Source organism: Marinobacter alexandrii, from assembly GCF_005871205.1.
Taxonomy (GTDB): Bacteria; Pseudomonadota; Gammaproteobacteria; order Pseudomonadales; family Oleiphilaceae; genus Marinobacter; species Marinobacter alexandrii.
The window spans coordinates 453,195-510,865 of the sequence record NZ_SWKM01000011.1; the positions used below are offsets into that span (position 1 = coordinate 453,195).

A 57,671-nucleotide genomic window follows, 5' to 3' on the forward strand; every position below is an offset into this window, starting at 1 on the left:
CTTTGTGCACCTGGAACTTTCAAGGGATCTGCGTGAAAAGCTGATCGGCGACTCGGTGGACTTTAACGCCCTGAATGCTTGTCTCATTGATTTGAACGGTGGGCTGTAGTGATGGTTCGCGGGTTTATTGGCGTTATATGTTGGCTGATTGCCTTGCCCGCTGTCGCGCTCGTTTCGCCTGGACAACGGGTAGCCCCAGATCAGAACGCACCCCTAATCTGGCAGCAGATTCGGGCGTTTGAACACGCACCCTCGGCAATTGAAGAATCTGAGGTGAACGGAGACGTGCTGGTCCTGGAGGCGGGAGAGAGCGCGCGGTTCCCGATCGAAACGGGACGTTACCTGCGCCTGGACTCTGAGATGGCTGATCTCCCTGGCCTGGACGGCCTTGAGGTACAGCAATCCTCTGACGGTGCTTGGTTCTACCCGCTGGCTATGAGCAAAACTATTCCCGATGGCGTGAGGGTCAGCCTGCAGCCCGTTGATGGCGATCGCGCCATTCGGTTGCATAACGATGGTGGAGAGACGCTTCGGTTCAGGGTTTCAGAGGGAGAATATCGACCGGTGCCGGAAGAAGTAACCTGGCAGCCAGAGTCGGTAGGACAGATGCCCGAAGTCACACTCAGGCGGCATCCTCAAGCGGCCCTGCAGCATGTCCAATCATTGCAACGCACAGATGCCCATGAATTCACGCTGGAAGGCCCGGCGTTGTATGCGCTCAGTTTTCGCGAGACCCAGAATACGCTGTCGACCCGTCGTCGTGGGAGGATTTCCGTCGCTCTGGATGACCAGTCACCAGATGTACATTATCTGCACTTCACAACGGACCGACGGCACCGATATCAGCTTGGTAGAGAGTCCCTTTTGCTGAGCCATGCCGAACGGTACTACCTATGGGTTCCGGAGGGTGATCATCAAGTCGCGTTGCGCTCGGACAATGACTTGTGGCTCGAAGTCCTCAGGGCTGAACATCATCGCAGCACCTCAGTGGGCAGCTCGCGGCCCTGGATGGAGACGCTGGCGGTAGTGCGTGACCGGTTGCTCTTTCAACAGCAGCAGACACAGTGGGCTATTCATGAGGTACTGACTCGTGGAGCCGGCGCGGCTGAATTGGCGGCTGCGAGCTTTGATTCGAAGACAATGGAAGGCTGGCAGTCCGGTTATCTGGATAATGTTTTCCGGCGCCGTTATACCCAGGAGAGAGTCTTGTGGCCGGTTGAGGGATCGACGCAGCAATGGCTGACGCCACTAAAGACCGAATTTGCGCTGACCGTCGAAGATGACCTGTATTACGCCCGCCCTGAACAACCGAAGGATCGCAGTGAGGGTTACTTCCAGGTTGCGAGTCAGAAGCGAACGCTGGCTTTGCCGCGAACTCAAGGACCGACCCGTCTGAAAATCAGTCTGACTAACCCCCAGCAACCGGTCACGCTGAGTATTCACTACGGTGAGCAACAACAGCTGTTGCGCTTTGAACCCTTCAGCCAGCAAGATCCTGACCAACGGCGGCTGACGGCTCCTTCGCAAGAACGCCTGCAGAGTTTGAGCTCAGCGCCGAAGGTCTTGGTAAGTGACGTGGTTTTGCCATTGCCGCAGGGGGTGAACAACGTCAGCGTAAAAGCCATTGAGGGCAAGGCCAGCATGCGGATGGCTGTTGAGGAGGGACGTTGGCCCGAATTCACCGAGCAGGAATTCTGGGATTACCTGAACGATCTCGGTGCGGGTGTATTTCTGTCAAGCTGGCAGTCATCAGGTCATCGCGATAGCGATTTCGTCGACCGTCTCGGTTCCAAGTCCGGTGTTCTGGACGTGGCGAGAGTTTTTCAGGACAGCCAGTTCCTACGTGACTGGCTGGGTAGCCGTTACCAGAATTTTGTTGACGATCTTTCTCCGGCTTTGTCGGCTGTGCCACCGGAAAAGGTCCGGACAAACCTTGATTCCCTCCCGACGACGGACGAGCCGGCACTGGCGCGTCGCTATGCAGAAGGCGTGTTTGTACATTCGGCGAATGCGGATAATAAGCGTCAGGCGTTCCGGGTGCTGAAACAGATGTTCATTAAGCATGGCGACGAATACGCATTACAGAGTCTTCTAGCCACCGCGTTTGTGCATCATGATCAGATGTCAGTCTTGCCAGACATTGCTCTGATTATGGAGCGGAACGGTTACGATCAAGTGGCGCTAAAACTGGCTCTTGTGCTACTCGAATCAGGCCGGCTGGAAGAGAGCCGGCGGCAGGAAATGCATGAACTCGCACTTCGTACTGCGGTGCTGGCAGACTGGCAACTGACGTTAGATCACCTGGCGGAGGTCCTGCCAGCGGCCGAACAGAAAGCCTGGCGCCAGCTGCACGTCCAGGAAAACTATGGTTTCAATGATCCATCGGTAGCGTCAGAGTGGCACCATCCGATCACCGATTTCATGGCAAAAATGCCCGAATCGAATGCGGTTCCGGCTGAGGCTTGGCTGTCGCTGTTTCGGCGCGATTACCCGGGATCCTGGCGTTGGAGGGACTGGCCGTTTGGTTTCCAAGGGCCGGTTGAGCGGGTGAATGTGCACAACCCTGATCTCAACCGTTTCTACCAGCGTCAACGGATTTCTCCAAACACGCCGCTGAATCTCACGGTGACTGGCCCGGTCCGGCTGCGTATCAATACAGCATTGCTTCACCGGGAACGAACCAGTCGCCTGAATGATCAATTGATGATCCTGCACAACGATCAGGATTACCGTTTTTCGATCATTAACAGCGGAGTTTTCAATCGTCACCGAATCATCGGTGCCGGCAGCGAATTTCCGGGAAGTGTGGAAACTATTGAGGCAACTCTTGGCCCGGGGGAGCATCGACTCGTCATTGCTCCGGGAAAGCAGTCAGCGTTAGTAAATATTGAACTGAATACCCCGGAATTCATGTCCAGATCTTATCTGGCTGCGCAGACCCAGGCCTGTGATCTGGGTGTTGCTGAGTGGCCCCAGTTGCCGGGTGAAAGGGCGCTGCCTACGAAACTGTCGATGGTTGCGCCGCATTGGGTACCCGACCTGACGGAAAACAACGACCAATGCCGGCGTTTCCGAGCGGATGCCAAAGACGCATCAGACCTGCAGGATGACTATGCAGGTGCCATGCAAACCTTCATGTTGGGCTCAGGCGTCCGTTTCTCGCCAACACCAACGTCTGCCGGGGGCGAATTGCTTCCACCGACACCGTCCCGTCCCCAGCCACTGGATAGGGTGTCTCAGTATTTGTCACAGGTGTTGGCCACGCCCGGCTTTTCGCGCCGCCCGTCGTTAATCGCACGTAGCAATGCGCTGGCGGCGGCGTACCCGGATGCGCTTGAAGTCCAGCAGAAACTGGGTGCTATCAATGCGGAGCAAGGTTGGCAACAAGAGGAACTGGTACTTGAGAGCGCCGGAATACAGCAGTTTGACAGTTCTGACTGGCCACCGTCGCTTCCGTTTCTGAGATACCGTTACGACCTGCTTGCAGAAAGTCCTGCTGTCTCTGAGCAGTTGTTAAGCGGCATGGACCCCATTGTTGTAGCCGTGAATGATGGTGGGCGCGGGCAATACCGGTTGAAGGTTCGTTTGGATAAGGTTGGCTTTCAGCGGGTATCTCCCGTGGCTGTGGCTATTCGAATCAATGGCGAACACCGCTCTCGGTTCAACCTAAGTGAGGTAGATTCAAACCGGAGGGTACCGCTGAATCTTTCATCCGGTCCGTCGCAGATCGAATTGCAATTGCTGAATCCTTCTAGCCGTCACTCGGTTTATTTTGAGCTGGAGCAGCGCAATGGCCCTGATTCAGGTTGGCAAGCTGTAGTAAGAGAGCAAAATCGCCGCTATTACAAGGTACTTCCGGGGCAATCGCTGGAGCTGTATGTCGACCAGCCGACCTGGCTTCGCCTGGAAGTATTTGACGGTCAACGCAGGGTTCAGCAATACCGTTATCATCCGGCCGCAGGCAATCTGGTTATCTCGGCTGAGGACCTCAGCGGTTCTTATGTCAGGGTATATGGGCTCCGCCATCAGCCAGGCAGGTTGACGGCTCAGCCTCCTTCGCCAACGCCGGCAATGACACCGACGCCGGAGCATCCGCTTCAGCGGGCGAATGCGCCCTTGCCTTCGGCGTTGGTTTCAACTGGGCTGCCGAATCCGGACCGCGAGGCTGGCACCCATGGTGTCTATGCAGACTGGGTGCAACGTCGCAACTTTGACGGTGGCTCAGACCTGGAGCGAGAGCGTTTCGTCGAGCTGGGCTGGCGCTACCAACAGAATCCGCTGTTCTCTCGCTTTTACTGGCAATCGGATGTTTTTTATCGGAGTCATAGTTCTGAGGACATTGCGCTTTTGGGCAGCCAACAGTGGCTGACGTGGCGCCCGGACAATCGGTACTGGCGGCTGAATCTTAACGCCGGTGGGTTTTGGCAGCTCGGCGATTCTGCTGGCAGCCTCAACCTGAGGGCAACACTGGATGGTTACATGCCACTCAGCAATCACTGGACACTTGAGCATGAGGTGTCCGGTTTCGCCCGGTATCTGTCGGAGGGAGCGAGCGGCTCACGGACGACATCTTACGACGATGACGTTTTTACCGTTTACAAATCCAATCATCGCCATGGTCTGGACTGGACGGAGTCACTGAGTTACCGGCCCTGGCGTGATAGTCGGTTCTTACTTGATGCCCAGGTTCGGTCCAATGAGGACTTGAGCCCGGACCGCTTTGTTATGGCCTTGCGCTGGGACCAGTTCTGGCTTCACAACACCCGCACATACCTCGGTATCCAGCAACGATGGTTGCAGAAAGATGACGATCGCCCAGAAAACGACTCTCAGCAAATCGTGGAGGCAGGCCTAGAGTGGCATATGTGGCAGAACCGTGGGCGCCGCTGGTTCGTGAGGTTGGATACCGGTCTGGATCTGGACGTCTCTGAGCCATCATTAAAGGTGTCGTTCGGGATGGACGCACCGGGCACCAAACGCCTGGAAGATTACCGGCAGGAGCGCTTCTCGTTTTTTGATCTAAACGAAATGAACGCGGCTCGGTCTGTGGACACGAATGAGCTGAATTATGTCGAATAAATCTTCAAAAAAGATGCTAACCCCGCTGGATCACATGTTGCTGGGTCTTAGCAGTCACTGGCGGCAGGTATACAAGCATCTGGCGTTCCAGCTTGAGCAGGAATTTCTCCGCTGGCGGCGGGGTCGGAACCGTCCTGAGACCGTGTCCGAGGCGCAGTGGTTGGTGCAGCAGGTGGCAAGTTTTCTGGAGTTTCGAATCGGGCAAACCCTGAGCACTCTGGATCAATTGGATGAGGGTTATCGAGGTTTTACACGTCGGTACAAAGGTGCGGGCAGCGCCCTGGAGCGTCATCAGCATCTGTTGGCTTATGCGGAAGAACTCGGACAGAGTCGTCGTGGTCTCAGGGGCGATCGAAGATCACTGGAGCGCTGGTTCGATGAATCGGCCCTGCGAGATCGGTATCAGCGCAAGGCGAGTGAAGAGCAGCGCCTACTGATTTATTGCATCCATCGGCTGAATGTCAATGTCTGTTATTTTCTGCAGAACTTCACTCGCGCCGAGGATGTAAGGATGCATCTTTCGTCGCTTGATAATCCGGATCTGATCGAACGGTTGCTGACGCAGAAGTTAGATCACCGGGCAACGACGGCCACTCTCTCGCTGCTCTGCGGATTGCTGGATGTCAGCCATGGGGTGTTCGGCGAATTCATTGAACCGCAGATTCTGCAGTACTGCTATCGCATCTCGAACGACCCAAACCAACCTTTGTGGCTGCAGGCCGAAGCGCTCAGGGTGACCATGCGGCTGGACTCTGATTCGTCGTTGACGTTGGCGCAGGATCGATTCGACCGGCAGGAGGCGGGTGACCAGATATTTTTCCGAGCCCGGATTCTATCGATAATGTTGCCAGTTCAGCACCATAGCCGGGCGCGGGATTTATACCGGCGAGCCTGTCTGGACAGCAGTGAACATGTGCGGCAGAGCGTGGTCGGGATCCTGCCAGAGTTGGAGCCGGAAACGGTCGGGTCACTAATTGAGTTATTGGCCGAGAAAGAAACCTGCGACCGGGTTCGAGCTCGCCTGATTCGGTTGCTACCAGGCCTTGTCCAATTCCGAAAATGCACCCAGGAATTTGCCTTGGGTCTGATCCAGCCGTGTCTGAGTACTGACGTATCGTCACTGCTGGTGCGGGCGGGTTTGGCAGCGTTGATGGATCTCAGTTATTTGACACCGGCGGTTTCCGATACCGGTATTGAGCTTGAGCAGCGGTTGTCGCGCCTTCATCTAGGGCATGAGGAGACGTCGGTCCGCCGCGCCGCCGCCCAGACCAGGGAGCGACTCTGGTCCAGCCATCATCTGTTGGCCCGATCGAGCATTTTTAAGCCGCTGAAAGATCTGGACTGGCAGCGTCGGATGCGGATTCGACTGGATCCGAAGGGACTTAGTGATGAGGTCCTGGGACGTTTCCTTGCCAGCCTGGCTGAAAATCGCTTTGGCTTTGATGTCTCGCGCCAGGGTGACCGGCTGAAAGTCACCGGTGGGTCGAGTTACAAGTTCCGAAGTTGGCGGTTCCTCCATGAACTCAGGACCAGCGCCAGCGATAAGCGACAGAATTATAACCACACGAAGGGGCGGGTGTTTTACGGCCATATGCAGGTACCTGCCTGGCATCTGGCGGAACTGAGCGAGACTCTGGTGCCCGGTGAACCGGTTCACATTGCAGAAGATGGGGATTGGCGTCCATACCTACCGCTACTTGATCAGGTTTTGTCGGCTCTTGATCAGGGGTGGCCAACTCGGCCGGTCGAGCTCTATACCAGTGAAGGTATAACCCGGATACATCCACCCGAGGGTCTAGTCGCTCGGCTGCGGGCAAGACTTGCTATAACATTTCGTTTTTCTAAGATTAGCCGGCTTCGCAATTGGCGAGAGTCTGCCAGCCGGGAACCGGATGCTTATCTTGCTGAATTGGAGAAGCTGGGCTTCCGATTCGAGATCTTGGGGCATCGCAAAGACGAAGGTGCTCGCCACGACACGGACCCACGGGTTCGACGTTTCTTCCCGGGGATGGTCAGCATTGCTCCATTACCAGTGCTTTGGCAGGACTTCCGAAATTATTTCTATTCGGTCTACGAAAATAACCTTCAGCATCTGGTGATGTTCATTGCCGCAGCTGCAGTGGTCTTTTTCGGAAGACACATCTATATCGGCCGGCAAATGAAACGAGCCCGAGCAAGGCTTCCGTTTGTCGTCGGTGGCTGGGGCACCCGGGGAAAATCAGGTACAGAACGACTGAAAGCAGCCCTGTTCAACGCCGAGGGGCTGAGCGTTGTGTCCAAAACAACGGGCTGTGAGGCGATGTTTCTGTACAGCCCGGCTAACGGTAGCCTGCGTGAAATGTTTCTGTTCCGGCCGTACGACAAGGCTTCCATCTGGGAGCAGGTTGATCTGGTCAGGTTGGCGTCAAAATTTCGGGCAGACGTTTTTCTGTGGGAATGCATGGGTCTGACTCCGCGCTATGTTCAGATTCTTCAGGAACAATGGATGCGGGATGACATGGCAACTATCACCAATTGTTATCCCGACCATGAGGATATCCAGGGCCCGTCAGGTATCGAAATACCCAGGGTTATGCAGAGATTTGTGCCCAAGCGAAGTCAGTTGCTAACCACCGAACATAACATGTACCCGTTTCTGAACGCTGCTGCGCAACAGAAGGGCAGTGACATCGTCAAGGTGGAAGAGTGGGAAGCTGAACTTCTGGCGGCCGATGTATTGGATCGGTTTCCCTATGAAGAACATCCGCTGAACATTGCGCTCGTTTTGCGCATGGCTGCGGAGCTGCAACTCGAACCGGACTATGCGCTCAAGGAAATGGCGGATCGTGTCGTACCTGACCTTGGCGTACTTAAAGTCTACCCACGAGTGACTGTGCGCAGTCGTCACCTGACGTTCATTAATGGCATGTCCGCAAATGAGCGTCACGCTGCTCTTGCGAACTGGCGGCGGCTTAAGATGAATCAATATCATCCTGAAGAGACTCCGGATGCGTGGATCGTCACGGTGATTAATAACCGTGCCGACCGTGTGCCCCGGTCTCAGGTGTTTGCCAAAATGCTGGTCGACGACTTGAGCGCCGACCGGCACTTCCTGATCGGCACTAATCTGGACGGACTTCAGTCGTACATTGATCATGCGATGCAGAACCGGCTTGAGAACGAGGGATTCGCCGATCAGAATTCGGAGCGCCTTGCTGAGTCGCTTGAACAATATGCGAAGCAACTGCGGGTGGTGACCAAAGACGAGACCCGTTTACAGCGAATCCTGGCGATGGTGCGAGGAATGGGGGTCGAGATACCATCGAGTGCCGTGAGCCTGTCGGACCGGGAGGCGTTCAGGCATTTTTGCGAATCCGTCGAGATGGACGCAGATGTCATTGAGGGAGTGCTGCGTCAATGGCAGGAAGACGAGCAGGAGCTGACCCAGTATCGAGAGTTACAACAGGCTCTGCAGTCCGGCAGCGCCGGCGCAGAGGCTCTGACCGATACGATTCGGACCTGGTTCAGGAAGCGGGTGGTTGTGCTACCTAACAGCCATGCAACGGGTGATGAGGTTATTCAGTCCATCGTGGACGACACGCCGCCAGGGCTGGAAACCCGAATTATGGGAATGCAGAACATCAAAGGCACAGGCCTGGATTTCATCTATCGCTGGCAGTCCTGGGACCGACATTACCAGGACGGCCGGTTGCTACTGTCGGACGATCCAGACTCTGTGCTCTCCGCTGCCCGGAATTTGGCCGGGGTCGAGGATTTTGGTTGGCTCGATTTCGATTATTTCGACCCCCTGCTGACGGAGGCGATGGAGCTCTCGACGAACCAGACGCAGGCCATCCAGTCCGAGCTTGAAATTATTCGTAGTCGGCTTAAACAGCGTAAAGCCGAGCTGCAGAAAACAACCGGCTCTCGGCAGGACAATACTGGCTTCATGGAACGCCTTCTGGATGGCCTCGAGGCCATTCTGGATGCAGGTGCCGCGGTGAGGCGGCGCAAACGTGCCAACCAGATTTATAAGGATTTGACCGGCCAGCGGATCAGTCACGAACGCGCAGCTTTGGAACTGAAAGATATCAATCGATCCCAAAAGGGCGGTTGGTTGAAGCGGCGTTTTATCGCGTATTGATCAACGTAGCGGAGCAGACAACGCCGTACGGTAAACATTGAATAGGGCGCGAAGTGGTATAGGATCACGGAGTTTGGCGTCACTTGGATAGAGGAAAACCATGTTGCCCTTTCGGCTTATTGACCGCGTTAAGTTTCTGGTAGAGCGCCAACTCGTGAAGGGAGCGGGATTCCAACTTCTCGTTGTCGGCGTTTTTATTGGGTTGATCTCCTTGATCGGTGGCTTGCTGGTGCTGCCTCTAGGCGACTCTTTCAGCGATGTGGGTACGGCCATCTGGTGGGCATTTCTGCGGCTGACAGATCCGGGTTACCTCGGCGACGATGTTGGGACTTGGCAGCGGTTTGTCTCCACCATGCTAACGGTGAGCGGCTACGTGGTGTTCATGGGTACCCTGGTGGCCATCCTGACCCGCTGGTTGATCGCCAAGATGGCCGACCTGGAGCGCGGACTGACGCCAGTCACCCTGAAGAATCACATCGTGGTGCTGGGGTGGACCAGCCAGACACTGCCGTTGTTGTCGGAACTGCTGAGCTCCTCTGGCCGGATGCGGCGTTTTCTTGAAAAACACGATGCTCAGAAACTGAACCTGGTGGTGCTGTCGGAAGATGCCTCTGCCGAGCAGGTGCATGAACTTCGGAGTGAGCCGGGTATCCGGCGTCGGGCGCGCCAGATCATTCTGCGGTCGGGCTCTGCCATTCAGCCGGACGCCTTGCACCGGGTTGCCTGTCTGGATGCGGCGGCGGTGATTGTGCCCAGCGCTAGCCAGGGCGTCGGTAGCCTGGTGACTTCGGATGTTGAAACGGTGAAAGCGCTGTTGTCCATTGCCGCTCAGGCTCGTCAGTACCAGTCCTCCCTGCCGTATGTGGTGGCCGAGATTCAGGACGTGCGCAAACTGCCGGTCATCGAGAGGGCCTATCCGGGTGAGGTGGAAGTGGTCGCCGGTGATGCGTCGATCAGTTCACTGATTGTTCAGAACATCATTCATCCGGGCTTGTCCGAGGTTTACAACGAACTGCTGACCGGTTCTGAGGGCAACAGCATCTATGTTCGGGGTGGCGAGTCAGTTGCGGGTTTGTCGCTGGCGGAACTGGCGTCGGCGCGGCCGAACGTGATTGTACTGGGCTTGTTGCGCCCGATTGGCAGAGGCTGGGATGTCCGGCTGGTTGCACCCTCGGCGACGCGTATTGAGGCGAATGACCGGGTCATCATGATGGCCAGGGACTATTCCGAGACCGAGCCAAATGCCAAGCGGCCGTCGTTGCCACCCGTCGATCGGCTTGAGCCGAAGGTAGCCGTGCGCAACGGTGCCGACCTTGGGCAGCGGGTGCTGGTGCTTGGCTGGAATCGGCGCGTTCCCAGCCTGGTCGCGGAATTTGGCAGTTACAGCAATCAGTCGTTTTCGTTGGACCTGGTATCGGTGGTGCCAGCCGCGGAACGGTCGTTGGCGATTTCCCGCTACGTGGGCGATCATCCAACGGTCCACTGCCACCATGTTGAAGCGGATTATATGGTGGAGGGTGAGCTGCGGCGGCTTGATCCATCCTCGTACGATTCAATCGTTCTATTGAGCAGTGATCGTCTGGCCTCGGGGGAAGAGGCCGATGCCCGGGCGATGGTCGGCTACCTGCAGCTCGAAGACATTCTGATGGAGAAAGAATGCCGTCCTAACCTCATTCTCGAGCTCAGTGACCCGGATAACCGACCACTGCTGTATGAACACCGCAGCGAGATGTTGATCAGTCCGATGATTCTCAGCCACATCCTGGCCCAGGTCGCGTTGCGCCGGGAGCTCAGAATGGTGTTGGATGAGTTGTTTACGGTGGGTGGCGCGGAAATCCAGTTCCGTGAACCGAGCGATTACCCGCTTCCGGGCAGCGTCGATTTCCATCTGCTGGAACGCATCCTCGCCGATGAGGGCGAAATTGCACTGGGTGTATTCCGGCAACAAGCCGATGCCCAGGGGCGGCACCTGCATTTGAATCCGCCACGACGGGAATACCTGGACTTACAGCCTAGCGACCGTCTTGTGGTGCTGAGTCTGACGGACTGAAGCAAGCGAAAAGCGGTTTGGACAGGATTGATTTGATCGGTTTGATTTCGAGATACAAACATCAGCCTGAGCGACGGCAATTCGATCTTTAATGGATTTGTTCAGCGATGATGGGGTACGACCTATTCGACTTCAATTATTTGGCCCGGGCCACCCCAGGACCCGTTACGCCATCAAATCCCGCCTCCCAGGCTGCCTCGATGCAGGCCTTGGACGTCGCGCCCGCCAAGTAGATCTCAAGCCCAATAGAGTGCGCCAACATCGTGAGTCGCTGCACGTACTGTTGCGCGGTGCGGTCTGATTCCAGAAGCTGGGCATACACCGGATCCGTCTTGATGTAGTCCAGCCCGAGTTCGTGCACCTTGGAAATACGCTCCAGGTTACGGCCGACACCACCAATACCAACCTGGCATCCACGCTGTTGTGCTTCGTGAATGAAAGAGCCCAGGTGCAGGTCGTCAATGCTCAGTGCCGATTCCGGAAGTTCGAGCCGGAGCGGGTGCGACTCCGATGGTCGCCGTTCAATCAGCTTCAACATGCGATCGCACGTGTCCTCATCGAGCAGGCTTTCTGTTGAGACGTGGACGAGCACCGGGTTGCCAATAACGGGCGGGGCAATCGAACTCAGGTGTTTCATCATCGCAATATCAACCCTGGGGAGCAGGCCCAGGCGCCGGCTCCAGGGCAGGAAGTATTCCGCAGCCCGCCAATTGCCGTTGAGTTTCAGGCGAATCTTGGCTTCCTGATGCAGTGGGGTGCCGTCGCGGCCGACCAGCGGGTGCATCGCCTCATCCAATTCGCCATTGTCGAGCGCGGACTCAATGGCGGCACGCCATTCCGAGGCGTTGCGGAAAGGAATGTCTTCCTGACGGTCCTCTCCGATCACCAGCGGTTCTTGTGTCTGTTCCGCCTGTGCCAGCAGGTGATCGGCCCGCATCATTACCTCGGCACGGCTGGTGCCCGGGTGAAATACGCATGCTGAAAACTGCAGACCCTGGCCGGGTTCCTGGCTGCCGGGACCCTGGATTTCAGAAGCAAGCACGTCGCTGAGCGCATGGGTGTTGCTAAACTCCGGGAGCAGAATGCCGAAGTCTGAGCCGTTTAAACGCCCGATAAAGACGTCGGTGAGGTGGTGTTCGCTGGCCGAAAAAATATCGGACACCTGGGCACAGAATCGACTTAGCTCAGCATTGACCTGTTCATGACCAAGTTTGGCGTTCAGTTTTGCAAGGTCCGGCACTCGGGCCAGTATCAAGGTATGACGGGCTTCGCTGTCGTGATCGCCTAGCAGCGCATCAAGACGACTGGCAAAGAACTCCCGGTTGGCGACGCCAGTGACCGGGTCGTGCAGGGCTTTTTCTCGCATTTCCGCCAGTGCCTCGGCCTCGCGCTCCAGCATGTGCTCGACGCGCCGGGACAATTTGTTCATGGCCCGAACCACCCGCTGGAACTCAGTGGTTCTGGGTTCCTCGGACACGATGAAGCGTTTCTCGCCGATGGCCTCGGCCTGCTGAACCACATCTTTTAGGGGCTGGCTGATTCGTCGCACCAGCCAGCTGCCGACCAATCCAGCGCACAGGGCAACTAATGCCAGCCACATGAACAACCGTTGGGCAGTCACCCACAGCGAGTTGGCGGCATAGTCGGTTGCGCTTTCCACAGACACCGTCCCATAGTTGACCCAGCTATCAGATACGTTGGCGACGCCCGCGGGTACCCTGAGCGGGAACAGCGACCTAAACCAGGCCGGAGCGCTCAGATCCGTGGCCTCGCTCCGCACATCAACCGATTGGCCATTGCCAAATTCCAGGCGGATGCGCTGGTAGTGGCCAGTCGCAAACTGGGCATCAAGAAAGGAGCGGATCAGGGCCCGCTCTTTTTCGGTTTGAGAAAGGGTGATGGCAAGGAAGTTCGCGCTATCAATGTTCTTCAGCGCCAGCTGTTCCTGATAGTAAGCTTGTGCCGAAACCAAGCTGGCTGCCAGACTGCCGGCAAACGCCGTTACAATCAAAATGATGGTAGCCAGCCACAGCTGTTTAACGAGAGACATTGGAACTTACTCCTTCGCTAAGCATTCGATTAAGGACGTTCCGTTGAGTCGGTGCTCTTGCCGGCAATTGAAATGCCCTTAAAAGGACTGTCCAGGCCGTAGTTCTGGGCTTAATGCGCGAACTGGTTAACCTGGTAGGGCTTTTCGTCAACCGACAGGGGCTGGATTAGTTCCAGCAAGGCTTGCCATTCATCCTGCGAGGCTTTCGGCTTCGTGACCGTATTGAAGCCACTGGCTTACTTCCTTAACCCAGAAACTGACTGGACGCGGCACGGATGCTGACGGTTACGGAATATGCAGTTTGGGCGAAAAAACGCCATATGTCAGTTGGCTATGTGTAAATAAAACTCGTAACACTCAGGCAGCTTGGTCATTCACCAAAAAAATGCTGAATATAGATGATATAAATTTCAATTATAAAATCAGAGACACTAAAGTAATCGTCAACGTCAGCGCATCAAGTTCCGAAAAGAGCCGTGACCGTTGACTTCGGAAGCCGCTGTAAGCGTCTCCGCACCGACTAAGAAAACCAACGTAGAAAGGATTGAGATCATGCCCTACGCACAAGACGTTGACCAGATTACCTCCCTGTTGAAGCAGCATCCGACCTGGAATGCCATCAACCCGAAGCACGCTGCCCGCATGCGTGCCCAGAACAAATTCAAGACTGGCCTGGATATCGCCAAGTACACCGCCAAGATCATGCGCGAAGACATGGCCAACTACGACAACGACACCGCTCAGTACACCCAGTCCCTGGGCTGCTGGCACGGCTTCATTGGTCAGCAGAAGATGCTGTCCATCAAGAAGCACTTCGGTTCCACCAAGCGTCGTTACCTGTACCTGTCTGGCTGGATGGTAGCCGCTCTGCGTTCAGAGTTTGGTCCTCTGCCTGACCAGTCCATGCACGAGAAGACTGCCGTTTCTGGCCTGATCGAAGAGCTGTACACCTTCCTGCGTCAAGCTGACGCCTGGGAACTGAACCACCTGTTCCGTGCCCTGGAAGAAGCCGAAAACGCTGGTGACAACGCCAAGGCAGAAGAACTGATCAAGCAGATCGACAACCACGAAACTCACGTTGTACCGATCATTGCCGACATCGACGCCGGTTTCGGTAACGCCGAAGCAACTTACCTGCTGGCCAAGCAGATGATTGAGGCGGGTGCTTGCTGCATCCAGATCGAAAACCAGGTTTCTGACGAGAAGCAGTGTGGTCACCAGGATGGCAAGGTAACCGTGCCGCACGCTGACTTCCTGTCCAAGATCAACGCCGTACGTCTGGCGTTCCTGGAGCTGGGTGTGGACGACGGTGTTATCGTTGCCCGTACCGACTCCCTGGGCGCTGGCCTGACCCAGAAGATCGCCGTAACTGAAGAGCCAGGCGACCTGGGCGACCAGTACAACAGCTTCATCGATGGCGAAGTGATCGAGAAGGCTGAAGACATCAACAACGGCGACGTTGTTATCAAGCAGAACGGCCAGCTGGTTCGGCCGAAGCGTCTGGCATCTGGCCTGTTCCAGTTCAAGCCGGGCACTGGCGAAGACCGCGTTGTCCTCGACTGCATCACCAGCCTGCAGAACGGCGCTGACCTGCTGTGGATCGAAACCGAGAAGCCGCACGTTGGCCAGATCGCAGCCATGGTTAACCGCATCAAGGAAGTGGTGCCCGACGCCAAGCTGGTTTACAACAACAGCCCATCCTTCAACTGGACTCTGAACTTCCGTCAGCAGGTATTCGACGCCTGGCAGGAAGAAGGCAAGGACGTTTCTGCCTACGACCGTCCGAAGCTGATGAGCGAAGAGTACGACAACACCGAGCTGGGTCAGCTGGCAGATAAGTGGTGTCAGAACTTCCAGCGTGACAGTTCACGCGAAGCGGGTATCTTCCACCACTTGATCACGCTGCCGACATACCACACTGCGGCCCTGTCCACCGACAACCTGGCCAAGGGCTACTTCGGCGACGAAGGCATGCTGGCTTACGTTGCTGGCGTACAGCGTAAGGAAATCCGTCAGGGTATCGCTACCGTTAAGCACCAGGACATGGCTGGTTCTAACATCGGTGACGACCACAAGGAATTCTTCGCGGGTGATGCGGCCCTGAAGGCCGGTGGTAAAGACAACACCATGAACCAGTTCGGTTAATCGATCGGTTCGGTTGTCACTCCCGGATAGCTCCGGGAGTTATCCAGAAAAGCCCCGCCATGTGCGGGGCTTTTTTGTGCCTGCAGTTAAGGCTGACTGGAGCTTGCATTCCGGAAGCGCTCAATGCGCTCCTCAGTGGCGGGGTGGCTGGAGAGCAAATCCCCAAGGCTATCCCAACGGCTGGGTGCGTCTTCTTCTGTACCGCTGGAAGTGGTGCTGACTGTGTTGTCGGTATGGCTTAGCCGGGTCATGATTGTGGCGAAATGGGCGGGGTCGAGGCCATTTTGTTGCATCACCATCAGGGCATACTCATCGGCCTGTCTCTCCATCTCGCGCGAATAGGACAGGCTCATCAACACCGCCGGTACCACCACAGTCGAGTCTGAAAACGCCGATAAATCGCCGGTCATCATCACAATCAACCAGAAGGTCAGCGACGACTGCACCATACCTTGCATGCCGTGGCGGTGAGCGACATGGCCAATTTCGTGCGCCAGGATCGCGGTCAGTTCGTCATCGTGTTCCGCCAGCGCCACCAGATCATCGGTGAATATCAGAGTGCCGTTTGGCAATGCCAAAGCGTTAGCGCCAATGGCGGGGGAGGCGCGAAACACCACGTTCAGGCTCTGTCCGCCTACTGGCGCCAGCAGCGGAGCAAAATGCTCTTGCAGCGCCTGCTGTCGTTGTTGCGGTAATTGCGAGGGTTCAAGCCAGGTGTCGTCCAGAGAGGCCAGGGTGGTTTCACCCACTTGCTCGGCAACGCCATCCGGTGCCGCGTAGGCGATTACCTTGGCGGTCCAGGGAACACCGTAAACGAACGCGAAGACAGTGACAGCTACCGTTGCCACCGCCGCCAGCAAAATCAGGCTGAGATTGTTTTCCAGCCGGTGCACCAGGCGGGTTACGCGCCCGGTGGAGGATCGCCGCGCGAGTTGGTCGACAAGGTCGTTGTAGCGCGTCTCGAAAACGGCATCGTTGGGTAGGTGTAGGTAGCGGGGTGTGTTCCCCACCCTGGGAGAAATGCTCAGGTCTTGCCAATGCAGTGGTTGTTGACCAGAGGGAGTGACCAGAACCAGTACGCCTCCGGCAGAACGCAATAGTGCGTCCTCCCGGAGCGAACTGTCGCCAGAATAGAACTGTCCTTCAATGACCAGTTCAGACTGCGGCGAATTCGACATCGAAGGCGTCTCCCAGTTCCTGACCCAGGGCACTGGTACGAGTCTGCTCGGCCGCAACGAAGTGGTTCAGGTCACCGGAAATCACCATAGAGGTACAGCTTGCCCGGTAGCGGGCCATGCGCACCTTGGCCCAGGGGGTGAACAGGCCGAGGGTCAGTACAACAAGCAGGCTGTTGCTCAGGTAGATCCACACCATTTGTGCTGGCTTCAGCTCAGATTCAAAGCTGTGATCGGCCAACTGGGTAGAGTTGAGGAACAGGTTGGCGATACCAGCCATGAAGAATCCGAAAAGGGTCAGGTAACCGACGCCCGCAATAACGGCAGCCAGGGCCGGAATCCCGGCCCGGGAGGCGAGGAAGGCGGCGACGGCGAATCCAGCAATCATCAGTAGCGCCTTGCCGAAGAGCAGGTAATACACTTTGGTTGAGGCATTTAGCTCAAACGGCGTGGTTCCGTAGCGGCTGCCGTTAGCGATGAAAGCGTGGGTTTTTTTCAGCACCAGCGGGGTCAGCAGTGTCAGGCACAGCAGATTCAGGATCGGCCACACGAAGGCCACCATGAAGGCCTCACCATACTTGCCTTGGAAATCGAAGCGAATGTTGCGGTAGGCACTGTTGATCGCGGTGAAGCGCAGTGAGCGGGTCATGATCCAGGGCGTGACAAATATAAACGCTACACCAAAGACCACGGCAGCCTCGATATAAAGGTTTGCCAGCGCAACGTAGGCAACCAGAACGGCAAGCGCGATCAAACGGCCTTTCAGGATGGTGATGGGATTGGCCAGGTACTGGAAGCTGGAGTCATCCAGGCGGGTGTTGCCATAGAAATACTGATTGTTGCGAACCGTTGCCCAAGCGGAATAGATGCCCAGAGTGACTATGGTCAGAAGGATGTTAACGATCCAGATACCGAAATATTCGCCACCACGACCGGTGAACTCAAGGGGGGCCAACTTTAGATCCTGTGTCTGCTCGACAGGTGCTTCTTGAACCCGGATGCGGACATCGGCACCAGCCTCAGTCAGCTTCTTCTGGTAAATCTGTGCGTCGTCATAGCTGAGGTTGGATTTGATGGCGGATGACGATGATGGGGATAGCAGGCGTTCGATCCGCTCTTCTGTTGCTTTGAATAAGTTCTGAAGGTTGGCCTTAACCTGGGCGTCGTCAAAACCAGGGAGAGTCTGGCCGTTGTACACAACTTGATAAAGCTCATTCGACATATCAGTTCCTTATGATTCCGTCCTATGTGACAGGACCGCGGTCCCGGCGGTGCTTTCGTGCTTTTAAGAACAGTAACCTAAACGACATTACCAGAAATTCATCCTAGGTATGTGAGCAATCTTGCATTTTATGTGTTGGTTTGTGACCGAGGTGGGTTTAGCCGCGCATTGTTATTTTTGACACTCATGTTTCTGCCTATGTCTATGAATTAGAAACATTATCTCCTGATATCCCTGATAACCGCTGAATGACCTGTTTCATGGGTGCAACAGATTGGTTTTTTTGGTGGGGAGTAGATGTACACCAAATCCAAGAAAAATCTAATAATAACAGGAGGTTGATTATTTTTTTGGAAAGCTGGCATGGCAATCGCTACGGCAACTCTACGGATCTGAACCCTGGGAAATCCGACGGCTAGCGGATGGGATTGGGTCCCTTACAAGCCAATGACATCAAAGGAATTGACGCTATGAATACTAATAAAAGCTTGCTAGCAATTGCCGTTGCACTGGGTCTGGGCCTGTCGGGAGCTGTTGTTGCCGATCCCACGCTGGGTGGAGACGGTGACCCGAACACCAACGCCAACGACGGTTCGGCTGCACTGAATGATGTCGCCAACAATAATTCGGACAATTCCGACAACTCAGACAATTCCGACAACTCGGACAATTCCGATAACTCAGACAACAGCAACACTGCTACGGATTCGTTCAAGATCGCGGACAGTGGCAACGATATGTCGGACAACTCGGACAATTCCGACAATTCGGATAACTCCGATAATTCCGACAATTCGGATAACAGCAACACTGCTACGGATTCTTTCAAGATCGCGGACAGTGGCAACGATATGTCGGACAACTCGGATAACTCCGATAATTCGGACAATTCGGACAATTCCGACAACTCCGATAATTCGGACAACTCTGATGACAGCACTAACGTCACCGACTCGTTCAAGATTGCCGACAGCGGCAACACGGACGACAACTCCGATAATTCGGACAATTCGGATAATTCCGACAACTCCGATAATTCGGACAACTCTGATGACAGCACTAATGTCACTGACTCGTTCAAGATCGCCGACAGCGGCAACACGGACGACAACTCCGATAATTCTGACAACTCAGATAATTCGGACAATTCAGACAATTCCGATAACTCGGATAACTCGGATAACTCGGATAATTCCGATAACAGTATGAATTGGGCTGATTCGGCCAACACCGACAATTCGGACAACAGTGTTGATACCGATCTGTCCCTGAACGTGTTCCTGAACAACGCCGATCTCGAAGGCAGCGTTTCAGGCACTACCGTGTACTACGGTGATGCAAATGACGATTCCAAGACCTACGCCAAGCACTACAACGAGATCTCGGACAACGCCGCGAACTTCACCGGTATTGGAGCATTCGTTCAGAATAACGGCCATGGTTCAGTCAACCAGGCCAATGTGAGTGTGCAGTCCAATCTGTCAGCAGGCGGTAACTGAAGCACCACGGTTGCGCTCCGGTAGGGGCGCGACCAGTTACCACCGGGAGGCATGTCATGACTGACATCGTCAAAGGGATGCTGAAAGCGGTTGGCGCGGTGTTGATTCTCGGATCAGCACCTGCTGTCTTCGCCGAGGACTTGATGGGGCTGACTCCTATGAATGTGGACCAGTTGGAGGGGGCCAGCGGGCGCCAGGGCGTACCCTTGCAGTGGCAGCTTAACGAAACGGAGCAGAATGCCATGGTCACTGGCAATGTGTTGTCAGGGCACTCAGTAACCGGCGACAACATGATCACGGATCAGGCGTTCAGCAATATGAGCGGTATTGCCACGGTCATCCAGAACACCGGTAATCAGGTGGTGATTCAGGACAGTACCCAAGTCAATATTCTCATCAACCATTAATGGGAGGTGGACCATGGTAACGCGGAGGCTTGTGATGCTTGCAGCAGGCGCTGCCATGCTATGGTCCACGGCCTTTGCCGGCAATGTGCTGGTGCCGGGCCTGGGCGGTGGCCTCCAGTTAGAGATTGAAAGCTATCAGGAAAAGCGCTTCAGCTCGATCATGCGTCAGCAGTATGACTTCAGCTGTGGCTCGGCAGCCGTGGCGTCCCTGTTGTCATACCACTATGGACACCAGGTCACTGAAGCAGAAGTGTTCCGAGGCATGTTTGCCCTGGCCGACCCTGACAAGGTGCGCCGGGAAGGTTTTTCCATGCTTGATATGAAACGCTACCTCGAATCCGAAGGCTATCGCGCCGACGGTTTTCGGCTGCCCCTGACGGGCATGCGGGAAAGGGTAGCTTTGCCAGCTATTGCGCTGGTTACACTGGACGGCTTTCGGCACTTCGTGGTCATCAAAGGAATCAGTGAGCGTGAGGTCTTTGTCGGCGACCCAACTCGCGGCCTGAGAGTGTACCCGAGAGCACAATTTGAAGAATTCTGGGATGGCTCTGCCTTCGTGATACGCAGTCATGTTGCGCAGGGGCGGAAGACGTTTGACCGGAATGGAGACTGGCCGCAGTACGTACGTGCGCCTTTGTCCACAAGGCCGGACGGTCCATCGTTGGGGCACACCCTGCCTTATTGGCCGACGCCAAGGGAGTGGTGACACTATGAATAATCGAAAAGTGTGGTCTGCCGTGTTGGTGGTGTTGGCGGTGGGCGCCATATCGACCGCCAGGGCCGATGTGGAGTTTCCGGGACAGGCGCTGAGCGATGCCGAATTGGCGTCCCTGCGCGGTGGCTTCTTTCTCAATAATCTTGAAATCTCGATTGGCCTTGAACAGATCGTTTCGTTGAACGGTGAAACCTTCGCCATTAACCGTCTGACCATTCCGAATATGAATCAGGTTCTTAATGGTCAGCTGTTGCCGCACACGGTGGAGACCCATGTCGCCAACCTTGACGACGACGCCAGTGGCCAGTCCCTGGTCTCTACGGTATCGGACGGTGGGGGCTGGATAATGGTGATCCAGAACAGCCTGAACGAGACCACCATCCAGAACAGCCGGCAGCTCAATATTCAGATGGACAATCTGGGGGCCGCTCTGAATCGTCTCCCCGAAGACATGCGCGAACCGATGCTACAGTTACTTGGCCGCTGAGCGCCGGCAGAATCCCCTGCCGCCTGATGCTGTAACTTCATAGCGTGAATGGCAGCTTCAGGGTCAGCTCGCTGCTTGGGGCATTTTCAGTGACCCCAACGCTGACAGTCAGGCTCAAAGTGGTTTTGGGCGTCAAACGTTGAGAGAGACCAAACGACAAAGAGCCGACCTGGATGTGATCGAAGGTGGCCGCGAACAGATCGTTGTTATTTTCAAAAGTGGTCCTTTGAATGATCGAGTGATCGTAGCTCAGGCTGAATGACGTCCGTTCATTGAAGGCAAAGCCCATACCGAAGCCCAAGCGGATTACATCGCCAGGATCAATCCGGCCTCCGTTCTCTGCGCCCTGATCTCTTTCCTGTGTCCAGACATAACTGAGGCTGCCAAACAGCACGGCCGGGTCGGAGGGATAGATAAACGAGAGCCCGGGTTCGTATGACCAGAAGCCAGAGCCCGTCGGCCGTTGTTCCAGCTCGGTCCCAATGGGGTTGCCTTCACTGTCCTCCACCACTCGCCGATCCACGTCATAGGGACTGTCGCCGGTGGGGGCCTTCACCCGAAACACACCAATAATGTAGGGCCAGCCGTCAAGGCCATCATTGAGTTGGTAACGTGCTGACAGCTCGATATCGCCGAGGCCGTCGCCGGAGGACTCACGCAGGGTATCAACCGGAGTGCCCTCAAACGCCTGCCGTTCCCGAAGGTCTTCTCTGATCCTCAGCCAGGGAATCCGTATGTCGGTTTCAAATCGGCTGGTGATGCCGTATTTGAAGGTGAGCGAGGTGACAAAGATATCCCGTTGGATTTCCGAGATGTTAATCAGGCCCACAAGGAGTGCCGGAATCACCGTATAACCCTCGATGGCCACGCGAGTGGAATTGCTGTGGGCATGGGAGAAAGCCGGTTCGATGGTCAGGCGGCCGGGCCGGGTGACTATGCCGCGGTCGGTAGTGATTGAGGCAATTTCTGTGACCTGCTCTTTTTTGTTCTCGGCGGCTTCGGAGGCGGCCTGAGTGGAATTGTTCGACTCTGCTTGCGCAAACCCCAGGGCGGGGATCAGGCAGGCGCAGGTAAGCAGTGAAATACGCGGTGCAATATTCATGGTAAATCTCCCTTCGGGGACGAACCCTGGCGGTAATGGTCGCCGGGGTGGCCTCTGTTGTACTTCTCCATGAGCCGGTAAAACGAAACCCGGGAAATCTTCAGAATCCGCGCGGCGGCGGAGATGTTGTCGTGGGCAAGAGCCAGACTGCAGGACAGCGCCTGGCGCTCAGCCCGGGCACGAAATTCTTCCAGGCTAAGGTTTGAGGTGGCCGCGTCGTCGGTGTCGGCCTGTGCCAGCCTCAGATCTTCAGGTTTGATTTCGTCGCGGTCGCACAGCAGCAGGCCCTGGCGGAGTCGATTCTGCAGTTCCCGAAAGTTGCCGGGCCAGGAGTGGTTGACCAGGCTGCGGATCGCGGCATCGCCGAGAGGTTTGTGTTCGCCGCCGAGAGCTGAGGAAACCAGCAGCGCCTCGGCCAGGGCGGGGATGTCTTCGCGCCTGTCCCTGAGTGGAGGTAGTTTTATTTCCAGGCCTCCGAGGCGGTAGTAGACATCGCTGCGGAAACGCTCCGCTTCAATCAATTCGGTTAATGGTTGGCTGGCGGTGGTGATGATACGGCTGTCGATCCGAATAGGGTTGCTTCCGCCAATCCGTTCAATCTGGCCTTCCTGCAGAAAACGGAGAATCGCCGATTGCTGCTCAAGATTCAGTTCGTCAATTGAGGACAGGATGAGCGAACCGCCGATGGCCTGCTCCAGCCGTCCGGCATGCGCACTCAGGGCATGGGTAAAAGCGCCTTTTTCGTAGCCGAACAATTCGCTTTGGGTGAGAGATTCGGGCAGCGCGGCACAATTGACCGTGACCAGAGGTCCCGAGGCTCGGGTTGAGTGTTGATGGATGAATTGAGCCGCCGCGTCTTTTCCGGTTCCGCTTTCACCGACAATGAGCACGGGTTCGGCTGTCACCGAAAAGCGTCTAAGCAGATCTCGGGCCTGGCAAATGGCCAGCGAATTGCCCTCCAGTACCAGGCTTTGATAACCGTCCCGCGGTAAGGTGCCGCAGGGCTCCCGAATAACGGCCATGCCCCAGAGATGCCCGAGCACCGTATCAAGCCGATCGCTGTCCACTGGCAGGGTGTGGAAATCGGAGCAGTAGCGGGTGATCAACTGGGCCGTTCGGGTTCCGCTGATGGGGCGATGGGCGACAACGCCGACCCAGTAGGACAGGTTGAGGGCTTCCAGCCAGTGTTCAAACCAGGGCATGTCGTCCGTTGCGCCCTGGCTAAGATCAAGGATGCCAACTTTGGCACCGACCGGGGGGGATAAAAGCAGTGGCACCGGGTTTTCTGCATTGAAATCGGTTAACTCCCAGCGAGGACCCAGGGTACTGCGTACCTTGCTTGTGCTTTGTGCCGCTGACAGCCAGACAAGCGGTCTCTTTTCCGTCATGGCAAACCTCCACAAGAGTGGTGCCTTGGAAATGTGACTGCCAGTTCAAGCCCTATTCAGGATGTATGCCACAAAAATTATCAATAAGGCTTTCAGGTGCTTGCGAGATCTGTCACTGAGTCACTTCGTACTACTGTAAAGGTTGTCGACAGTGGGTGTGGCACCCGCTGGCGAGTTCATCTGTTATGCTGAATCCAAAAGGGAAGACAACGTGGCTTATGGGCGATAGAAAACCTCTGAATGCGATGCAGGCAATGAAAGACGAGCTGTTACAGGAACTTGAACGGACTCGGCAACGCACCCGGGCGCTGATTACGTCGCTGCCTGAGGCGATGCTGGACGTGCCCTATCATCCGGGTGTTAACCCGCCCCTCTGGGAGATGGGGCATTCCGCTTTCTTCTACGAGGTTTTCGTGTTCAATCTTCTTGATGGTTCCGCCAGTTTCGATCCAGCAATGGATGATCTCTGGGACTCTTTCCATATTGAACATCAAGATCGCTGGAACCGCGATCTCTTCCCGGGGCGTGCGGAGACGTTGGCCTACTTCGATACCGTGTATGACCGAGTTGCGGAGCGTATTCTCAGCCAGCCACTGGATGACTGGACCCTGTACCTGAATCGGTACGCCATTTTTCATCAGAACATGCACATTGAATCCCTGATCTGGTGTCGGCAAACGGTCGGTTATCCGGCCCCGCCGGATACCAAGCCAGGCCGGCCGGCTCGCGGTGAAACCATAGCCGGCGACGCCATTATTCCCGCAGGACGCTGGGTCATCGGCATGCCCGGGGAGTCTGCGGCCTACGCCACAACGGATTTCGCCTTCGACAGTGAGAAACCAGGATTCGAAGTCGAACTGGATGCGTTTGCCATCTCCCGTTTACCTGTGTCTAACGCCGAATTCCTGGCCTTTGTGGAAGACGACGGCTATCAGAAGTCGGAGCACTGGTCATTTGGAGGCCGGAAGTGGCTTCAAACTGAAGTGGATGTGGCCCTGGTGCATGGCAGCCCGGAGCCCTTGTTCAGAATGCCGCGTCACCCGCTTTACTGGCGCTGGCATGAATGCCAGTGGCAGGAGCGGGTATTCGATCGCTGGCAACCGCTGAATGAAAACGCCGCAGTGTCCCATGTCAGCTACTGGGAGGCGGAAGCCTTCTGTAATTGGGCTGGGCGGCGGTTACCGACGGAGTATGAGTGGGAGGTCGCCGCACTGGGTAATCGTCCGGGGGAGCCGTTCCAGCGTTACCCCTGGGGAAATACGCCTGCGGACGCCACTCTGGCCGACCTGGACGGTCAGGCACTGGGCCAGAACCCGGTTTACGATTACCCGCAGAGCGATAGTCCATTTGGCTGCCGGCAGATGATTGGTGGCGTCTGGGAGTGGACCAGCAGTCAGTTTTTCCCCTACGACGGCTTCAAGATCGATATGTACCCGTTCATGTCCACCCTGCAGTTTGGCGACCACAAGGTCACCCGGGGCGGTAGCTGCGCGACATCATCGTGTCTGATTCGGGGCACCTATCGGCAAGCATATCTGCCGTTGCGCAATGACGCCTTCACCGGGTTTCGCACCTGCGCACGCTGATGTGTCTGGCCTTTCGCTGCCGGGTTTGTCAGTCGGGGCTAGGCTCGGCCCGGTGCATGATGTGGCTGGCCAGTGCTACACCAGTCTCGTCCATGGTCAGGTAGGCCTCGTTGGCGCCGGCTTCCCGGATTTGGTGCGCCTCATCCGAGTACATGGTGTGGGCAACGATATAGCCGCGGAAGCCGAGTTTGCGTAGCATGCGTGCGGCGATCAGCTTACCTTCAATATCGCCCAGGGCTAGGATGACAGAATGCACCTCAGGCATGTGCAGACCGTGCCAGAAGGAGGCATCCTCAGCGTCGGCAAATACGACGTTACGGCCCTCTCGCTGATGCTTCAAGGCCTTGGCCGGATCGGAATCCAGGCCCATCAGGTCGGGCTCGTGCTTGGCAACCCAGTCGTACGCGGCAGTTCCTGTGCGGCCCATACCCATGATCAGCACCCGGCTATTACCGACGGACAGCGGCTGCTCATCCGGATGGTGCTTCTGCCCTTCAAACCGGCTCAGCCCGGAGGCATAACGTTCGAAGATGACGTGGGCAAACCGGTTCAGGGGCGCAGATATCACAAACGATATCGCCACAGAAATCGCCAAGGGTACCAGCCAGTCTGGCAGCGCAACGCTGGCCACAATGAGGCCAAACTCGCTGTAGTTGGTCAGTGCCAGGGAACTGAGAAAGCCACTCCGTGCCCGCAACCGGAACGCCAGCAGCAGAAAGAAGAACAGCAGGCCTTTCATCGGCAGTACCAGGGCGGCGACGATGGCGAAGATCAGTGATTGCTGGTCAGGCAAGCCGGCAATGCCAATTTGCAAGAAGAACGCAACCAGAAAGACCTCTTTGACACTCCACAGGGATTTGGATAACTCTTGAGCGCGCGGATGCTTGGCCAGCATCGCCCCGAAAACCAATGCTCCCAGTTCGGAGCTGAGTCCCACCGACTCGAATCCATAACCGCCCAGAACCAACGCCATCAACAGACCGAGCAGGACCAGGAGTTCATCGTGCCCGCTTGCATCCAGCAAGCGGAATAGCAGCGGCCGCAGTAATGGCAGGCCGAACACGATTAGCGCCCACTGCGAGGGGGTCTGGCCGGCGGCCAGACTCATCACAACCAGGGCGACCAGGTCCTGCATGATAAGGATGCCGATGGCAACTCGGCCATGGAAGGCTCGCAGCTCCCGCTTCGATTCCAGCACCTTGGCTGCCAGTACGGTCGAGGAAAAGGACAGGGCAATGGCCAGCATCAACGCCGTTTGCCAGGACAGGTCCATCAGCAAATACAGCCCGGGGGTGAATATTGCGCAGGTGATGGCAAAGTGCAGCAGGCTGCCACCAATGACTTCCAGGCTGACGATGGATTTGAGCTTGAGTTTCAGGCCGACAGTAAACAGCAGCAGGAGCACGCCCAGATGAGCAATATGACCCAGGGCATCAGTCGCCTCAATGGTCAGCCCTGAGACCGCTGACAGGCCGCTGAGCAGGAAACCTGCGGCCAGGTAACCCACCAGGGGCGGCAAGCCAAAACCTTTGACCAGTAAACCAAGGACAAAGGCAAATGAAATCCAGAGAGCTTCAGGCATAGGTCCGTCTTATGTATAACACAGGGCTTATCGTGCAAGGCTATCCTGTTTTGCCAGTCCGGTGTAGCCGCTGGTCGCAGAATCTCCCTGAATTTACTCGAAATATTGAGCTGTGGGCAGAACAAGCCAAGAGGGTTGGGGCCGTTCTGACTCAGTGCCAGCAAAAAAAAGCCCGGTCAGTGACCGGGCTTTACATCCGAGGGCAAGGATCAGGACTGCTCTCGGGCGATGGCCCGGAAGGCGATGTCCTTGCGGTAAAAGACACCGTCCCAGTGGATCTTGGCGGCCAGTTCGTAAGCCCGCTGCTGGGCTTCGGTTACGGACTTGCCCAAGGCAGTGGCGCAAAGCACTCGTCCGCCGTTGGTGACTACCTGCTCACCCTGGAGCTTGGTGCCGGCGTGGAACACTTTCTCGCCGTCGATCTCGGTTTCCGGCAGGCCGGAAATGGCGTCGCCCTTGTTGTAGCCGGCGGGATAACCACCGGCGGCCAGGACGATGCCGACTGACGCACGGTCGTCCCAATCGGAGCGACACTGGTCCAGCTTGCCGTCGATGGCGGCACCGCACAGTTCAACCAGGTCTGACTGCATGCGCAGCATGATCGGCTGGGTTTCCGGATCACCGAAGCGGCAGTTGAACTCAATGACCTTGGGAGTACCGTTGCCGTCGATCATCAAACCGGCGTACAGGAAGCCCTTGTAGGGATGACCCTCGGCCGCCATGCCACGCACGGTTGGGTAGATGACTTCGTCCATGATGCGCTGGTGCACATCGGCAGTGACCACCGGGGCGGGAGAGTAAGCGCCCATACCGCCGGTGTTGGGGCCAGTATCACCATCACCCACGCGCTTGTGATCCTGGGAGGTGGCCATGGCCAGCACGTGCTCGCCGTCGACCATGACAATAAAGCTGGCTTCCTCGCCGTCGAGGAATTCCTCGATGACTACCCGGCTGCCGGCGTCGCCGAAGGCATTGCCCGCCAGCATGTCACGGATGGCATCCTCGGCTTCCGCCAGGGTCATGGCGACGATAACGCCTTTGCCAGCGGCCAGGCCATCGGCCTTGACCACAATGGGCGCGCCCTGCTCACGAACGTAGGCCAGGGCCTCTTCGACATCAGTGAAATTGGCGTAGGCCGCGGTCGGGATTTTCTGGCGTGCCAGAAAGTCCTTGGTAAAGGCTTTTGAACCTTCCAGCTGGGCGGCACCGGCACTGGGGCCGAAGACTCGCAGGCCACGCTCTTCGAACTGATCAACAATGCCAGCCACCAAGGGCGCTTCGGGCCCGACGATAGTCAGGCCAACGTTGTTGGTGGCTGCGAAGTTGGCGAGTCCGTCAAGGTCCATCACATCAATGTTGACGTTCTCAAGGCCCGGCTCACGCGCGGTACCGGCGTTGCCCGGAGCAACAAAGACACGGTCGGCCACAGGAGACTGGGCGGCTTTCCAGGCCAGTGCGTGTTCGCGGCCACCGTTGCCGATCACAAGAATGTTCATGTTTGGAATCCTTTAGCTGGTCCGGAATCAGTGACGGAAATGGCGCATGCCGGTGAATACCATGGCAATGCCATGCTCGTTGGCAGCGTCTATCACTTCCTGGTCGCGCATGGAGCCACCTGGCTGAATCACCGCGGTGATGCCGGCCTTGGCGGCGGCATCAATGCCATCCCGGAACGGGAAGAAGGCGTCCGAAGCCATCACCGACCCTTTCACTTCCAGGTTTTCATCCGCCGCTTTGATACCGGCGATCTTGGCACTGTAAACCCGGCTCATCTGGCCAGCACCAACACCAATGGTGCGGCCCGCCTTGGCGTAGACAATGGCGTTGGACTTGACGTACTTGGCCACTTCCCAGGCGAACAGCAGGTCGTTGAGTTCGGCTTCGGACGGCTGGCGATCGGTTACCACTTTGACGTCGGCCATAGCGACCATGCCCAAGTCACGGTCCTGCACCAGCAGGCCACCGGTTACCCGTTTGTAGTCCAGGGTCTGGGCCCGCTCACCATCGAAATCGCCACACGCCAGCAGGCGGACGTTCTTCTTGGCTGCCACCAACTCAACCGCTTCGGGGGCGATGGTCGGGGCAATGATGACTTCGACGAACTGGCGGTCGATGATGGCCTTGGCGGTGTCGGCATCCAGCTCGCGGTTGAAGGCGATGATGCCGCCAAAAGCGGAGGTCGGATCGGTGGCGAAGGCCAGATCGTAGGCTTGGCGGATGTCGGTGCCAATGGCAACGCCGCAGGGGTTGGCGTGCTTGACGATCACACAAGCGGGATCGGCGAAGGGCTTAACGCACTCCAGGGCGGCATCGGTATCGGCCACGTTGTTGTACGACAGCTCCTTGCCCTGCAGCTGTTTCGCGGTGGCGATGCAGGCTTCCTTCGGGTTGCGCTCGGTGTAGAACGCGGCGCGCTGGTGCGGGTTTTCGCCGTAGCGCATGTCCTGAACCTTCACAAACTGGGTGTTAAAGGTACGTGGGAATTCGGCGTTGTCGTTGTCCGGTGTGCGTCCGCCCAGGTAGTTGGCAATCGCGCCGTCGTATCCGGCAGTGTGTTCAAAGGCTTTGACTGCAAGGTCAAAGCGGGTGCTGTAGGTCAGCTCGCCGTCGTTGTCTTCCAGCTCTTTAAGGACCCGGCTGTAATCCGAGGCGTTGACCACAATGGCTACGTCGTTGTGGTTTTTGGCCGCAGCGCGGACCATGGTGGGGCCGCCAATATCGATGTTCTCGATGGCCGTGGCCAGGTCGCAGTCCGGATTGGCGACGGTTTCCTCAAACGGGTACAGGTTCACCACCACCATGTCGATCGGGTTGATGCCGTGCTCGCCCATGACGGTGTCGTCGGTGCCACGGCGACCGAGAATCCCGCCATGGATTTTCGGATGCAGGGTCTTAACCCGGCCGTCCATCATTTCCGGGAATCCGGTGTAATCGGATACTTCGGTCACTGGAATGTTGTTTTCTTTCAGGAGGCGGAAGGTACCTCCGGTGGACAGCAGTTCGATACCGCGTTCGGTCAGGGCACGGCCGAAATCGACGATGCCACTTTTATCACTCACGCTGATCAGAGCGCGACGGACGGGGGAGTTAGCCTGGTTTACCATGAGTCACTTTCTTCGCTGGAGATGAACGAATAAGGGCCTCGCGAATGATTCCGGGAGGCCCTTATAAAGTCAGGGTGTCTGGATTATAGCAGACCGTACTGCTTCAGCTTCTTGCGGAGCGTGCCGCGATTCAGCCCAAGCATGGTCGACGCCTTGGTCTGGTTGTTGCGGGTGTATTTCATCACCTGCTCCAGAAGTGGCGCCTCAACCTCGGACAGTACCAGCTGGTACACCTCGGTCACTGGCGCACCGTCCAACTGGGCAAAATAGTTCTTCAGGGCAACTTCCACGCTGTCACGCAAGGTGACGCTGTTGCCGCTGCCATTGACGGTCTGAAGCTGGTGAATATCTTCATTGGCTGGGGTGCTTAGATTGTCGTGTGCCAAAGTCTCAGCGCTCATGCTGCGAATACCTCTCCATTTCGTAAGCCTGCAAAATACTGTTGAATGCTGTCTTTCTGCTCCAGTGCATCTTCGATGGCGTTGAAGCGTTTGCGAAACTCTTTGCTCTGGTCGTGGGACTGCAGGTACCAACCCACGTGCTTTCTGGCGATGCGAACACCCATGGTTTCGCCGTAGAAGCTGTGCAGCTCGGCCAGGTGTTCGATCAGAATCTGCTCCACTTCGCCCAGCGGCGGCTCTGCCAGGTGTGTCCCGGTCTCCAGGAAGTGAAGAATCTCCCGGAAGATCCACGGCCGCCCCTGGGCGCCACGGCCGATCAACAGGCCATCCGCGCCTGTGTGCTTGAGCACGTATTGGGCCTGCTCCGGCGTGGTGATGTCGCCATTGGCAAACACCGGAATCCGCACCCGGGATTTGACCTCGGCGATGGTGTCGTACTCGGCCTCGCCGTTGTATTTGTCGGCCCGGGTACGACCATGGATCGCCAGCGCCTGAATGCCGGCATCCTCAGCCATTCTGGCAATGATCGGGGCGTTCCGGTTGTCCCGGTCCCAGCCGGTGCGCATTTTCAGCGTGACCGGGATATCAACCGCGTTTACGACCGCCTTCAGGATGTCGTTGACCAGCGCCTCATCTTTCATCAGGGCCGATCCTGCGGCCTTGTTACAGACCTTCTTGGCGGGACAGCCCATGTTGATGTCGATGATCTGGGCGCCGAACTTCGCATTCTGTCGGGCGGCGTCGGCCAGCATCTCCGGGTCTCCGCCGGCAATCTGCACCGACCGGGGCTCCGGCTCGCCGTCGTGGTTGAGTCGGGTCTGTGATTTTCGTGTATGCCAGAGCCTGCTGTCCGCTATGACCATTTCCGATACCGCAAGACCTGCTCCCATCCTCCTGCACAGCAGTCGGAACGGTCGGTCTGTCACGCCGGCCATGGGCGCAACAATCAGCGGGTTGGGCAAGGTGTACGGCCCGATTTTTGCCGTCGGCAGCATGATCTGAGTCCGTGTCACAGCGGGTTTAGCAAACGTCGGATTCGAACGACTGTTCAATAAATAATCGATCGAGGTTCCGAAGGGCGCTAATGATACCGCCGGGTGGGACATGATTGAAGGGGCAGCAACACGAAAAAACTGATTATTTTTCGTGCTTTCTGGTTGACTTTTGTTCTCTGTGGTGAGGATCGATGTTCACTGTCGAGTAAACACTTGCTTACCACTTCAGGGCGTATAGGGGCGGAAGTTCAGGTTGTAATTTACCGCATCCTTGCCGGGATCGCGGATGTCGATGGCGATTCGGACCGGGGTGTCCTTGGGCATGGCACTGAGCTCCTGGCCCTCGCCGGCAAGGTACTCGTCTGGGGTAAAAATACTTTGCGCCACCACGTCGCCGTTCAGGTTGGAGAAGGTCAGGGCAATGGCCGGGAAGGGCTGTTCAAAGTCGGCCCGGTTGATGATCACGGCGTTCACCACCAGCTGGCTGCGGTTGTCCGGATCGGTTCGAACCACCAGTTTGCGGCTCTGGATAGCATCAACATTGATCAGCGGTTTCAGCTCGCAGCCGGCGATGGCGCAACCTTTTTCATAGAGCGGACGCAGCTCGGGGATAGAGGAGAGGCGGTCAAACTGGAACCAGGTCACTTGCGCCACCAGGATGCCGATCAGCGACAGCACCACCACCGACCATATTACCGTGCGCAGTTTGCCTGAGTTGTCGCCCCGAACTGATACCGGTTCCCGGCGGAGGTTGTCGTAGGGCACGGTGGCTGCCAAGGGTTCGCCCAGCTGGCTGTCCTTGGCATCAAAGTCAAAGTCCGTGTCGTTGCCAAACGATCCGTAGAAGTCATCCGATGGCTCGGTTTGCGGTGACGGCTGAACCGGCTCAGCCTCGACCTTTAGCTCGAAATGCGAAGTCATATCCGGATCAAAGGTCGAGTCAACGCTTGACTCGACGGTGTCGTCGGAATAGTCGGGTTCCGGCTTGGAGGTCTGGGCCTCTTCAGGAGGCTCGGGTTCCGGTACAGTTTTGCTGGCGGGTTTCGCCGTTTCGTTCAGGATGGCCTCAGCCCAGCTTTCGTCAACGTCTTTGGCGGTGTCGTCGTCCCCAGCATCCTGAAAGTCGCTGCTGTTTTGGCCATCCATAGTGCGGAAGCTATCGCTCAGTTCGTCGTCCGAGAAGGTCAGCTTGGTGCCGGCGTAGGGCTCTTCGCTGGCGTCTTCCTCGGGGTTGTCGGCGAAGACGAAGTCTTCTTCAGGGGTGCGGTAATCTTCGGAGGTCTCTGGCTCGGGCTGAGCCGGTGCCGGCTTGGAACTGCTCCGGGGCATCACCTGGTGCTCAATGGCGTTGAACACCGACAAGCAGTTGCCGCAGCGTACTTTGCCCTTGGCAATACCAAGTTGTTCGCTCGTTACCCGGAACCGGGTCTCGCATTTTGGGCATTGTGTCTGCAGGCTGCTTGAGGTCATGCTTTGTTCCTGAAAGCGACGGGGCTACGAGTGCGCAGTTTAGTCGCTAAGGCACTGTTCGTCATCCGTTGTGGCGCCGCCCTGTAAGGCGTATCCATTCCTCACGCTGCACGGGCTCGTCCATAATGAACCAGGGTTCATAGGCGGCCATCACTTCGCGGGCCTGATGGGACAGAATTCCGGACAGTACCAGGTCACCGCCGGGCTTGGTCAGCTTGGCCAGGTGTGGCGCCAGACCAATCAGTGGCTGGGCCAGAATGTTGGCGAGCATGACGTCGGTCGCAGCGTTGGGCTCGTTTTCCGGCAGGTACAGGCTGAGCCGGTCATCCGCAACGCCGTTGCGCCGGGCATTCTCGCGGCTGGCATCCAGCGCCTGGGGGTCGGTATCGACACCCACCACATGGTCAGCGCCGAGCAGCAGGGCGGCCAGGCCGAGGATGCCGGAGCCGCAGCCATAGTCGGTCACTTGCCGGTTCTGCATGTCCTGGCCATCGAGCCACTCCAGGCACAGGGCCGTGGTCGGATGGGTGCCGGTGCCGAAGGCCAGGCCGGGATCCAGCATCAGGTTGGCGGCATCGGGTTCCGGTGCATCGTGCCAGCTGGGCACGATCCACAGGCGTTCGCCGAATTTCAGAGGCTGGAAGTCGTCCATCCACGCCCGCTCCCAGTCCTTGTCTTCGACCAGGGTAACGTCAATGTCGGGGAGGGATTGCTGGGTGGCTTGGTGCCAGAGGTCCCGAACATCGGCGCACAGTTGGTCAATGTCCCGGTCGGACTGGAACAGCCCGGTAACGGTCGTCTGACTCCACAGCGGTGTGGTGCCCGGATCGGGCTCGTACAGTGGTTGGTCAGCGGCGTCTTCCATGGAGACGGCATCAGCGCCCATCTCCATCAGCAGATCTTCCAGCTGATCCGCGTTATCCGGGTCAGCTGGGATCTGTAGTTGTATCCAGGGCATAGAAGTTCCTGCGGTGACGATGCAGGACGTCAGTCCCGCATCAGCTTTTCTAGGTAATGGATGGTGAAGTCTACCTGTTTAAAGCCGCCGTCGCGCACCAGTCTTCCATGCAGAGGCTGATTTGTCTTGATGCCTTCCACTACCAGCTCATCCAGCGCGTTCTTCATGCGCCGGCGAGCGATCTCCCGGTCATCACCCCAGGTGATCAGCTTGGCAATCAGGGAATCGTAGAAAGGCGGAACGGTGTAGCCGCTGTACAGGTGTGAATCCACGCGAACCCCGTTACCGCCGGGCGCGTGAAAGTGCTTCACTTTGCCTGGGCTGGGAACGAACGTTTTCGGGTCCTCGGCATTGATCCGGCACTCGATCGCATGCCCGGAGATCCGGATGTCATCCTGGGTGTACTGCAGCGGCAGGCCGCTGGCAATACGCAACTGCTCGCGCACGATGTCGACACCGGTGACCATCTCGGATACCGGATGTTCCACCTGAACCCGGGTGTTCATTTCGATGAAGTAGAATTCGCCGTCCTGGTATAGAAACTCGAACGTACCGGCGCCCACGTAGCCGATTTCCTTGCAGGCATCGACACAGGCCTTGAGCGTGCGCTCCCGGGACTCCGGGTTCACATTCGGGGCCGGTGCTTCTTCGATTACCTTCTGGTTGCGGCGCTGCATCGAGCAGTCGCGGTCGCCCAGGTGAATGCAGTTGCCGTGCATGTCCGCCAATACCTGGACTTCCACGTGACGCGGCCGTTCCAGGAATTTCTCGAGGTACACGGTCGGGTCGCCGAAGGCGTTGCGGGCTTCACTCTGGGTGATCTGAACACCCTTCAGCAGTGCGGCTTCCGAATGCACCACCTGCATGCCCCGGCCCCCGCCGCCAGACGCCGCCTTGATCATGACCGGATAGCCAATCTCGCGGGCGATGCGCAGGGTGCGTTCATCGTCGTCGGTGATCGGACCATCAGACCCGGGTACCGTCGGCACACCTGCGCGGATCATGGCGTTGATCGCAGAGACCTTGTTGCCCATCAATCGGATGGTGTCGGCCTTGGGGCCAATGAAGTGGAATCCGCTTTTTTCCACCTGTTCAGCAAAATCGGCATTCTCCGCCAGAAAACCGTAACCGGGGTGAATGCCCACGGAGTCAGTTACTTCGGCAGCGCTGATAATGGTGGGAATGTTGAGGTAGCTTTCCAGCGGGCTGTTAGGTCCGATGCAAACGGATTCGTCTGCCAGCCTAACGTGCATCAGGTCGCGATCGACCTGGGAATGAACCGCTACAGTCTTGATGCCCAGCTCTTTGCAGGCACGCAGGATCCGGAGGGCAATTTCACCCCGGTTTGCGATCAGAACTTTTTCTAACATGGCCATGAGTAGCTATCACCGAGTTCAGGAAATGACGATCAGGGGCTGATCAAACTCCACCGGCTGGCCGTTCTCGACCAGAATTTCAGTGACGGTACCGCTCTTGTCGGCCTCAATCTGGTTCATCATCTTCATCGCTTCGACGATGCAGATGACGTCACCGGCTTTCACCGACTGTCCAATTTCCACAAAGGCTTTGGCGGTGGGCGACGGCGAGCGGTAGAAGGTTCCGACCATGGGCGACTTAACGGAATGACCGCTCGGGGCTGCTGGCGCGGATTTTTCCTGCGTCGGTGCCGGCGAGGGCTCCGGGGCCGGTGCTGACTGCTGTGCTGGCGCCGGGTAATGACTCACATACTGGGTGCCGGCAACCTGCTCGCGGCGTCGGGAGATGCGAACCGAATCGTCTCCTTCGTGAATCTCTAACTCCTCGACATCGGATTCTTCAAGCAGTTCGATCAATTTTTTGACTTTGCGAATATCCATAGTTAATCCAGTCCCGTTATGTCTGGTCTATCGGTGAATGCGCTGCAGGGCTGCCTGGAGGGCAAGGTCGTACCCCTGGCTACCCAGCCCACAGATAACGCCATCGGCGATATCGGAAAAATACGAGTGATGGCGGAACGATTCCCGCGCATGGACATTGGAAAGATGCACTTCAATGAAGGGGATGCCCGACGCCAACATCGCGTCCCTGAGTGCAATGCTGGTGTGGGTGAACGCGGCAGGATTGATGATGATGTAATCCACGCCTTCCGCCCTTGCTTCATGAATCCGTTCGATCAGCTCATACTCGGCGTTGGACTGCAGGTGTAGCAGGTGATGTCCCTGGTCTGCCGCTTGCTGTCGCAGTCGATCGTCGATGTCGTTCAGAGTCTCGTGGCCATAGACCTCGGGCTCGCGGGTTCCGAGCATGTTGAGGTTCGGGCCATGGAGCACGAGAATTGTCGACATGGTTCAGTCTGCCTTGATGTCTTTTTTACAGGATCGCCGAAAATAACAGCACGTTCCCACAATGGTGCGTGCTTGTTTCATTCAGATCAACACTTTTTGACAATCATCCATGTTGTCCATTGGTCGTAAAAAGAAGGCTGGAAACCGAAACGGGATCTTTCCGTTGATGACAATCATTGTCGTGAAGGGTGGCGCTTAGCGCTATACGACGTTGGTTTCATAGGGGGATTACGGAGCCGGGCAGATTCAGAGGGTCTGCCCGGCTTTTTTTGGCATTAACTCTCAGCCAGCGTGACGCAGTTTCGTCCCTGTTCCTTGGAGGCGTACAGCGCACGGTCGGCCCGTTCGCACAGAGCTTGTGAGCTTTCATTGTCCCAACTGGCAACACCACAACTGAAGGTGACATTGAACTCGCGGTCGCCGGCAGGTTGCAGCAGCTCGGAAAAGCGCTCGCGGATTTCGTTCAGCACGTTGCGGGCATCGCTGGGCCGGGTGTCGGGCAGGATGATGGCAAACTCCTCACCGCCGTAGCGACCGATGTGGTCGGTCTTGCGAAGGCGCTGCTTGAGGAACATGGAGAGACTGCGCAACACCCGGTCACCGATCGGGTGGCCAAAGGCGTCGTTCACTTTCTTGAAGTAATCGATGTCAAGCATGACAAAGCACAATGACTGCTGCTTCTGCCGGGCCCGCACAATTTCCTGCTCCAGCAGGTGCAGGGTATGGGTGTGGTTGTACAGGCCGGTCAGGCTGTCACGGATCATCAGGGCCAGCAGCGAGCGGGCCCGCCGACCCCGGTTGTGAATGGTGGAAATCAGGTGCTTGGGGTCTATGGGTTTGGTCAGGAAATCGTCGCCACCCAGGCTCATGGCATGCAGCTGTTTGGACACGTCTTCTTCGGCCGACAGGTAAATGATCGGCACACTGTGGAAACGATCCTGCTGTCGGATTACCCGCGCGATCTCCATGCCGGTGCATCCGGGCATGTACATGTCGAGAATGATGATCTCCGGGGAGAACTCCTCCAAGGCATGAATGATCTGCAGCGGGTCGGTGATGATGTGGGCCGTCATGCCCGCTTTGCGAAGCACAGTTTCCATATACTTGGCCTGGGCCCGGGAATCATCCAGCACCAGTACCTTATAAGGCTCGACGGCATTGCCGTGGGTGTAGGTCTCGATCTTTTCAATTAATTGGCCGGGATCGACCGCCGGGTAGAAAAACTCTTCGCCGCCACAGCGCGAGGCCCGCAAGCGGGTCTCAATGCTGCCGTCTTCGTCACTCATGAAGATGATGGGGATCGGCGTGTCGTGGCGTTCCTGCAATTGCTCGATGGTGGCGATGCCCCCGTTCACGCTACCGCCGAAGTTTACGTCCATCAGAATGGTTTCAGGTTTATGCAGGGCGCAGGCGTCGATGAGAGGGCCCGCAGAGGTAAAGACTTCCGCCCGGAAGCCAAAGAACTCAAGCTGACGAATAAGCCGGAGGGCCATTTCCTTGTTGGCCAGAGCAATGTACACCGGTGTGCGGCGGAACTGGTGCGGCGACTCGGCGCTCTCTTGGTCGGTACGACGCAGGGTGCTGCGGGACAGTGCCTCGATGGCATCCCGAATCGGGCGCTCAAGGCTGTCTTCCAGCGGTGTATTGGCCTGCCAGTCCTTCAGCAATCCGAGGATTTGGGTGCCGGCCTCGGCGTGACTGGTCATTTCAAAACGCTGGGCATAGCGCACCAGTTTATCGGTAGCCGCTGCAAACTCATCGCGCAGCGCACCGGCCAGGTTGAGGTCTTTGTGAATCTCTTGCCAGGTGTCCAGTACAACCCGCGCCTGGGTAGTTACACGTCGTGCGAAATGTTGCCTGAGTTTCTCTTTCTGGCTTTCGTCATTCATGGTGCTCTGGCCTGTCTCTTCTCGTTATTGGTCGTCCATTGCGGTCAGGACGAATTTTCCACCTTAGTCCCTACGCAGAGTCTATAGTGTTTAGTGTTGTCGGCGTAGGTTGCTCGTTGTAAATGTTTGTCAACTCTGCGGTGCAAGTCACAATCCATTGTCCGGCGGGCGCGCAGCCTATCGGAGAGACCTGTCATGGCGGACACGCACAGCGTGATTGATCCGACGCAGTCTGGCGCAGCCACTCTGCGGGCCATTCTGTTGCTGTTTACCGGTTCTCTGCTGATGCTGGTGCTTGTTGCCGGCTTCATCACCAGTTACGGCTATTTCCGCACGTACGTCTCCGAGCAGCTCGCCGGACACGCCCATGACGGTGCCACAGCCGTCGGCCTGTCGCTGTCCAATGCCATCGACGCCCGTGATCCGGTGGCGGCATCGTCCCTGATTGATGCAGTATTCGACAGCGGTCGTTACCTGTCAGTCCGTTACCTCAACCATCAGGGCACCGAGGTCGCCGGTCGCGCCATGTCGCGGTCCCGCAGTTCGGTACCTGACTGGTTCCGGTCGGTTGCGAATCTCAAGTTGCCGGTGGCGGAAGCCGAGGTAGTGCGCGGTTGGAGTCGTCTGGGCAAGGTTCAGGTGGTGAGCAACCCCGGGCGGGCCTACAAGGACTTGTGGCGCATTACCATCGGGTTGATTGCCAGCACCGCCATCATCGGCGGAGTGGGGCTGTTCGTCCTGTTCCTCCTGCTGAAACGCACCTTGCGACCCTTAAGGGCTTTGGAGCTTCAGGCCCAGGCCCTGGGTCAGCGCAATTTCCGCCAGCGGGTGGCGGTTCAGTCGACCCGGGAGCTGAACCAGGTTACGGCAGCCATGAACCAGATGGCAGACGATCTGGGTCAGCTCTTCGAAGGCCAGGCGAAGCTGATCCAGCATCTTAGGCGAATCAACAGTGAAGATCCGGTAACTGGACTGTCCAGTCGCAGCGCGTTCGATCAACGCCTGAAAGCAGAGGTGGAGTCGGAGGAAAAAGCCGCGCCAGGGGTTCTCATCCTGGTGCGGTTATCGGATTTTGCCAGTTACAACCAGGCCTACGGTCGAAGTGAAGCTGACCGGGTGTTGTTGCGGGCCGCCGAAGTGGTCAACGAGTTCGTGAGGACACACACAGGCTCATTCGCCGGTCGTCGGGCCGGCGCTGAATTCTCCATTTTTGTGCCGGGGGCGTTGCCGGCCGACGCCAGTATCTGGTGTAAAGAGCTGGTAAGGGAGTTGGATGGGCTCTATGCCGATTTGGCGGCACCGCTGGATACCACGGTTCATGCCGGTCTGGCGCATACGGCCGAAGGTCGTGGCGTCCAGGAGGTCTTGGCGGCGGCCGACGAAGCCTTGCGGCTGGCTCAGGAGAGCGAAGAATCTGATTGTTACATGGCGGAGGCCGACAAGGAGGGCCATCATAATCTGGAAAGCTGGCGGGTCATTATCAGCCAGGCCATCCGGGACCAGAAGTTATCGTTGTGGTTGCAGCCAATGGTCAGCGAGCAGCAAACGCAGCCGCTTTATCACCAGGTGTTTTCCCGCATCGAGGGGCCGGAGGGTATGCTGAAAGCCGCTGCCTTTATTCACATGGCTGAGCGCTTCGGCTTGATCACGGATATTGACCGACTGCTGATCCAGCGTGTTCTGATCTGCCTGGCGGAACATCCGGACCGGCCTTTGGCGGTGTCTCTGGGCAGCGCCTCCGTGGCCAGTGAAGAGTTCCGAAAGGAGTTCCTTGCCCAGTTGGAGGCGGCAGGGCCGGCGGCGGGGCATCTTTGGGTCGGAATTTCCGAGCACATCATCCATCATCATCGAACCGCAGTCGGCCTGCTGGTTCGTGCCCTGGTGCGCCTGGGAGTGCCGGTGTTGGTAGACCGGTTTGGGGTTGGGGGGCTGCCCTTCAGCTACTTGAGGAATCTGAGTGTTCAGGCATTGCGTATCGATAACTCGTTCATTCACGATATAGATACACACGAGGAGAATCGCTTTTACCTCGAATCCGTGGTGTCCATCGCCCACAGCCGGGGCGTAAAGGTGTTTGCCGCCGGCGTGGAGACGGCGGCGGAGTACTCGGTACTCTGTAAACTGGGTATCGACGGGGCCATGGGTTACCATCTCGGACGACCATTTGCGGCAGACCCACAACCGACAGGGGAATAACAGTCTATGCCAGGCAAACTCAGACAATATTTCAGGGACAAGAAAGATGATGTTCAGGACTATGCCGGCGGCAGCGGTGTGGTTGGTAAATTCGTCCTGGTCCTGCTGGTGGTGTATCTGCTGGTGACCGTGGTTCTGGGCATGTATTGGAGCAGCGAGCCAGAAGCTTTCTCCGTTCGCGAACACACCCGCTCTCTGGCGAACAGCATGCAGCGTGAGCCGATTACCGGTTTTGCCACCACCGCCACCACTATCCGCATTGCTGAGACCCTGCTGGACAAGCCCGGCGGTTACATCTCCAATGACATCTTTCCGCCGGGGCTGTGGCTCGACAACATGCCAAACTGGGAATATGGCGTGCTGGTGCAGCTGCGGGATTTGTCCCGCGCATTGCGTAAGGACATCAGTCGTTCACAGAGCCAGTCCGCTGAAGACCGCGATTTGACCATCGCCGAACCTCAGCTGCACTTCGACAGCGGAAGCTGGGCAATACCGTCCACCGAAGCAGAATATCGTCGCGGCATCGGAGCACTGAAACGTTATCTCAACCGGTTGTCAGACCCGGAACAGGCCGATGCCCAGTTTTTTGCCCGTGCTGATAATCTGAGCAATTGGCTGGCCGATCTGGAAACCCGTCTGGGCAGTCTCTCCCGTACTCTGGGTGAGAGTGTTGGCAAGGCCTCGGTTTCGGATGCGGTCGCCAACGTCAATCAAGACAACCCGCTCGAAGAAGAAATCGGGGCTATCGACGTGAAAACGCCCTGGACCGAAATCGACGATGTCTTCTACGAGGCCCGTGGTAGCTCCTGGGCTTTGCTGCACATCTTTCGGGCCATTGAAGTGGATTTCCGCAAGGTGCTTCAGGACAAGAACGCCATGGCGAGCGTGAAACAAGTCATCATCGAGCTGGAAGGTGCCCAGGGATCCATGTGGAGCCCCGTCGTGCTTAACGGCAGTGGCTTTGGCGTGCTGGCGAACCATTCGCTGACCATGGCGGCCTATCTGTCGCGGGCCAATGCGGCTATCAGCGATATGCGGGATCTTCTGTCTCGGGGTTGATCAGCGGCATAGTCGAAACCAAAAAAAACCGGGCAGTTGCCCGGTTTTTTGCGCCTTGCGATCCGTCAGATCAGCCCTTGTAGGCTTTGATGGAATCGACAATGGCTTGCTTGGCTGCGGCTGCATCGGCCCAACCCTGAACCTTGACCCACTTGCCGGGCTCCAGGGTCTTGTAGTTTTCGAAGAAGTGCTTGATCTGGTCACGCAGCAGCACCGGCAGATCTTCGATGTCCTGTACGCCCTGGTAAGCAGTGGTCAGCTTGTCGTGGGGAACCGCAACCAGCTTGGCGTCGCCACCGGCTTCGTCTTCCATGTTCAGAACGCCAACCGGACGGCAGCGAATGACTGAACCTGCCTGGACCGGGTATGGAGTCACAACCAGTACGTCGAGGGGATCGCCGTCGTCGGCCAGGGTGTGGGGAATGAAGCCGTAGTTGGCCGGGTAGAACATCGGAGTGGCCATGAAACGGTCAACCAGCAGGGCACCCATGTCCTTGTCCAGCTCGTACTTGACCGGTGAGCTGTTCGCCGGAATTTCGATGGCAACGTAGATGTCTTCCGGTGGGTTCTTGCCGGCAGGGATGTTTTCGAATTGCATAGCTGATCCTTCCTGGTACGTAAGGTACGTTTAACTGCGGTTAAAAAGTGGGCGCAATTATACGGAAGTCTCCAGCAGTTCGAAACTAAACGTTGGTAGGTCTGCCTCGGCAAGAAATTACGATAGGGACAGGCGGGCCTCTTTCTCAAAACTGTGGAGGGCCAGGGATGGCCCGAAACAAGCGCACATGGATGTGCTCGTAGCGGGTTGTGAAAAAGAGGCTCGGCTGGCCCCTCTGCTCAGATTACAGCGTGAGTTGTTTGGCAATCAGCTCTTTCATGATCTCCGTGGTGCCGCCGCCGATGGAGAGTATCTTGGCATCCCGGTACAGACGTTCCACGACGGATTCACGCATGTAGCCCATGCCGCCGAACAGCTGCACCGCTTCACGGGTCACCTTTTCGCACACCTCGACCGAGAAATTCTTGGCCATGGCCACTTCCTTGACCGGGTTTTTGCCGGCCTGCATCAGAGCCGCACAGCGATAGGTGTATTCTCGGGCCACGTCGATCTGGGTTGCCATGTCCACCAGCTTGTGACGGGTAACCTGGTAGCCGGCCAGGTTACGGCCGAAGGCTTCGCGCTGGCGGGTGTAATTCAGGGCAGCCTCATAGGCAAGCTGGGCTGTCATGTAGGCCATGATCGCCAGCATCAGGCGCTCGGCCAGGAAGTTGCTCATGATTACCGCGAAGCCGGCGTTCTCGGCGCCGATCAGGCGGTCCGCCGGCACGCGACAATCCTCGAAGAACAGTTCAGCAGTGTCGCTGGCCCACCAGCCCATCTTTCGTAGTTTTTTGCCGGTGGAGAATCCGGCCATGTCCCGGTCGATCAGCAGCAGACTGACACCGCCGTGGCCTTCGCCACCGGTTCGCACCGCAACTGTGTAATGGTCGGCGCGCAGTCCGCTGGTGATGAAGGTCTTGCTGCCGTTAACGACATAGTGGTCACCGTCTTTGACTGCGCGGGTTTTCAGGTTGGCCACGTCAGAACCACCACCCGGTTCGGTTATGGCCAAGGCGGCAATTTTCTCGCCCCGAAGTACTGGCGGTACGATCTGTTCGCGCAACTCGGGCTTGGCCCATTGCGCCACCGGTGGCAATCCGATGTCGAGCGAACCGAGACCGGCGACCAGGCCGCCGGAGGTGGAGCGCATAAGTTCTTCTGATACTGCTACCCGCAGGAAGATGTCACCCTCGCCGGTTCCGCCCAGTTCCTCCGGAAAGCCGATGCCCAACAGTCCCGCGTCACCCGCTTTCTGGTAGAGCTCACGGGGAAATTCGCCGGCCTCTTCCCAGTCATCGATGTGCGGCAGCACGTGAGTGCTGATGAATTTCCGGGCGCTAAGCCGCGCCTGTTCGTGAATGTCATTAAAGTAATCGGCCACGCGAAGGCTCCCTTGCAGTAAGTTCGCAGCAGGCAGTGTTGCGCATTTTTTTCAGCCAAGCAAGCGCTTGGTTTGTGAGTGTCGATAGAGGCGGGGAAAAGTCAGAGAGTGAGATGAGCTGGCCTGGACTGTTCAGAAAACGGAACAATACTGGAATCTCTACTCAGCTCACCTAAACTTCAAACGTGGATTAGCTAAACAAGCTCGAACTGCCATGGATGGTTCACCGGCATTTTTCAGGCACTACGAGCGAACAAAAAAAGGGACAGGCCTGTCAGCACACTGCAGTTTGGCTTCACATCGTTTGGTTCCCGGTCCAAAACCTGACTGAACCGAGGACATCAATTCTCTGCTTGGAGGCTGGTCCTATGTGGAGATTGCTGTTTTGTTCTGCTAACTGCCGTTTCGGTACTGTTCTTCTGCTTGCTGGTGTGCTGAATGGATGCTTCTGGGATGCCAGCTCGGGCAATTCCGGAAATCGTGCTGTCACTGAGGCGGATACGACGCCTCCTGTTGTTGAATCGGATACCACGCCTCCCGCTGTTCGGGCGACCAATCCTGTGGATGGCAGTGAGGGCGTGACGCGAACGGGTGCAATAACAGCAGAATTTGATGAGGATGTTTTTGCGCAATCCGTGGACGAGGACAGTTTCACGATAACAAGGTCTGTGGACAGTAGCGGTCACTCAGGCACCGTCACCTTTGACGCCAACAGCAACACCGCGAGCTTCTCTCCGAACACGCCGCTTTCCATGCTGAAAACCTATACTGCAACGTTAAGTACAGCGATCACGGATCTCAGCGGTAACGCGTTGGTCGCAGATCATATTTGGTCCTTCACTGCGGGTGATGGCACGTGGAAAACAGCTGAGCTGATCGAGATTGACAACCTCGGTAGTGCCCGCGCGCCCCAAATTGCTATCCATGCCGATGGCAGGGCACTGGCCGTGTGGGAGCAGTTTGATGGGGTCAGTTACAAGATATGGTCCAATCACTTTGACGGTAGCGCTTGGGGGGCAGCCGAGTTAATCGGCAATGGAGGAGCCGCTTTCGCCCCCCAGATCGCATCAAATGCAGACGGCCAGGCCCTTGCCGTCTGGCCGCAAGACGATGGCACCCGCTACAACATATGGGCCAATCGCTTTGACGGTAGCGTCTGGGGTGATGCGGAGTTGATCCAGACCACCAGTGCCGGCGACGCCTCGGATCCTCAAATCGCGTTCAACCACGACGGCAAGGGGCTTGCCGTGTGGGCACAATTCGACGGTTCAGGGTACAACATCTGGGCCAATCGGTTTGATGGCAGCGCCTGGGGAGCGGCTGTGCAGATCGATGACGGCATCGCTGCCGACGCCGCAGATCCTCAAATCGCCATCGATCCTGACGGTCGGGGCATTGCCGTGTGGGCAGAGTTCGACGGTTCTCAGTACAAGATCCGGGCTAACCGATTTGACGGCAGCGCCTGGGGAACCGTCGAGTTTATTCAGACCACCACGCCTGGCGAGGCCAGGGATCCCCAGATTGCCATTAGCCCCGACGGCCAGGCCCTTGCCGTGTGGGCACAATCCGATGGTTCTCGGTTCAACATCTGGGCCAACCGATTTGATGGCAGCGGCTGGAGAAGGGCTGAGCATATCGAGACCGACAACGCCGGCAGTTCCTTGACCCCGCAAATCGTCCTCGATGCTGACGGCTCCGCCCTTGCCGTGTGGCAGCAATTCGACGGTGCTCGCTACAACATCTGGGCCAACCGATTTGATGGTGGCGCCTGGGGGGCGGCTGAGCGGATTGAGATCGACAATGCTGGTAGTGCTGTTGTCCCGCAAATCGCCCTTGAAGCCGATGGCCGCGCCCTTGCCGTGTGGCAACAATCCGATGGTTCTCGCGACAACATCTGGGCTAACCGGTTTGACGGGAGCGCCTGGGGAACAGCTGAGCTGATCGAGGCCGACGATGTCGGCCATGCCAGCTCCCCCCAAATCGGGTTTGATGCCGAAGGCCGGGCCTTGGCTGTGTGGCAGCAATTCGATGGCGCTCGCGACAATATCTGGGCCAACCGGTTCGAGTAATCGAAGTCGAGCGTTTTAGCGGCGCGGAATGCTGGTTACGCCGGTCGCTGCTCCCAGCAGCAGAAGGTCTGCTGGCCGGCGGGCGAACAGGCCGTTGGTGACCACGCCAACGATGTTGTTAAGCTTCTCTTCGATGTCGATCGGACGGGAGATGTCCAGGTTGTGCACGTCGATGATGATGTTGCCGTTGTCGGTTACCACCCCATCCCGGTAGACCGGGTCGCCGCCCAGCTTGACGATTTCACGTCCCACATGGCTGCGTGCCATTGGAATGACTTCCACCGGCAGCGGGAAGCTGCCGAGTACACCTACCATCTTGGATTCGTCGGCAATGCAGATGAACGTGTCGGCAACGGCGGCGACGATCTTTTCCCGGGTCAGGGCAGCGCCGCCGCCTTTGATCAGTTCCAGGCGCTCGTTGGTTTCATCGGCACCGTCGACGTAGAACTCCAGGGTGCCAGCACTGTTGAGATCGTACACCGGAATACCATGGCCCTTCAGGCGCTCGGCAGTAGCCTCAGAGCTGGCCACGGCACCGTCAAACTCGGCTTTAAGCTCTGCCAGCATGTCGATAAAGAAGTTGGCAGTGCTTCCGGTGCCGACGCCCACGACACTGTCACTGTTCAGTCGTGGCGCAATGTAGTCGATGGCGGCCTTGGCGACGGCTTTTTTGAGTTCGTCCTGTGTCATCTGGAGCTCCGGGTGCAAATCTGATTGAGTTTGGCGCCATTATAGCCTCTGAGGGTGGCAAGCTTATAGACGGCTACCGTGCAAACTTCCTACACTGTGGGTTTTCCCAGAACACAACCAGAACGGAAGCACCATGCCGCAACGCTATATCAAGAAGATCCTCGATGCGCGCGTCTATGACGTGGCCATCGAAACACCGCTGACCGAAGCCCGCAGCCTGTCAAAACGCTTTGGCAACAACATTCTGCTCAAGCGCGAAGACCTTCAGCCGGTGTTTTCCTTCAAGATTCGTGGTGCGTACAACCGGATTGCCCAGCTGTCCGAGGAGCAGAAGGCGAAGGGAGTTATTTGTGCCTCGGCGGGGAATCACGCCCAAGGTGTTGCTTTGGCAGCCAAGAAGTTAGGTATCAAGGCTGTAATCGTGATGCCCCAGACCACACCCGAGATCAAAGTGCGTTCCGTGCGCGATCACGGTGCCCGGGTTGTGCTCAAGGGCGATGCCTTTGACGAAGCTGCCACTCATGCCCAGGAACTGATCCAGAAGCACGGCTACACCTACATCCCGCCTTACGACGATCCCGATGTCATCGCGGGCCAAGGCACCGTTGCAATGGAAATTATGTGGCAGATGAACAAGCCCATTCACGCCATCTTCATCTGCGTCGGCGGTGGTGGTCTGATCGCCGGCATGGCCGCCTACATCAAATATCTGCGCCCTGAGATCAAGGTGATTGGCGTGGAGCCCGAGGATTCCAACTGCCTGCAGGCAGCGCTTAAGGCCGGCGAGCGCGTGGTGTTGGATGAAGTGGGCATTTTCGCTGATGGCGTTGCAGTCAAACAGGTTGGCGAGCATCCCTGGGAAATCTGCAAGGATTATGTGGATGAAGTCATCACCGTTTCCACCGATGAAATCTGCGCAGCCATAAAAGATGTGTTCGAGGACACCCGTTCAATTGCCGAACCTGCCGGGGCCCTCGGCGTTGCCGGGGTGAAGAAGTACATCCAGCGGGAGCAGATTGAGAATGAAAACCTGGTGGCGACCCTGAGTGGCGCCAACATGAACTTCGATCGTCTGCGTTACATTTCCGAACGCACGGAAATTGGTGAGCAGCGCGAGGCCATCCTGGCGGTGACCATCCCTGAGCAGCCAGGCGCTTTCAAGACGTTCATCAATGCCCTGCACAAGCGCAATATTACTGAGTTTAACTATCGCTACGCCGACAGCGCCCAAGCCACCATCTTTGTGGGTATCCAGGTGCAGGCCGGCGGGCATGGGCGAGAGGATCTGGTGCAGGATCTTCGGGAAGCCGGTTATGGCGTGATCGATCTCACCGACAGCGATCTGGCCAAGCAGCATATCCGCCACATGGTGGGTGGTCACGCACCGGCGATCACCAACGAACGGGTGTTTCAGTTCGAGTTTCCAGAGCGTCCGGGTGCCCTGATGAAGTTCCTGATGTCACTGGGTACCCGTTGGAACATTTCGATGTTCCATTACCGTAACCACGGGGCGGCCTATAGCCGGGTGTTGCTGGGTGCGCAGGTGAACGAGGACGAGGTCAAAGACTTCGAGAAAATGCTCGATAAGGTCGGTTTCCGGTATGAGGATATGACCGATAACGAGGCTTATCAGTTGTTCCTTGGGGCAGGGAATCATCGGGCGAAATAGTCCAGGCTGCTAGCCGGGGCGGAAGGGCGTTCCACAACTGTGCGGAGCCATGGATGGCGGAGCTCAAGCGCTACATGGATGTACTTGAGCGGGTTTTGGAGCGTCTTTCCGGCTTGGCGTCCACTCCCGGCTGTATTGTCACAGGCCGTCCCTGCGCATAGCGGGCAAAATATTACCTAATGGTAATCTGTCAAAAATTGTAAAACTTAAGATGCGTGATAATCTTTCGACTAATTCTTAATAACAAGAATAGTCGGCTGATTTTCCAGTCTTTTAGCAATAATTTTTGAAGGAAAAAACCATGGGTGGCAAACCTGACATCATCAAAGCCGTCGTGCTAATTTTCGCTGCCGGCCTTGTGATCACTGGGTTTACGACCATTCAGGCATCGGAAACCTCATCTCGCGTTTACTCTGGCACTACCATGGATGCCAATCAGGTTGTCGATAGTCGCTGGAACCGGTAGCAGCGCCGGTCCGTTACCACGCCATGCAACGGTATGTCCCAGGGCTCGGTCGGTAAATCCTGTACTTTCTGGAAATCGTGGGCCAGCCCGATCAGTTTGGGTGCCAGTCTTGGCCGCACTTTCGTGAAGGCAAACGTCCGATCGTAAAATCCGCCGCCCATACCCAGCCGGCCTCCATTCTCGTCAAACCCCACCAATGGAAACAACACCGCATCCAGGGCCCAGGCCGGGCGTTTCCGGCCCTTGCTGAAGGCAGGCTCAGGTATGCCGAAACGATTGGGTTTCAGTTGGGAAGTGTCGGTGAAGGGGCTGAAAACCAGTGTGCCGGTGTGGATGGGGTGTAAAACCGGCAGGTAAAAGCGAACACCTTTGCGTTCGGCAAGATTCATATACAGTCGCGGGTCGATCTCGCCGTCGTTGGGCAGGTAGATGGCGATGTGGCGTGCCCGGTGTAAATCGGGATGCGTCAGTAGGTTCAGCGCGAGTTGCTCTGCGGCCTGCTGCTGCTCTTCGTACGGAAGCGCCCGTCGTTGCTGGCGCAGATGCTTGCGCAGGTCGGTGCGCGATCGGGTGTCTGGCTGGGTGTCAAACGGTTGGGGGGCGATAAACTGGCTCAAAATAAAGCTTCCCGGGCTGCCGTTATCGGATGTGGCCCTTGAACCCAGAGTTCAAGGTCGGTGGCCGCTGTGACATATTAGGCTTTCCCCTGACGGGGACGTGCTCACAATGCCCTAAAGTAGCCACCTGGGTAATGCGCATCGGCTCGAGGACGTATCCGAATATCCCGCACAGCCCAGGAAGTTGAACTCATTATACGGGTACTGCCGGGGCCGATTGCAACACCTGTTTCGGAAACCTTTACCAATTTTAAGGAGTGGTTACTGTCCGGACGAATCGCCCAGCGCACTATTCAGTTTGCTGTCCATCGCCTTCAGGACGGAGCTGGTGGCGTCGGACATGGTGTCCCGCTCGAGCAGTTCGTGGGTGATATTCAGAGCAGCCATGACCGCAATACGTTCGGTGCCGAATACCTTGCCACTGGCGCGGATCTCTCGCATCTTGCTGTCAAGGTGGCGGGCAGCACGGGTCAGCGCCTCACGCTCTTCGTCAGGGCAGGCAACCAGATACTCCTTGTCGAGAATCTTAACCTCAGCGGTGGTGGACTGCTTAGACATCAGTGGTGCTCCAGTGCCCGCAGGCGACCAATCATGGCTTCGATCTTGTTTTTCGCAAGATCATTCTTGTGCATCAGCTGGGCCCGTTCCCGGTTCCAGTCATCCTGCAGCTCCCGCAGCGTGGTGTTGTCCCGCTCCAGTTTCTGACAGCGCTCGATCAGCTTATCCAGCTTGTCCGCTAATGCCTGTACTTCGGACTGTTCCATCACGTGCCCAGCATTGGTTGTTTTCATTGCAGCTAACTATAAGTGCGGACGCTAAGTCGGTCAATTTACAGGGATGTCATAACGTCGCCTGTGCGTGGTCCGTCACGACTCCGCGGTGTCCCCCAGGCCCAAAGAACGGCTTTGCCACCAGGTGCGAAATGCCGGAATCAGAGCCACCAGCAGGGCCGCGACCGGTACCGAGACCAATAGTCCCCATTCCATGGTGGTCAGTGGCCTGAGCTGGACTTGCAGGCCATAGGCTGCCTGTAGCCAGGGCGTCAGCGCGGACACGGCAACTGCACCCAGCATCAAGGCCAGGCCGCAGGCTACAATGGCCAGGAATACCGCCTCGATCACGTACAGCAGGGCGACCAGGCCGGGGGAGGCACCGGTGGCACGCAGTACCGCGATTTCGTGGGCGCGCTGGGCCTGCAGGGTGAGCAGTACTGCGGCCAGCCCAAGCAGGCTGATGATCACCACAAACCCGGTGATGCCAAGCAGGGCGCGCTCGAACTGGCTCATGAGCCGCCAGAGTTCGCTCAGGGCGACACCGGGCAAAATGGCGGTTAACGGCTCCCCGGTGTACTGGTTTAGTGCCCGCTGGACCTGAAAGGTGAGGATCTGGCGTTCCAGGCCAGCAAAGGCGGCGGTAATCGCCGTAGGTGTGAACTCGCGACCCTCGGCCTGCTCCGGTGTCAGTGTTCGGCCGGGTACCGCAACGCCGGATTGCCAGCCCACATGCATGGCTTCCATGCCGGCCAGGCTGATGTAAACCGCCTGATCGACCGGGGTGCCGGTACTGCCAAGAATCCCGGCTACCCGAAACGGGGTATCGTCGTGATTGGAAAAGCTGGTCCGGCCGCCGCCGTGAGAGAGCACGATGCGATCGTCGACCCGGTGGTTGAATTCATCTGCAACGTTAGCGCCCAGCACCACGTCGAATACACCCTCAAACCAGCGTCCCTGGGCCAGTTGCAACGCCTGGCCCCGACCAAACTGGAAATGCTCGAGAAAGGCGTCGTCAGTACCGATCACCCGATAACCCTGGTAGCTGTCGCCCAAGGAAATGGGGATCAGCCAGTCGATACGTTGGTCCTGTTTCAGTTGCTGGAAGGTGGACCAGCGAATGTTGTTGGTGGGGTCGCCCAGGTGGAACACCGTGTAGAGCAGGAGGTTCAGTTGCCCGCTGCGAGCACCGATGATCACATCGGTACCGCTGATGGTGCTGGTGAACGACTGCTTTACCTCGGTCCGTAAGTACTGGATGCCGAGAAGCAGGGTGACGCTCAGGGTAAGAGTCAGGCACACCAGGGACAGGACCCGGCGGCGATGCCAGAGGCTGGCGGCGGCCAGTGATAGGGCCAGTCGTGTGTTCATCGTGCGGCTCCCTCCAGCGTCACCTGGTGATCGAAGTGTTGGGCCAGGGCGCGATCGTGACTGACAAACACCACAGAGGTGTTACGGGCTTCGGCCAGGGTCAGCAGGAGGTCGAGAAAGCGGTCCCGATTGTCACTGTCCAGTGCTGAGGTAGGCTCGTCGGCGAGAATCAGGTTTGGCCCGCCTATCAAGGCTCGGGCTGCCGCGATGCGTTGTTGCTGGCCGATACTGAGCTGAGTCACTTTGCGGCGCCAACAGTCCTTTGGAATGTCCAGGGCGGTGAGCAAACGGTGGGCTTCCTGGGCAGGTTCTGGGTCTGTGGCATCGCGTCTCTGGTTGGAGAGCCGGCACGGCAGTGTGACATTGGCCTCGGCCGTCAGGTAGGGCACCAGATTGAACTGCTGGAAAATAACGCCAATGTGATCGGCCCGGAAGCGATCCCTGGCGCCGGCACTCAGTTGATCAAGGCTGGCGCCAAGCATTCGGACACTGCCGGAGGCAGGTGTCAGCATGCCGGACAAGAGACTCAGGAGGGTGCTCTTACCACTGCCGCTGGCACCGCGCAAAAACAGGTGCTCACCGGTGGACAGATTCAGGTCCGGGAAGCTCAGTGTCGGTTGCCCGGGGCCCCAGCAGTAGGTGAGGCCGGTGGTCGCCAGCGCGCGATCCGCGTCCACGGTGGGCTGAGGAGAGTAATTCTTGGTGCTGGCCATGTAGGTCGTCTTGTGTCCGGTGTATGATTGCGGAAATTCGGTTCCCCCGTCTTTCTGGAGAACGCTCACTGATGTTTCGTTTCAATTCTCGCTCACTGGTTCGGGTCTTGCTTTCCGGCGCCCTTGTCGTTGCCCTGAGTCATTCGCTAAGTGTCCATGCCGAGCCTCGGGAAATCGACTGGCTGGAGCTGATGCCGGCCGAGGACCTGGCGCTGCTGGAAAATATGCCAGAAGTTCAGCACGAGGGCGATGGTGCGTCGCTGTTGCCTGATGAAATCATGACCGGGCGCGTAGTCCCGGAGATGAGTGACGTGTCAGCCCGTATTCCCGGTTTCGTAGTGCCACTGAAAACCACTCAGGACATGCGCATCCTGGAATTCTTCCTGGTGCCCTACTATGGCGCCTGCATTCACGTGCCACCCCCACCGCCGAACCAGATTATCCACGTGAAGTACCGTGAAGGCTTTACGCTGGAGGCCCTGTACGATCCGGTCTGGATTGAAGGCACGTTGGTCATCGAGCGTACCGAGAACGATCTTGGGACTTCCTCTTACTCCATGGTCGCGGAAACCGTCGAGCCATACGAACAGTAGGCTCAGTCAGCGACCGAGCTGGAAGCTGGTTTCACCGCGCTCAAGGCGAAGTGAGCCTTGGCCGTCCGGTCCAGTCCAGGCTATCTCCAAATGCTCCAGGGCAGAGAATCGGCTGCCCATTGGGCTGGACAGCAGGCTTGCGGCGTCGAGATCGGGGCAGGTCAGGGTCTGGCTGATTTCGATGTCGGTGTGCGATTCGTGCTTACCCTTGTTTTCACTCTCGTGCTCACTCCCGTGGTGACTGTGGTCGCCGGCAAACGCATACCGGACCTCGCTCGCCTGAATAGTGCAATTCAGGCCCAGCGTGTTGATGAGGGGAGTTTCGTGTAGCCAGGCTATGGTTGTGTCGACTACCTGGTGCTCCTCTGAGGTGCGTGGTTCGTGCTCAAACCCGAGCAGATTGTAGGCCGGTGACAGCGCGTACAATTCAACAGTTTGGCCTGAAAGCGCCAGTTGCAGCTCGGCGTGGCCGTGTTGGTGTGCGGTCGGGTTTTCCGCCGATACGGCAATAGGGCTGGCTATCAACAGTGGCAGTAGCAGGGGCCGGAGTTTTGCAGCGTGCATCAGGTTGTCCTTGAGGTTGTATTGATATGTTATAACATTTTGTAGGCTTGTTCTGGCAATGGCAATGGAAAAGTGTCTTGGATGCGCCTGAATGCTAGGATAGAGACTTCATTCAACAACACAGGAATGGCACGGTTCATGTCCGAAACCGACACCTCCGGTGCTGCCCGCGCCGCTGAATTCGAGCGCTGGGCCAACGTTTTTACCGCTCACAAGGCGTTCAGTCATCCGTCCGAGCTGCACGGAGTGCTCTGTGGTCGGCTGGCGGCCGGCTCACGCATTGACGAGCCGGAATGGCTGAATATGGTGTGTGAGCACATGGGGCTGCCTGAAAACGCGGCCGATGATTCCGAAGATCTGGCGCCGTTCATGAATAAGGCGTATGACCAGACGCTGTCGCACTTGAAATCGACCGACATGAGTTTCCATCCTTTGCTGCCGGACGATGATTACGCTATCGAGCAGCGTCTGGAGGCCCTGGTGGCCTGGGTTCGTGGTTTCCTTGAGGGCATGGCACTGACTGCCGGTGAAGCCCTCGGCCAGGCACCAGATGAAATTCGTGAACTGATCGAAGACATGGTCGCGATCAGTCAGCTCGAGGATGACGAAGAGGCCAGCGACGAGAGCGAGCAACAGCTGCTGGAAATTACCGAATACATCCGGCTGGGGGCGCTGGCGGTCTTTACCGAGTTCAACGAACCAGAGCGGCCGGCTTCGCCATCGCCGACCCTGCACTAAGCAGATCAATCATTGCGGGAGAGTTTATGCCGTCCCTGATACCCGTTAAGGAATTTGCCGAGCGCCGTCGCAAGCTGATGGAGCGCATGGCTCCTGACAGTATTGCGATCATTCCTGCAGCCCCGGAGCGAGTGCGCAATCGCGACGTGCTGCACCCGTTCCGCCAGGACAGTGATTTCCAATACCTGACCGGTTTTGGCGAGCCCGAGGCCGTACTGGCGCTAATTCCGGGGCGGGAGCATGGCGAGTCGGTACTGTTCTGTAAGGAACGCAATCCCGAGAAAGAACTGTGGGATGGCTTCCTGGTAGGGCCGGAAGGCGCTATCGAGCGCTATGGTCTGGACGACGCGTTCCCGATTTCCGACATCGACGACATCCTGCCGGGGATGATCGAAGGCCGCAGCCGGGTCTACTACCCGCTGGGTAAAGACCAGCACTTTGACGGAAAAGTGATGGAGTGGGTCAAGACTATTCGCAGCAAGGTCCGCACCGGCGCCCACCCGCCGGGCGAATTCGTGTCCCTGGAGCATTTCCTGCACGACCTGCGGCTGTTCAAGAGCGCCAACGAAATCAAGGTGATGGCCAAGGCGGCCGAGATCAGTGCGGAAGCGCACTGCCGCGCCATGAAGCGCGCACGCCGAGGCGGCAATGAGTACAACCTGGAAGCAGAGCTGATCCACACCTTCATGGATCACGGCGCCCGCTCCACGGCTTACCCGTCCATCGTCGGTGGCGGCGCCAACGGCTGTATCTTGCATTACATTGAAAACAGTGCGCCGCTGCATGACGGCGACCTGGTATTGATCGATGCTGGCTGCGAGTATGACTGCTACGCCTCGGACATTACCCGTACCTTCCCGGTCAGCGGTACCTTTAGTCCGGAGCAGCGTGCTCTGTACGAGGTAGTGTTGTCAGCCCAGTACGCAGCCATTGATGCGGTGCGTCCGGGTAACCACTGGAACCATCCCCACGAAGCCGCCCTGCGGGTGCTGACCCAGGGGCTGATTGATCTCGGCCTGTTGTCAGGAACCGTGGATGACGCCATTGCGGCGGAGGCCTACAAACCCTTCTTCATGCATCGCACCGGACACTGGCTCGGGCTGGATGTGCACGACGTGGGTGACTACAAAGTTGGTGATGCCTGGCGTCTGCTGGAGCCGGGCATGGCATTGACGGTGGAACCGGGGCTGTACATTGCACCGGACAACACCAGCGTCGACGAAAAATGGCGCGGTATCGGCATCCGCATCGAAGATGATGTAGTGGTCACCAAAGAAGGCTGCCGGGTGCTGACCGACGGCGTCCCCAAGACCATCCCTGACATTGAAGCCCTGATGGCAGACTAAGCCTGTGAGCCAATTCGACACCGATCTGATTATTGCCGGCGGCGGCCTGGCCGGGGCGACCCTGGCCCTGGCCTTGGCCCGCGGGGTGCCCAGCCTGCGGGTGACAGTGGTTGAAGCCTTCCCGCTGTCGGCCGACGCGCTGCCGGAAGACTACCAACCCAGTTACGATGCCCGCTCCACCGCCCTGGCTTGGGGCTCGCGGCTGATTTTCGAGGAGTTGGGGCTGTGGGGGCGGTTGTCCGAACACGCCACGCCGATTCGGCGCATTCACGTGTCAGACCGGGGCCGCTTTGGTGCCACCCGCCTGAATGCCGACGACCATCAGCAGGACGCCCTGGGGTACGTGGCGGATAACCGCTGGATGGGGCTGTGCCTGATGCGGGAGTTGCTCGACACCAACGTGCAATGGCAGGCACCGACGGAGGTGGTCGACATGGCCCCCAAGGCCGGCGGTGTGGACGTCGCCCTGAAAACCGGTGACGACAGCCACCGTATGACTGCCCAGTGCCTGGTAGTCGCAGATGGCGGCCGGTCCGGCTTGCGGGAGCGACTCGGATTTCAGGTGCGCCATCGCAGTTACGGCCAGAACGCCCTTATTGCGAACGTGTCCACCAGCGAAAGTCATCAGTTTAGCGCCTTCGAACGCTTCACCGATGCCGGTCCGATGGCGCTGCTGCCCCATGGTGGGGCCAACCGGGCCGGCCAACAGTCGGCGCTGGTCTGGACGCTAACCGATGAGATGCTGGAAGACGTGCTTGCACTGCCCGACGTCGATAAATGCCAGCGGCTGCAGGAGCGCTTTGGCTGGCGTCTGGGTCGATTCACTCGCATTGGTGAGTGCAGCCACTACCCGCTAAAGCTGTCTACTGTGGATGAGCCGGTGCGGCCCGGCGTCGCGCTGGTCGGTAACGCTGCCCACGCCCTGCACCCGGTGGCCGGGCAAGGCTTTAACCTGGCGCTGCGAGGCTTGATGACGCTGGTGGAGCAATTCCGACTGGCAGTGGAGCGGAGCCAGTCTCTGGGTGACCTGCAGGTTCTGAATCGCTACCAGCAACTGCACCGCCAAGACTGGCAGCAGACCGCCCAATTCTCCGACTCGCTGATCCGTCTGTTTGGTCCCTCCCTGACACCGCTTGCTGTGGCTCGCGATGCCGGACTGGTGGGGCTGGATCTGGTGCCTGGGGCGAAACGCTGGTTCGCGCGCAAGGCCATGGGCTTGGGCGGTCGTCGGGCAGTTATCCACAAACCGAAGACCGGTACCGGAGAGCCCGCAAGCCATGACTGAATTCCGTGCCTTTGACATCCTGGTGGTCGGTGGCGGCATGACCGGTTCGGCCCTGGCCCTTGGCCTGTCACGCCAGGGCTGGCAAGTGGGATTGGTCGAGGGTAGTGAACGGGCGATGCTGCTGCAACAATCCGAGCCCGTCGACGGCGTGGCCGAGTTTGAGCCTCGAGTCAGTGCCATTTCCCGGGCCAGTCAGCAGTTGCTGGAGAGCCTGGGAGTTTGGCCGGCCGTGGTATCGGGGCGCCATTGCCCTTACCAGAAAATGACCGTGTGGGATGGCGATGGCACCGGACGCATTCATTTCGATGCCGCCGATCTGCAGGCCCGGGACCTGGGTACGATTGTCGAGAACCGTGGCCTGGTGCGGGCGCTGTTCCAGGCCCTGGAAGACAGCAGCGTAGAGTTGATTGATGGCGTGAAGGTGACCGGTTGGTGGCAGGATGGCAACCAGCGTGGCATCGAACTGGCGGATGGCCAGCGATTGGGCGCCCGGTTGGTGGTGGCGGCCGACGGCGCCAACTCCCGGTTGCGTCAGTGGGTCGGACTACCGGTACGGGAATGGGATTACGACCAGCAGGCCATCGTCTGCACCGTGCGCACCGCCCAGAGTCACCGCTTTACCGCCTGGCAGCGATTCTCGCCCACCGGTCCGCTGGCGTTCCTGCCCTTGCGGCCGGAATCGGGCGACGAGCATTTCTGTTCCATCGTCTGGTCCCAGGATACCGACGAGGCCAGACGACTAATGGCCCTGGACGACAACAGCTTCGCTGCCGAGCTGGAACTTGCCATTGAGCGGGAGCTGGGGGCGGTGCAGGCCGTTTCGCGCCGTTACGCCTTCCCGCTGCGCCAGCGCCATGCCAAGGATTACATCGCGACTGGATTTGCCCTGGTAGGCGATGCCGCCCACACCATTCACCCGCTGGCGGGTCAGGGTGCCAATCTGGGTTTTGCCGATGTCCGGGCCCTGCTGGACGAGCTGTCCCGGGCCCAGCGCGCGGGCCTCAGTCCGGCGGAGGAGCTGGTGCTGGCGCGGTACCAGCGTCGCCGCAAGGCTGAAAACCTGGCGATGATGGCGGCCATGGAAGGGTTCAAGCAGTTGTTTGCCCGTGATGAGTTACCGCTGAGATGGTTGAGAAATACCGGCATGCGCTGGCTCGACGGTCTTGGCCCGATCAAGCACCGGATAGCCGCCGAAGCCATGGGCCTGACGCGCTGACACCCGTTCTCCCATTCACCCCTTAAGGATATCCAACTATGGCAGGAAGCAGCCTTCTCGCCCTTCTCGATGACATCGCCACCATCCTGGACGATGTCTCCCTGATGACCAAAACCGCCACCAAGAAAACCGCGGGTGTATTGGGCGACGATCTCGCGCTCAACGCCCAGCAGGTCACCGGTGTGAAGCCCGCGCGCGAGCTTCCGGTGGTGTGGGCGGTGGCCAAAGGCTCGATGCTGAACAAGGTGATCCTGGTGCCAGCCGCGCTGGCCATCAGCTTTTTCGTACCCTGGCTGGTCATCCCATTGCTGATGCTGGGCGGTGCGTTTCTGTGTTTTGAAGGTTTTGAAAAGCTGGCGCACAAGTTTTTGCATCGGCAGGAGGCCGAAGCCCACAAGAAAGAATTGCACGAAGCCCTGAAAAATCCGGGCGTGGACATGAAGGAGTTGGAGCGGGACAAGATCAAAGGTGCCATCCGAACCGATTTCATCCTGTCGGCCGAAATCATCGCGATTACCCTGGGCACGGTGACCGGCGAGAGTATCGGCATGCAGTTTCTGGTGCTGGCGGTGGTGG

The 57,671-nt window shown here is 57.7% G+C and carries 46 protein-coding genes and 1 other RNA gene (2 of these 47 cut by a window edge); 21 read left to right on the forward strand and 26 right to left on the reverse strand.

Features of this window, described 5'->3' with window-relative positions:
* The 4 genes from FCS96_RS02440 to FCS96_RS02455 form a co-directional block, all read left to right on the forward strand.
* Nucleotides 1-109, forward strand: the 3' portion of a protein-coding gene (locus FCS96_RS02440) for a hypothetical protein (protein ID WP_138438649.1). Its footprint begins 803 nt before the window's first position; the window shows 109 of its 912 coding nt (coding positions 804-912); its start codon lies beyond the left edge, outside the window; its stop codon occupies nucleotides 107-109.
* Between the two features lie 164 nt (nucleotides 110-273).
* Nucleotides 274-5,079 carry a hypothetical protein gene (locus FCS96_RS02445; protein WP_138438650.1) on the forward strand — a complete coding sequence of 1,602 codons (4,806 nt, stop codon included), beginning with the start codon at nucleotides 274-276 and terminating at the stop codon, nucleotides 5,077-5,079.
* Entirely contained in the window at nucleotides 5,069-9,202 is a 4,134-nt protein-coding gene (locus FCS96_RS02450; RefSeq protein WP_138438651.1) for a hypothetical protein, read from the forward strand. The genes FCS96_RS02445 and FCS96_RS02450 overlap by 11 nt, the downstream gene beginning before the upstream one ends.
* 100 nt (nucleotides 9,203-9,302) lie before the next feature.
* Nucleotides 9,303-11,252 (forward strand): CASTOR/POLLUX-related putative ion channel, encoded by a 1,950-nt coding sequence (locus tag FCS96_RS02455; RefSeq protein ID WP_138438652.1) that lies wholly within the window; start codon nucleotides 9,303-9,305, stop codon nucleotides 11,250-11,252.
* Nucleotides 11,253-11,388: 136 nt separating this feature from the next.
* Here FCS96_RS02455 and FCS96_RS02460 read toward each other — a convergent pair whose 3' ends face one another.
* Entirely contained in the window at nucleotides 11,389-13,302 is a 1,914-nt protein-coding gene (locus tag FCS96_RS02460; RefSeq protein WP_138438653.1) for an EAL domain-containing protein, read from the reverse strand.
* 552 nt (nucleotides 13,303-13,854) lie between these two features.
* On the opposite strand from FCS96_RS02460, the gene FCS96_RS02465 reads away from it, so the two are divergent.
* Nucleotides 13,855-15,447 carry an isocitrate lyase gene (locus tag FCS96_RS02465; RefSeq protein ID WP_138438654.1) on the forward strand — a complete coding sequence of 531 codons (1,593 nt, stop codon included), beginning with the start codon at nucleotides 13,855-13,857 and terminating at the stop codon, nucleotides 15,445-15,447.
* A gap of 86 nt (nucleotides 15,448-15,533) precedes the next feature.
* On the opposite strand, the gene FCS96_RS02470 is transcribed toward FCS96_RS02465, so the two are convergent.
* Nucleotides 15,534-16,625: a M48 family metallopeptidase gene (locus FCS96_RS02470; protein WP_138438655.1), complete on the reverse strand. Its 1,092-nt coding sequence runs from the start codon at nucleotides 16,623-16,625 to the stop codon at nucleotides 15,534-15,536.
* A complete protein-coding gene (locus tag FCS96_RS02475) occupies nucleotides 16,603-17,844 on the reverse strand; it encodes a YjgN family protein (protein WP_138438656.1) in 1,242 nt (413 codons plus the stop codon). Before FCS96_RS02475 ends, FCS96_RS02470 begins: the two co-directional genes overlap by 23 nt.
* Nucleotides 17,845-18,314: 470 nt before the next feature.
* On the opposite strand from FCS96_RS02475, the gene FCS96_RS02480 reads away from it, so the two are divergent.
* From FCS96_RS02480 to FCS96_RS02495, 4 genes are read left to right on the forward strand one after another with little or no spacing between them, the layout of a single operon-like run.
* Entirely contained in the window at nucleotides 18,315-19,343 is a 1,029-nt protein-coding gene (locus tag FCS96_RS02480) for a hypothetical protein (RefSeq protein ID WP_138438657.1), read from the forward strand.
* Nucleotides 19,344-19,399: 56 nt separating this feature from the next.
* Entirely contained in the window at nucleotides 19,400-19,750 is a 351-nt protein-coding gene (locus FCS96_RS02485) for a hypothetical protein (protein ID WP_228264002.1), read from the forward strand.
* Between the two features lie 34 nt (nucleotides 19,751-19,784).
* On the forward strand, nucleotides 19,785-20,456 hold the full coding sequence (locus tag FCS96_RS02490) for a C39 family peptidase (protein ID WP_228264003.1): 672 nt from the start codon (nucleotides 19,785-19,787) through the stop codon (nucleotides 20,454-20,456).
* Nucleotides 20,457-20,460: 4 nt separating this feature from the next.
* A complete protein-coding gene (locus FCS96_RS02495) occupies nucleotides 20,461-20,952 on the forward strand; it encodes a hypothetical protein (RefSeq protein WP_228264004.1) in 492 nt (163 codons plus the stop codon).
* A 37-nt stretch (nucleotides 20,953-20,989) separates the two neighbouring features.
* On the opposite strand, the gene FCS96_RS02500 is transcribed toward FCS96_RS02495, so the two are convergent.
* Together FCS96_RS02500 and FCS96_RS02505 are read right to left on the reverse strand one after the other, a co-directional pair.
* Nucleotides 20,990-22,054, reverse strand: coding sequence for a transporter family protein (locus FCS96_RS02500; RefSeq protein WP_138438658.1), 1,065 nt, complete (start codon nucleotides 22,052-22,054; stop codon nucleotides 20,990-20,992).
* Entirely contained in the window at nucleotides 22,051-23,442 is a 1,392-nt protein-coding gene (locus tag FCS96_RS02505) for a sigma-54 dependent transcriptional regulator (protein WP_138438659.1), read from the reverse strand. Before FCS96_RS02505 ends, FCS96_RS02500 begins: the two co-directional genes overlap by 4 nt.
* A gap of 218 nt (nucleotides 23,443-23,660) precedes the next feature.
* Here FCS96_RS02505 and FCS96_RS02510 point away from each other — a divergent pair, with 218 nt between their 5' ends.
* Nucleotides 23,661-25,028 (forward strand): SUMF1/EgtB/PvdO family nonheme iron enzyme, encoded by a 1,368-nt coding sequence (locus FCS96_RS02510; RefSeq protein WP_228264005.1) that lies wholly within the window; start codon nucleotides 23,661-23,663, stop codon nucleotides 25,026-25,028.
* 28 nt (nucleotides 25,029-25,056) lie between these two features.
* On the opposite strand, the gene FCS96_RS02515 is transcribed toward FCS96_RS02510, so the two are convergent.
* The 11 genes from FCS96_RS02515 to FCS96_RS02565 form a co-directional block, all read right to left on the reverse strand.
* A complete protein-coding gene (locus FCS96_RS02515; protein WP_138438660.1) occupies nucleotides 25,057-26,610 on the reverse strand; it encodes a cation:proton antiporter family protein in 1,554 nt (517 codons plus the stop codon).
* 209 nt (nucleotides 26,611-26,819) lie between these two features.
* Nucleotides 26,820-28,106 carry a phosphoribosylamine--glycine ligase gene (purD, locus tag FCS96_RS02520; RefSeq protein WP_138438661.1) on the reverse strand — a complete coding sequence of 429 codons (1,287 nt, stop codon included), beginning with the start codon at nucleotides 28,104-28,106 and terminating at the stop codon, nucleotides 26,820-26,822.
* A 27-nt stretch (nucleotides 28,107-28,133) separates the two neighbouring features.
* A complete protein-coding gene (gene purH, locus FCS96_RS02525) occupies nucleotides 28,134-29,714 on the reverse strand; it encodes a bifunctional phosphoribosylaminoimidazolecarboxamide formyltransferase/IMP cyclohydrolase (RefSeq protein ID WP_138438662.1) in 1,581 nt (526 codons plus the stop codon).
* An 83-nt stretch (nucleotides 29,715-29,797) separates the two neighbouring features.
* A complete protein-coding gene (gene fis / locus FCS96_RS02530; RefSeq protein WP_138438663.1) occupies nucleotides 29,798-30,115 on the reverse strand; it encodes a DNA-binding transcriptional regulator Fis in 318 nt (105 codons plus the stop codon).
* Nucleotides 30,112-31,107 (reverse strand): tRNA dihydrouridine synthase DusB, encoded by a 996-nt coding sequence (gene dusB / locus FCS96_RS02535; RefSeq protein ID WP_228264033.1) that lies wholly within the window; start codon nucleotides 31,105-31,107, stop codon nucleotides 30,112-30,114. Before dusB ends, fis begins: the two co-directional genes overlap by 4 nt.
* Before the next feature lie 228 nt (nucleotides 31,108-31,335).
* Nucleotides 31,336-32,580, reverse strand: coding sequence for a DUF3426 domain-containing protein (locus tag FCS96_RS02540; RefSeq protein ID WP_138438665.1), 1,245 nt, complete (start codon nucleotides 32,578-32,580; stop codon nucleotides 31,336-31,338).
* Between the two features lie 61 nt (nucleotides 32,581-32,641).
* Nucleotides 32,642-33,538 (reverse strand): 50S ribosomal protein L11 methyltransferase, encoded by an 897-nt coding sequence (prmA, locus tag FCS96_RS02545; RefSeq protein WP_138438666.1) that lies wholly within the window; start codon nucleotides 33,536-33,538, stop codon nucleotides 32,642-32,644.
* Between the two features lie 29 nt (nucleotides 33,539-33,567).
* The gene (gene accC / locus FCS96_RS02550) at nucleotides 33,568-34,914 is read right to left on the reverse strand and encodes an acetyl-CoA carboxylase biotin carboxylase subunit (RefSeq protein WP_138438667.1); all 1,347 of its coding nucleotides are present in this window, start codon (nucleotides 34,912-34,914) and stop codon (nucleotides 33,568-33,570) included.
* A gap of 18 nt (nucleotides 34,915-34,932) precedes the next feature.
* The gene (gene accB, locus FCS96_RS02555) at nucleotides 34,933-35,394 is read right to left on the reverse strand and encodes an acetyl-CoA carboxylase biotin carboxyl carrier protein (protein ID WP_138438668.1); all 462 of its coding nucleotides are present in this window, start codon (nucleotides 35,392-35,394) and stop codon (nucleotides 34,933-34,935) included.
* Between the two features lie 27 nt (nucleotides 35,395-35,421).
* Nucleotides 35,422-35,862 (reverse strand): type II 3-dehydroquinate dehydratase, encoded by a 441-nt coding sequence (aroQ, locus tag FCS96_RS02560; RefSeq protein WP_138438669.1) that lies wholly within the window; start codon nucleotides 35,860-35,862, stop codon nucleotides 35,422-35,424.
* A 275-nt stretch (nucleotides 35,863-36,137) separates the two neighbouring features.
* Nucleotides 36,138-37,751, reverse strand: a complete 1,614-nt coding sequence (locus tag FCS96_RS02565) for a GGDEF domain-containing response regulator (RefSeq protein WP_138438670.1) — start codon at nucleotides 37,749-37,751, stop codon at nucleotides 36,138-36,140.
* Between the two features lie 195 nt (nucleotides 37,752-37,946).
* On the opposite strand from FCS96_RS02565, the gene FCS96_RS02570 reads away from it, so the two are divergent.
* Nucleotides 37,947-39,947, forward strand: coding sequence for a bifunctional diguanylate cyclase/phosphodiesterase (locus FCS96_RS02570; protein ID WP_138438671.1), 2,001 nt, complete (start codon nucleotides 37,947-37,949; stop codon nucleotides 39,945-39,947).
* A 6-nt stretch (nucleotides 39,948-39,953) separates the two neighbouring features.
* Nucleotides 39,954-41,006, forward strand: coding sequence for a DUF2333 family protein (locus tag FCS96_RS02575; RefSeq protein ID WP_138438672.1), 1,053 nt, complete (start codon nucleotides 39,954-39,956; stop codon nucleotides 41,004-41,006).
* 70 nt (nucleotides 41,007-41,076) lie between these two features.
* Here the strand turns inward: FCS96_RS02575 and ppa are convergent, their stop codons facing one another.
* Nucleotides 41,077-41,604 (reverse strand): inorganic diphosphatase, encoded by a 528-nt coding sequence (gene ppa, locus FCS96_RS02580; protein ID WP_138438673.1) that lies wholly within the window; start codon nucleotides 41,602-41,604, stop codon nucleotides 41,077-41,079.
* A gap of 244 nt (nucleotides 41,605-41,848) precedes the next feature.
* Nucleotides 41,849-42,988, reverse strand: coding sequence for an acyl-CoA dehydrogenase family protein (locus FCS96_RS02585; RefSeq protein ID WP_138438674.1), 1,140 nt, complete (start codon nucleotides 42,986-42,988; stop codon nucleotides 41,849-41,851).
* 368 nt (nucleotides 42,989-43,356) lie between these two features.
* Here FCS96_RS02585 and FCS96_RS02590 point away from each other — a divergent pair, with 368 nt between their 5' ends.
* Nucleotides 43,357-45,057: an Ig-like domain-containing protein gene (locus tag FCS96_RS02590; protein WP_171040648.1), complete on the forward strand. Its 1,701-nt coding sequence runs from the start codon at nucleotides 43,357-43,359 to the stop codon at nucleotides 45,055-45,057.
* A gap of 15 nt (nucleotides 45,058-45,072) precedes the next feature.
* On the opposite strand, the gene rpiA is transcribed toward FCS96_RS02590, so the two are convergent.
* Nucleotides 45,073-45,747: a ribose-5-phosphate isomerase RpiA gene (rpiA, locus tag FCS96_RS02595; protein WP_138438676.1), complete on the reverse strand. Its 675-nt coding sequence runs from the start codon at nucleotides 45,745-45,747 to the stop codon at nucleotides 45,073-45,075.
* Nucleotides 45,748-45,880: 133 nt separating this feature from the next.
* On the opposite strand from rpiA, the gene ilvA reads away from it, so the two are divergent.
* Nucleotides 45,881-47,416 carry a threonine ammonia-lyase, biosynthetic gene (gene ilvA, locus FCS96_RS02600; RefSeq protein WP_138438677.1) on the forward strand — a complete coding sequence of 512 codons (1,536 nt, stop codon included), beginning with the start codon at nucleotides 45,881-45,883 and terminating at the stop codon, nucleotides 47,414-47,416.
* A 301-nt stretch (nucleotides 47,417-47,717) separates the two neighbouring features.
* Nucleotides 47,718-47,882 carry a hypothetical protein gene (locus FCS96_RS20015; RefSeq protein ID WP_171040649.1) on the forward strand — a complete coding sequence of 55 codons (165 nt, stop codon included), beginning with the start codon at nucleotides 47,718-47,720 and terminating at the stop codon, nucleotides 47,880-47,882.
* Here the strand turns inward: FCS96_RS20015 and FCS96_RS02605 are convergent.
* The 6 genes from FCS96_RS02605 to FCS96_RS02630 all read right to left on the reverse strand — a co-directional run bounded on the left by FCS96_RS02605 (nucleotide 47,852) and on the right by FCS96_RS02630 (nucleotide 51,353).
* On the reverse strand, nucleotides 47,852-48,499 hold the full coding sequence (locus FCS96_RS02605; RefSeq protein WP_138438678.1) for a 5-formyltetrahydrofolate cyclo-ligase: 648 nt from the start codon (nucleotides 48,497-48,499) through the stop codon (nucleotides 47,852-47,854). The genes FCS96_RS20015 and FCS96_RS02605 overlap by 31 nt on opposite strands.
* A 4-nt stretch (nucleotides 48,500-48,503) precedes the next feature.
* A non-coding RNA gene (gene ssrS / locus FCS96_RS02610) (6S RNA) lies at nucleotides 48,504-48,685 on the reverse strand.
* A 75-nt stretch (nucleotides 48,686-48,760) separates the two neighbouring features.
* Nucleotides 48,761-49,057, reverse strand: a complete 297-nt coding sequence (locus FCS96_RS02615; protein ID WP_138438679.1) for a cell division protein ZapA — start codon at nucleotides 49,055-49,057, stop codon at nucleotides 48,761-48,763.
* Nucleotides 49,057-49,263: a TIGR02449 family protein gene (locus tag FCS96_RS02620; RefSeq protein WP_041343222.1), complete on the reverse strand. Its 207-nt coding sequence runs from the start codon at nucleotides 49,261-49,263 to the stop codon at nucleotides 49,057-49,059. Before FCS96_RS02620 ends, FCS96_RS02615 begins: the two co-directional genes overlap by 1 nt.
* Nucleotides 49,264-49,365: 102 nt before the next feature.
* Nucleotides 49,366-50,640, reverse strand: a complete 1,275-nt coding sequence (locus FCS96_RS02625; RefSeq protein ID WP_138438680.1) for an ABC transporter permease — start codon at nucleotides 50,638-50,640, stop codon at nucleotides 49,366-49,368.
* Nucleotides 50,637-51,353: an ABC transporter ATP-binding protein gene (locus FCS96_RS02630; protein WP_138438681.1), complete on the reverse strand. Its 717-nt coding sequence runs from the start codon at nucleotides 51,351-51,353 to the stop codon at nucleotides 50,637-50,639. The genes FCS96_RS02625 and FCS96_RS02630 overlap by 4 nt, the downstream gene beginning before the upstream one ends.
* Nucleotides 51,354-51,424: 71 nt before the next feature.
* On the opposite strand from FCS96_RS02630, the gene FCS96_RS02635 reads away from it, so the two are divergent.
* Nucleotides 51,425-51,946 (forward strand): DUF3299 domain-containing protein, encoded by a 522-nt coding sequence (locus FCS96_RS02635; protein ID WP_138438682.1) that lies wholly within the window; start codon nucleotides 51,425-51,427, stop codon nucleotides 51,944-51,946.
* A 6-nt stretch (nucleotides 51,947-51,952) separates the two neighbouring features.
* Here FCS96_RS02635 and FCS96_RS02640 read toward each other — a convergent pair whose 3' ends face one another.
* Entirely contained in the window at nucleotides 51,953-52,510 is a 558-nt protein-coding gene (locus FCS96_RS02640) for a ZrgA family zinc uptake protein (RefSeq protein ID WP_138438683.1), read from the reverse strand.
* Between the two features lie 138 nt (nucleotides 52,511-52,648).
* On the opposite strand from FCS96_RS02640, the gene FCS96_RS02645 reads away from it, so the two are divergent.
* The 5 genes in view from FCS96_RS02645 to FCS96_RS02665 are tightly spaced (at most 38 nt apart) and all read left to right on the forward strand, a layout consistent with a single transcriptional unit that may run on beyond the window.
* On the forward strand, nucleotides 52,649-53,248 hold the full coding sequence (locus FCS96_RS02645; protein ID WP_138438684.1) for a UPF0149 family protein: 600 nt from the start codon (nucleotides 52,649-52,651) through the stop codon (nucleotides 53,246-53,248).
* A 26-nt stretch (nucleotides 53,249-53,274) separates the two neighbouring features.
* Entirely contained in the window at nucleotides 53,275-54,594 is a 1,320-nt protein-coding gene (pepP, locus tag FCS96_RS02650; RefSeq protein ID WP_138438685.1) for a Xaa-Pro aminopeptidase, read from the forward strand.
* A gap of 4 nt (nucleotides 54,595-54,598) precedes the next feature.
* A complete protein-coding gene (gene ubiH, locus FCS96_RS02655) occupies nucleotides 54,599-55,879 on the forward strand; it encodes a 2-octaprenyl-6-methoxyphenyl hydroxylase (protein WP_138438686.1) in 1,281 nt (426 codons plus the stop codon).
* On the forward strand, nucleotides 55,872-57,095 hold the full coding sequence (locus FCS96_RS02660; RefSeq protein ID WP_138438687.1) for an FAD-dependent monooxygenase: 1,224 nt from the start codon (nucleotides 55,872-55,874) through the stop codon (nucleotides 57,093-57,095). Before ubiH ends, FCS96_RS02660 begins: the two co-directional genes overlap by 8 nt.
* Before the next feature lie 38 nt (nucleotides 57,096-57,133).
* Nucleotides 57,134-57,671: the 5' portion of a DUF808 domain-containing protein gene (locus FCS96_RS02665; protein ID WP_138438688.1), read on the forward strand. It continues 377 nt past the right edge of the window; 538 of the gene's 915 nt are visible here — the first part of the coding sequence; its start codon is at nucleotides 57,134-57,136; its stop codon lies beyond the right edge, outside the window.

What these genes read in the sequence shown, in the direction of transcription:
- ppa (WP_138438673.1), bottom strand. Translation starts at nt 41,604, where the DNA reads ATGCAATTCGAAAACATCCCTGCCGGCAAGAACCCACCGGAAGACATC.
- FCS96_RS02630 (WP_138438681.1), bottom strand. Translation starts at nt 51,353, where the DNA reads ATGGCCAGCACCAAGAATTACTCTCCTCAGCCCACCGTGGACGCGGAT.
- FCS96_RS02500 (WP_138438658.1), bottom strand. Translation starts at nt 22,054, where the DNA reads ATGAATATTGCACCGCGTATTTCACTGCTTACCTGCGCCTGCCTGATC.
- FCS96_RS02575 (WP_138438672.1), top strand. Translation starts at nt 39,954, where the DNA reads ATGCCAGGCAAACTCAGACAATATTTCAGGGACAAGAAAGATGATGTT.
- FCS96_RS02645 (WP_138438684.1), top strand. Translation starts at nt 52,649, where the DNA reads ATGTCCGAAACCGACACCTCCGGTGCTGCCCGCGCCGCTGAATTCGAG.
- FCS96_RS02495 (WP_228264004.1), top strand. Translation starts at nt 20,461, where the DNA reads ATGAATAATCGAAAAGTGTGGTCTGCCGTGTTGGTGGTGTTGGCGGTG.
- FCS96_RS20015 (WP_171040649.1), top strand. Translation starts at nt 47,718, where the DNA reads ATGGGTGGCAAACCTGACATCATCAAAGCCGTCGTGCTAATTTTCGCT.
- ilvA (WP_138438677.1), top strand. Translation starts at nt 45,881, where the DNA reads ATGCCGCAACGCTATATCAAGAAGATCCTCGATGCGCGCGTCTATGAC.
- FCS96_RS02470 (WP_138438655.1), bottom strand. Translation starts at nt 16,625, where the DNA reads ATGTCGAATTCGCCGCAGTCTGAACTGGTCATTGAAGGACAGTTCTAT.
- prmA (WP_138438666.1), bottom strand. Translation starts at nt 33,538, where the DNA reads ATGCCCTGGATACAACTACAGATCCCAGCTGACCCGGATAACGCGGAT.
- purH (WP_138438662.1), bottom strand. Translation starts at nt 29,714, where the DNA reads ATGGTAAACCAGGCTAACTCCCCCGTCCGTCGCGCTCTGATCAGCGTG.
- FCS96_RS02640 (WP_138438683.1), bottom strand. Translation starts at nt 52,510, where the DNA reads ATGCACGCTGCAAAACTCCGGCCCCTGCTACTGCCACTGTTGATAGCC.
- accB (WP_138438668.1), bottom strand. Translation starts at nt 35,394, where the DNA reads ATGGATATTCGCAAAGTCAAAAAATTGATCGAACTGCTTGAAGAATCC.
- rpiA (WP_138438676.1), bottom strand. Translation starts at nt 45,747, where the DNA reads ATGACACAGGACGAACTCAAAAAAGCCGTCGCCAAGGCCGCCATCGAC.
- fis (WP_138438663.1), bottom strand. Translation starts at nt 30,115, where the DNA reads ATGAGCGCTGAGACTTTGGCACACGACAATCTAAGCACCCCAGCCAAT.
- FCS96_RS02615 (WP_138438679.1), bottom strand. Translation starts at nt 49,057, where the DNA reads ATGTCTAAGCAGTCCACCACCGCTGAGGTTAAGATTCTCGACAAGGAG.
- FCS96_RS02465 (WP_138438654.1), top strand. Translation starts at nt 13,855, where the DNA reads ATGCCCTACGCACAAGACGTTGACCAGATTACCTCCCTGTTGAAGCAG.
- aroQ (WP_138438669.1), bottom strand. Translation starts at nt 35,862, where the DNA reads ATGTCGACAATTCTCGTGCTCCATGGCCCGAACCTCAACATGCTCGGA.
- FCS96_RS02565 (WP_138438670.1), bottom strand. Translation starts at nt 37,751, where the DNA reads ATGAATGACGAAAGCCAGAAAGAGAAACTCAGGCAACATTTCGCACGA.
- FCS96_RS02510 (WP_228264005.1), top strand. Translation starts at nt 23,661, where the DNA reads ATGGGCGATAGAAAACCTCTGAATGCGATGCAGGCAATGAAAGACGAG.
- FCS96_RS02475 (WP_138438656.1), bottom strand. Translation starts at nt 17,844, where the DNA reads ATGTCGAATGAGCTTTATCAAGTTGTGTACAACGGCCAGACTCTCCCT.
- FCS96_RS02485 (WP_228264002.1), top strand. Translation starts at nt 19,400, where the DNA reads ATGACTGACATCGTCAAAGGGATGCTGAAAGCGGTTGGCGCGGTGTTG.
- FCS96_RS02455 (WP_138438652.1), top strand. Translation starts at nt 9,303, where the DNA reads ATGTTGCCCTTTCGGCTTATTGACCGCGTTAAGTTTCTGGTAGAGCGC.
- FCS96_RS02625 (WP_138438680.1), bottom strand. Translation starts at nt 50,640, where the DNA reads ATGAACACACGACTGGCCCTATCACTGGCCGCCGCCAGCCTCTGGCAT.
- FCS96_RS02490 (WP_228264003.1), top strand. Translation starts at nt 19,785, where the DNA reads ATGCTTGCAGCAGGCGCTGCCATGCTATGGTCCACGGCCTTTGCCGGC.
- FCS96_RS02635 (WP_138438682.1), top strand. Translation starts at nt 51,425, where the DNA reads ATGTTTCGTTTCAATTCTCGCTCACTGGTTCGGGTCTTGCTTTCCGGC.
- FCS96_RS02660 (WP_138438687.1), top strand. Translation starts at nt 55,872, where the DNA reads ATGACTGAATTCCGTGCCTTTGACATCCTGGTGGTCGGTGGCGGCATG.
- FCS96_RS02590 (WP_171040648.1), top strand. Translation starts at nt 43,357, where the DNA reads ATGTGGAGATTGCTGTTTTGTTCTGCTAACTGCCGTTTCGGTACTGTT.
- FCS96_RS02515 (WP_138438660.1), bottom strand. Translation starts at nt 26,610, where the DNA reads ATGCCTGAAGCTCTCTGGATTTCATTTGCCTTTGTCCTTGGTTTACTG.
- FCS96_RS02505 (WP_138438659.1), bottom strand. Translation starts at nt 23,442, where the DNA reads ATGACGGAAAAGAGACCGCTTGTCTGGCTGTCAGCGGCACAAAGCACA.
- FCS96_RS02540 (WP_138438665.1), bottom strand. Translation starts at nt 32,580, where the DNA reads ATGACCTCAAGCAGCCTGCAGACACAATGCCCAAAATGCGAGACCCGG.
- FCS96_RS02480 (WP_138438657.1), top strand. Translation starts at nt 18,315, where the DNA reads ATGAATACTAATAAAAGCTTGCTAGCAATTGCCGTTGCACTGGGTCTG.
- FCS96_RS02570 (WP_138438671.1), top strand. Translation starts at nt 37,947, where the DNA reads ATGGCGGACACGCACAGCGTGATTGATCCGACGCAGTCTGGCGCAGCC.
- FCS96_RS02620 (WP_041343222.1), bottom strand. Translation starts at nt 49,263, where the DNA reads ATGGAACAGTCCGAAGTACAGGCATTAGCGGACAAGCTGGATAAGCTG.
- pepP (WP_138438685.1), top strand. Translation starts at nt 53,275, where the DNA reads ATGCCGTCCCTGATACCCGTTAAGGAATTTGCCGAGCGCCGTCGCAAG.
- FCS96_RS02450 (WP_138438651.1), top strand. Translation starts at nt 5,069, where the DNA reads ATGTCGAATAAATCTTCAAAAAAGATGCTAACCCCGCTGGATCACATG.
- FCS96_RS02460 (WP_138438653.1), bottom strand. Translation starts at nt 13,302, where the DNA reads ATGTCTCTCGTTAAACAGCTGTGGCTGGCTACCATCATTTTGATTGTA.
- accC (WP_138438667.1), bottom strand. Translation starts at nt 34,914, where the DNA reads ATGGCCATGTTAGAAAAAGTTCTGATCGCAAACCGGGGTGAAATTGCC.
- purD (WP_138438661.1), bottom strand. Translation starts at nt 28,106, where the DNA reads ATGAACATTCTTGTGATCGGCAACGGTGGCCGCGAACACGCACTGGCC.